Genomic DNA, 57096 nt, shown 5'->3' with positions numbered 1-57096 from the left:
GTGAGGATGTGCGCGGGGGCGCGGCCCGGTTCGAGGCGCACATAGTTGGCCCTGCCCCAGAGGTAGGTCTCGCCGGTGAGCTCGTCGCGCACCGGCACGGACTCGTGCCATTCGAGGCCGAGTTGCGGCATGTCCAACGAGACCGTGGCCTCCTGGGTGTGGTGAGGGTCGAGGTTGGCGACCACCAGAACCGTGTTCGATCCGTGCTCGCCGGCGGCCGTCTTCGAGTAGGCGATCACCGCTTCCTGGTCCGTGGTGTGGAAGTGCAGGTCGCGCAGTTGCCGGAGTGCGGGGCTGGCCCGCCGGATCCGGTTCAGCGTGGTGATGAGCGGGGCGATCGTGTCGCCGTCGCGGGCGGCCGCCGCCCAGTCGCGGGGCCGCAGTTGGTACTTCTCGGAGTTCAGATACTCCTCGCTCCCGCGCCGCACGGCGGTGTTCTCGCACAGCTCGAATCCGCTGTAGACGCCCCACGCCGGCGACAGCGTGGCGGCGAGCACGGCCCGCACCTCGAAGGCGGGACGCCCGCCGTCCTGGAGGTAGGCGTGCAAGATGTCGGGGGTGTTCACGAAGAAGTTGGGGCGCAGGAAGTGCGCGGTCTCCTCCGACAACTCCGTGAGGTATTCGGTGAGTTCGGCCTTGTCGTTGCGCCAGGTGAAGTAGGTGTACGACTGCTGGAAGCCGATGGCCGCGAGGGTCCGCATCATCGCGGGGCGCGTGAACGCCTCGGCGAGGAAGATGACGTCCGGATCGGTGCCGTTGATCTCCGCGAGCACCTGTTCCCAGAACACCACGGGCTTGGTGTGCGGGTTGTCGACGCGGAAGACGCGGACGCCGTGCGCCATCCAGAACCGCAGCAGCCGCACCGTCTCCGCGATCAGCCCCGGCATGTCCTTGTCGAAGGCGATGGGGTAGATGTCCTGGTACTTCTTCGGCGGATTCTCGGCGTACGCGATGGAGCCGTCGGCCCTCCGGTGGAACCACTCGGGGTGCTTCTCCACCCACGGGTGGTCGGGGGAGCACTGGAGCGCGAAGTCCAGGGCGACCTCCAGGCCGAGCCCGCCCGCGCGGCGCACGAACGCGTCGAAGTCGTCGAGCGTCCCGAGGTCCGGGTGGACCGCGTCGTGCCCGCCCTCCGGCGAGCCGATCGCCCACGGCACCCCGACGTCGTGCCGGCCCACCGACAGGGAGTTGTTGGGGCCCTTGCGGTAGGTGGTGCCGATGGGGTGGATCGGCGGGAGATAGACGACGTCGAAGCCCATGGCGGCGATGGCGGGCAGCCGCTCCGCCGCGGTCCTGAAGGTCCCGGAGACGGGCGGGGAACCCTCCTCGACGACGGCACCCTCCGAGCGCGGGAAGAACTCGTACCACGACCCGAAGAGCGCTCGCCGGCGCTCCACGAGAAGCGGCAACTCCTCCGAAGACGTCACGAGTTCACGCAGCGGATGGCGGGCGAGCACCGACTCCACCTCGGGTGTGAGGGCGGCAGCGAGACGGGCCGCCGGTGAGCGGCCCGTGTCGCGCAGCGCCCGGGCCGCGCCCAGGACGACGGCCCGTTCCACGGGCGGGACCCCGGAGGCGGCGCGCTCGTGGAGGCGGGCGCCCTCTTCCAGGACCAGGTCGGTGTCGAGGCCCGCCGGTATCTTGATCCGCGCGTGGTGGCGCCAGGTCGTGAGGGGATCGCCCCACGCCTCCACGGCGTACGTCCAGCGTCCCTCGGTGTCCGGTGTGACGTCGGCGCCCCACCGGTCGGTGCCGGGCGCCAGCTCCTGCATGGGGGTCCATGGTCCCGGCCGCCCCTCGGGATCGCGCAGGACGACATTGGCGGCGACGGCTTCGTGCCCTTCGCGGAAGACCGTGGCGGTGACCTGGAACGTTTCTCCCGGCACCGCCTTCGCGGGTTTTCGTCCGCCGTGGACGGCGGGCCGTACGTCCTGGACGGGGATGGTGGGCCGCGAGGGCCGCGAGGGCGAATCCGGCGGGGGTGAGCCTAGAGGCATGTTGGACCGCTCCTGTCCGCGTGCACGGATACGTGGGTGTGGAGGGTTTCCTCGGTGCGTGCCGGCCTGTGGGCCGAGTGCGTACCGGAGGAGCCTTCCCACACCCTTCGGGTGGGCAATCCGGCGCTTTGTTAACTACTAGTGCGTAAGGACGCATGCAAGACCGGCCTCGCCATGAATGGCGCGACCGGTCCGAATTAGCATATGCCGTATGGGTTGTTGAACTGTGCGCATATGCTCCCCCGGCCCTTCCGTCGCGGCCTCGGAGCCGGTCGCCGAGGTCGCGGTGAGACAGGCCGGTTCTGTGTGGTCCTGCCGCGCGCCGGGCAGAAACGTGGAACGATCCCTTCGGGACATCACAAGAGGAATGCGGCGAATGCCGTGTTCGCGGGAATGAGGACCACGACGGGGAGAAGGACCGGTGGGGCGACAGCAGCCGCGCGTGAACAACTCCGGGCCGCCGCCCGGTGACGGCCCGACGGCGGTCGTGGCGACCGGCCACGGCCCCGTCCGCGGCGAGCACCGGGCCGGCGGGGCCCGGTTCCTCGGCATTCCCTACGCCGCGCCGCCCGTCGGCGCCCGCCGCTTCGCGCCACCCGGGCCGCCCGCCTCCTGGACCGCACCGCTGGACACCTCCGCGTACGGGCCGACCGCACAGCGCCGCGGCTTCGGCGACGGCGCCACGATCCCCGAGCCGACGATCCCCGGCGCGGGCACCCTCAACCTGAACGTGTTCACGCCCACCGCGGACGAGGGAGCCGCACTGCCCGTCCTGGTCTGGATACACGGCGGCGGGTACGTCGCGGGATGCGCGGCCAGCCCCTGGTACGACGGCGCCGCGTTCAACCGCGACGGCGTCGTCCTCGTCTCGCTCGGCTACCGCCTCGGCATCGAAGGCTTCCTGCACCTGTCCGACGCCCCGGACAACCGCGGCGTACGCGACTGGATCGCCGCCCTGGAGTGGGTGCGCGACAACATCACGGCGTTCGGCGGCGACCCCGCGAAAGTCACGGTCGCCGGACAGTCGGCGGGCGGCGGCGCCGTCCAGACGCTGCTCGCCACCCCCGCCGCCCACGGCCTGTTCCGCGCCGGGATCTCCATGTCCGGCTCACTGATCGACCCGCAGGAGCGCTGGGTCGGCCCCGCCGTGGCCGAACTGTTCACCCGGCGCACCGGCGTGCCCGCGACGGCGGCGGCGCTCGCCCACCTGCCGGACGACCGGCTCCTCGCGCTCCAGGACGAACTGAGCGCCCCCGGCCCCGGCCGCGAGCGGCTGCCAGGACCGCTCCTCGGACCCGTCGCCGACGGCGAACTCATCCCGGAACCGACACTCACCCAGCTGACCGAAGGCACTCTCGCCGCCGAGGTGCCACTGCTCCTCGGCCACACCCGGCACGAGTTCCACTCGTTCGGCGGCCAGGAGCTGACCGACCGCGTCTTCCGCGACCCGGCGCTCGCCGTCGCGCGGGCGCGCGCCGAGCGCGGACACCCGACATGGCTCTACGAATTCGGCTGGCCCTCACCCGTCCCCGGCGCCACGGAGGGTCTCGCCTTCCACTGCCTCGACCTGCCCTTCGCCTTCGACCTGCTCGGCGCCGACGGTGTCGCCGCCGCCGCGGGCGAGGCCCCGCCGCAGCCCCTGGCCGACGCGATGCACGCCGCCTGGGTCGCCTTCGTGCGCGACCTCGACCCGGGCGGCGGATGGCCCCGCCACACGGCCGGGCGGCGCGCGATACGCATCTGGGACGCCGAGCCCGGCCTGGCGTACTTGTAACCGCCGCCGAACCCGGCCCCACCGCCCCTTTCACCCCGTCCGAACCCGCCCGCGCGCCGTAGTTGCCGAGGGCCGGTCCCCGCTACCGTCGACCCGTAGGTCGATACGTAACGCATTCCCCGCAGAGGTGGAGTCGCAGTGAAGGCCATCCGTCGATTCACCGTACGTCCCGTCCTTCCGGAACCCCTCGGCCGGCTGGCCGAGCTCGCCCGCAACCTGCGCTGGTCCTGGCACCCGCGCACCCGAGACCTGTTCGCCTCCGTCGACCCCGGGCTGTGGGCGGCGTCCGGCTGCGACCCCGTGCGGCTCCTCGGCGAAGTGCCGCTGTCGCGGCTCGACGAACTCGCCGCCGACGCGGACTTCCTGCGGCGGCTCGACGAGGCCGTCGACGACCTGCGGGAGTACGTCACCGGGGAGCGCTGGTACCAGGAGCGGGCCAGGAGCGAGGGACACCTGCCGCGCGCCGTCGCCTACTTCTCGCCCGAGTTCGGCATCACGGCCGCCCTGCCGCAGTACTCCGGCGGCCTCGGCATCCTCGCCGGCGACCACCTGAAGGCCGCCAGCGACCTCGGCGTCCCCCTCATCGGCGTCGGACTGCTCTACCGGCACGGCTACTTCCGCCAGTCCCTGTCCCGCGACGCCTGGCAGCAGGAGCACTACCCCGTCCTCGACCCGAACGAGCTCCCCCTCACCCTGCTGAGCGAGGACGACGGGACCCCCACGATCGTGGCCCTCGCCCTGCCCGGCGGGCGGTCGCTGCGCGCCCACGTCTGGCAGGCGCAGGTCGGCCGCGTACCGCTGCTCCTGCTCGACTCCGACGTCGAGGAGAACGACCCCGGCGAGCGCGACGTCACCGACCGGCTCTACGGCGGCGGCAGCGAGCACCGGCTGCTCCAGGAGATGCTCCTCGGCATCGGCGGAGTGCGTGCCGTCCGCGCGTACTGCCGCCTCGCGGGCCACCCCGAACCCGAGGTCTTCCACACGAACGAGGGCCACGCGGGCTTCCTCGGCCTCGAACGCATCCACGAACTCGCCCTGCACGGCATCGGCTTCGACACCGCCCTCGAATCCGTCCGCGCAGGAACCGTCTTCACCACCCACACGCCCGTCCCCGCAGGCATCGACCGCTTCGACCGCGAGCTCGTCGCCCACCACTTCGGCCCTGGCGCCGAGCTGCCCCACATCGACGCCGGTGACGTCCTGCGGCTCGGCATGGAGACGTACCCGGGAGGCGAGCCGAACCTCTTCAACATGGCGGTGATGGGCCTGCGCCTCGGCAGCCGCGCCAACGGCGTGAGCACCCTGCACGGCACGGTGAGCCGGCGGATGTTCGCGGGCCTGTGGCCGGGCTTCGACGCCGAGGAGATCCCGATCGCCTCCGTCACCAACGGCGTGCACGCACCGACCTGGGTGGCCCCCGAGGTCTTCCGGCTCGGCGCCCGCCAGATCGGCGAGCGGCGCACCGAGGACGCGCTCTCCGTCGGCGGCTCCGACCGCTGGGACGCGGTGGCCGACATCCAGGACGCCGACATCTGGGAGCTGCGCCGCACCCTGCGCGAGCAGCTCGTCCACGAGGTCAGGCGGCGTCTGCACGACTCCTGGCGGCAGCGTGGCGCCGCCACCGCCGAGCTGGGCTGGATCGACGGCGTCCTCGACCCGGACGTCCTCACCATCGGTTTCGCCCGCCGCGTCCCCTCGTACAAGCGCCTCACGCTGATGCTGCGCGACCGCGACCGGCTGATGGAACTCCTGCGCCACCCCGAGCGGCCCGTGCAGATCGTCGTCGCGGGCAAGGCGCACCCCGCCGACGACGGCGGCAAGCGGCTCATCCAGGAGCTGGTCAGGTTCACCGACGACCCACGCGTGCGCCGGCACATCGTGTTCCTGCCGGACTACGGCATGGCGATGGCGCAGAAGCTCTACCCGGGCTGCGACGTGTGGCTGAACAATCCGCTCAGGCCCCTGGAGGCGTGCGGGACCTCCGGGATGAAGGCCGCCCTGAACGGCTGCCTCAACCTCTCCGTCCTCGACGGCTGGTGGGACGAGTGGTTCGAGCCGGACTTCGGCTGGGCCATTCCCACGGCGGACGGCTCCGCCACCGACGAGGACCGCCGCGACGACCTGGAGGCCGCCGCGCTCTACGACCTCCTGGAGCGCCGCATCGCGCCCCGCTTCTACGAACAGGGCCCCGGCGGGCTGCCCGACCGCTGGATCGAGATGGTCCGCAGGACCCTGACCCGGCTCGGCCCGAAGGTCCTCGCGGGCCGCATGGTGCGCGAGTACGTCGAGAAGCTGTACGCGCCCGCCGCGCACGCCCACCGCACGCTCGACACGACGGCCGCCGGGGAACTGGCCGCGTGGAAGGCGCGGGTCAGGGCGGCCTGGCCGCGCGTCGCCGTCGACCACGTCGAGGCGTCGGCGACCGGCGCCACGGCCGAGCTCGGCGCCACGCTGTCCCTGCGGGTACGGGTGCATCTGGGCGAGCTGACGCCGGACGACGTGGAGGTGCAGGTGCTCGCGGGGCGCGTCGATCCGGACGACCACATCGGGGATGCGTCTCCAGTGCCGCTCAAGCCCACGAGCGGGCCCGATGTGGAGGGGCGGCGGGTGTACGAGGGGCCGCTCGCGCTGGATCGCACGGGGCCCTTCGGGTACACGGTGCGGATTCTTCCCTCGCATCGGCTGCTGGCCAGTGGGGTGGAGTTGGGGCTTGTGGCGGTGCCGTCCGAGGCGACGGGGGAGGAGGCGGGGGTTCTGATGCGGTGAGCCGGCGGCGGCTTGGTGGGGGCCGGTCGCGCAGTTCCCCGCGCCCCTGAAAGATCTGCGCAGTTCCCCGCGCCCCTGGAAAGGATTGCGCAGTTCCCCGCGCCCCTGAAAGATCTGCGCAGTTCCCCGCGCCCCTGGGAGAGACTGCGGAGTTTCCCGCGCCCCTGGGGAAGATCGCGGAGTTCCCCGCGGCCCTGGGGAAGGCTGCGGAGTTCCCCGTGCTCCCGAAAACGCGCGGTTCCCCGCGTCCCTTGAGGTGGGCGCGGGGAACCGGGGGCAAGCGGGGGGTTACTTGACGTTGACGGCTGTCCAGGCTGCTTCTACGCCCTTGTATTCGGCGGAGTCCGCGCCGTAGAGGTCCTTCGCGGCGGTCAGTGTGCCCTCGCGGGCCGCCTTGTAGTCCGTCGTCGACGTGAAGTACGTCGTCAGGGCCTTGAACCAGATCTTCTCGGCCTTGTCGCGGCCGATGCCCTCGACCTTGGAGCCGTCGGCGGTCGGGGAGTCGTACTTGACGCCGTTGATCTCCTTCGCGCCGCTGCCCTCGGACAGCAGGTAGAAGAAGTGGTTGGCGATGCCCGAGGAGTAGTGGACGTCGACGTTGCCCGCGTCCTCGCTCCAGCTGTCCAGGGACGAGCCGTCCTTGCTCGGCTTGTCCATGTGGCGCAGCGGCGAGCCGTCGCCGTTGATGTCGATCTTCTCGCCGATGAGGTAGTCGCCGACGTCCTCGGCGTTCTTCGCGTTGAACTCGACGGAGGCGGCGAAGATGTCGGAGGTGGCCTCGTTCAGGCCGCCGGACTCGCCGCTGTACTCCATGTTGCCGGTCGCCGAGGTGACACCGTGGGTCATCTCGTGGGCCGCGACGTCGATCGAGGTGAGGGGCTTCTTGTCGCCCTCGCCGTCGCCGTACGTCATGCAGAAGCAGCTGTCGTCCCAGAAGGCGTTGACGTAGTTGTTGCCGTAGTGGACCCGCGAGGTCGCGCCCTTGCCGTCGCCGTTGATGCCGCTGCGGCCGTGCACGGACTTGTAGTAGTCCCAGGTGAGCTGGGCGCCGTAGGCGGCGTCGACGGCGGCGGTCTGGGCGTCGTCCGCTTTGCCCGTGCCCCACGTGTCGTCGTCGTCCGTGACGAGCTTGCCCTCGCCGCTCTGGGCGTGGTTCAGGTCGTACGTGCCGTGGCCGCCGCGCGACTCGTCGGTCAGCTCGAAGCCGCTGCCGCCCTTCTTCGTGCCGAGCTCGACCTTGCCGCTGTACTGGCTGGAGCCGGTGCCGTTCTCGATGGCCTGGTACTGGTACAGCTTCTTGCCGGTCGCGGCGTCCGTGATGACGTGCAGTCTGCTGGGCGTGCCGTCCTTCTGCACGCCGGTGACGACGGTCTCGTACGCGAGGACCGGCTTGCCGGAGGCGGCCCAGATCACCTTGCGCGGCGACTGCGCGTCGGCCTCGGCGGTCTTCGCCTTGGCCGCGGTGGACTCAGCGGACTTGGCGACCGAGCCCTTGGCGAGCTTCGCGTCGGTGGAGGCGACCTTCACGTCGGCCTTGGTGGCCTTGGTGACGCTCTTCACCTTGCCGCTCTTCGCGGTGTGCACGACGAGGTCGCCGCCGAGGACGGGGAGGCCGTCGTAGGTGCGCTCGTAGCGGGTGTGGACGGTTCCGTCGGCGTCCTTGACGACGTCGCGGACGACCAGCTTCTCCTTGGCGCCCAGGCCGATCCGCTCGGCGGTGGCGGCCTTGTCGGCGTTCGCGTCCTGGAGGAGGCCCGCGCGGGCCGTCGTCGAGAGACTCACGGGCGCACCGGACGACGTGGCGTCCTTGGCCGGCTCGGCGGAGGCGCCGGTGGTCAGTCCGGCGGCGAGCATCGCGCCGGCCGCGACGGCGGTGGCGATGGCCAGCGTTGAACGCTTACGGGATATGTGGGGGGTCACGCAGGCTCCTTCTGTGGGGGGCCCAGGTGGCATGGGGGACTACCCGGGCATGAAAGATGCGGTGCGGGTGTGACGTGATGACTTGCGTGGTGCGTGGGTGGTGCTCGGGAAGAGTGTCATTCGAGACAGGTACATGTCAGCCCTTGATCGTAGGTTGGCCAGAAATCGTCCGTTGAGCGATGGTCCACGTACGTAATGCGAACAGGGTGTGAACTCGTGCGGGCGCGAACAAGCGCGCCGCCCCGGGGAGTTGAGTCACCCGGGGCGGCGCCGACTGGTTTTTCAGCGGTTCACGCGGTCACGCGGTCACGCGGTTACGCGGTCACACGGTTCACGCGGTCACGCGGTTTACGGGAAGGTGACCTTCCAGCTGTTGATGTAACCCGTGTCCTGACGGGCCACGTCCTGGACCCGCAGCTTCCAGGCGCCGTTGGCCACCTCGGAGGAGGCGTTGACCGTGTAGGTCTCCTTGACGTTGTCCGCCGAGTCCGAGGAGCTGGCCGGCTTCAGCGGGTAGACCGTCCCGTCGGGGGCGAGCAGGTCGACCTTCAGGTCACCGCGCCAGGTGTGCACGATGTCCACGCCGACCTTCAGCGCGCTCGGCGCGTTGCCGGTGCGGCCGGTGACGTTGACCGACGAGGTGACCGCGGCACCGTTGTCCGGGATGCTGACGTCCGTGGTGTTCTCGAAGTCGGTGCCGGGCGTCTCGCCGCCGGGGCGGGCGCCGACGTTCACGGCGGCCCAGGCGTGGGCGACCGCCGCGTACTCGGTGCTGCTGGTGCCGTACAGCTCACCGGCGACCGCGAGCGTCCCGGTGCGGGCCGCCGCGTAGTTGGTGGTCGTGGTGAACTTCGTGGTGAGCGCCTTGAACCAGATCAGCGACGCCTTGTCACGGCCGATGCCCGTGACCGGCAGGCCGTCGGAGGTCGGCGAGTCGTACTGAACGCCGTTGATCTCCTTCTTGCCGCTGCCCTCGCTCAGCAGGTAGTAGAAGTGGTTGGCGACACCGGACGAGTAGTGCACATCGATGTTGCCGATGCCCGAGTACCAGGAGTCCTTGGACGAGCCGTCCTTGCTCGGCTTGTCCATGTAGCGCAGCGGGGTGCCGTCGCTGTTGATGTCGATCTTCTCGCCGACGAGGTAGTCGCCCTTGTCCTGCGCGTTGTTGGCGTTGAACTCGACGGCCGCCGCGAAGATGTCGGAGGTCGCCTCGTTCAGGCCGCCGGACTCGCCGCTGTACGTCATGTTGCCGGTCGCGGCCGTCACGCCGTGCGTCATCTCGTGGGCCGCGACGTCGATCGAGGTGAGCGGCTTGGCGTTGCCCGCGCCGTCGCCGTACGTCATGCAGAAGCAGGCGTCCGACCAGAAGGCGTTGACGTAGTTGTTGCCGTAGTGGACCCGCGAGTACGCGCCGACACCGTCACCGCGGATGCCGCTGCGGCCGTGCACGTTCTTGTAGTAGTCCCAGGTCAGCGCCGCGCCGTAGTGCGCGTCGGCGCCCGCGGTCTCCAGGTTGGAGGGCAGCCCGTTGCCCCACACGTCGTCGGCGCCCGAGAAGAGGGTGCCGGTGCCGGAGGTGCCGCGGTTCAGGTTGTACGTCTTGTGGCTGCCGCGGGTGGTGTCGGTGAGGGTGTAGTTCGACCCCGACTGGGCTGTGCCCAGCGGCACTTGACCGCTGTACTGCGTGTTGCCGGTGCCGTTCTCGATGCCCTGCCACTGGAAGAGCTTCTTGCCGGTGGCGGCGTCCGTGATGACGTGCAGCTCGTTCGGCGTGCCGTCGTGCTGCAGCCCGCCGACCACGGTCTCGTACGCGAGGGTCGGCGTGCCCTTGGCCATCCACACGACCTTGCGCGGCGCCCGGTCCGCGTCGGTCTTCTTCGAGCCCTCGGCCTTCGCGGCGCCCAGCGCCTGCTTCTCGGCCGCGGACGCCTTGATGCCGGCGCTCATGTCGATGCCCTTGAGCTGCGCCTTGACGGCCTTGGTGACGCCCTCGGTCTTCCCCGACTTGGCGGTGTCGACCACCAGGTCGCCGCCGAGGACGGGCAGGCCGTCGTAGGTGCGCTCGTAGCGGGTGTGGACGGTGCCGTCGCGGTCCTTGGTGACGTCGCGGACGACCAGCTTCTCCTTGGCGCCGAGCCCCAGGTCCTTGGCGGTGTCCGCCTTGGTGGCGTTGGCGTCACGGATGAGCTCCGCGCGCTGGGCGGGGGAGAGCTTCGCGGCAAGGGCGCCCGGGTCGACCTTCCCGAGCTTCTGGGCCTGGGAGGCGGGTGCCTTCGCCGGGTCGTCGGCCGAGGCGGGGCCCGCCTGGACGGCGACGGCCAGCAGGGCTGCGACGGCGGAAAGGGCGCCGGCTGCGGCGGCGCGTCTGTGGGAGGTGCTTCTCAACACGGACTCCTTCTGCGCGGCCGCGGGGGTGCGCGGCCAGAGCTACCGGACGGCTGGATCGCTGTCCGGGCAGAGCAAGGCGGAACGCAGAACTGGGCGGTACACATGGGGTGTTGCGTGTAGCGGGTTGCGTGAGAGGAACCGGCGACCACCGCGTTGTTGAACGTTGTGTGGTGGTCGAGGGGAAGAGTGGCACCAGAGCGCTGTTGCTGTCAGGAGCGCGTCAATAGTTGGCCGGAAATAGTCCGTTGGCCGGTTGAGGGGGTTCGGTATGCGGTGCGGCGCCCTGGGCGCGACGGCGGGTGACCGGACTCGCTCTTACGCGCCCGTCCCGGTCGCGGCGCGAAACTCGTGCGCGGCCCGCGGAAACCCGTCCCACAGGACCTGCGACCGGACTTCACCACTGAGGACGGCGACGAGGCGACTCAGGTCGGGCCTCACCGGCGTATCGCCGAGGGCAGTGCCCGGGCGGTGTCAGCTCACCACGCTGTCCCGCCAGGCGCGGTGCAGGTCCGCGAATGGGCCGGTGGCGGCGATGAGTTCGGCCGGAGTGCCGTCCTCCACGATCCTGCCGTGTTCCATGACCAGGACCCGGTCGGCGATCTCCACCGTGGAGAGGCGGTGGGCGATCACCACGGCGGTGCGGCCGTGCAGCACCGTGTGCATGGCGTGCTGGACGGCCCGCTCGCCCGGGATGTCCAGGGAGCTGGTCGCCTCGTCGAGGATCAGCACCGCCGGGTCGGCGAGCAGGGCGCGGGCGAACGCCACCAGCTGCCGCTGGCCCGCCGAGATCCGGCCGCCCCGCTTGCGTACATCGGTGTCGTACCCGTCGGGGAGCGACGCGATGAACTCGTGGGCGCCGATGGCCTTCGCGGCGCGCTCTACGTCCTCGCGGGTGGCGTCGGGCCGGCCGATCGCGATGTTCTCCGCGACCGTCCCGGAGAACAGGAACGCCTCCTGGGTCACCATCACCACCCCCCGCCGGAGTTCGGCCCCCGAAAGTTCCCGCAGGTCCACGCCGTCCAGGAGGACCGCGCCCTCCGTCGGGTCGTAGAAGCGGGCCAGCAGCTTCGCCAGCGTGGACTTGCCCGCGCCGGTGGTGCCCACCACGGCGACGGTCTGACCGGCGGGCAGCGTCAGGTCGAAGCGGGGCAGCACCTCGCCGCCCGTGCGGTAGGCGAACCGCACCCCGTCGAACCGGACTTCGCGGCCCGGATGGTCCGACTCCAGGGCGGGCAGCGGGCGCGCGACGGACGCCGCGGGCTCCGGCACGGTCGGGGTCTGGGCGAGCAGCCCGGCGACCTTCTCCAGGGACGCCGCCGCCGACTGGTACGAGTTGAGGAACATGCCGAGCCGGTCGATCGGGTCGTACAGGCGCCGCAGGTACAGCACGGCGGCGGCCAGCACACCGAGCGCCAGCCCGCCGTCGGCGACCCGGTGGGCGCCCCACAGGACGATGCCGGCCACGGCCGTGTTCGCGACGAGCCGGGAGCCGAGCACATAGCGGGCCATCTCCAGCATCGCGTCCCCGTTGGTCCGCTCGTGCCGTTCGTTGAGCGCGGCGAACTCCGCGTCGTTGGCCCGCTCCCTGCGGAAGGCCCGCACCGGCCGGATGCCGTTCATGGTCTCCGCGAACTTCACGATGACGGCGGCGATGGCGGTCGACCGGTTGCGGAACAGCACACCGGCGCGCCGCTGGTAGAGGCGGATGAGGAGGTAGAGCGGGACGAAGGAGACGACCGCCACCGCGCCGAGCCCCAGGTCCAGCCAGAGCAGCATCGCCGAGATGTAGACGAAGGACAGCAGGACCATCAGGAGTTCCTGCAGCCCCTCGCTGAGCAGCTCGCGCAGCGACTCGACGTCGGTGGTGGAGCGGGAGATGAGGCGGCCCGAGGTGTACCGCTCGTGGAAGTCGACGCTGAGCGCCTGCGCGTGCCGGAAGATACGGCCGCGCAGATCGAGCAGTACGTCCTGGTTGACGCGCGCCGAGGCGATGATGAACGCGTACTGGAGCGCGCCCGACGCGGCCGCGCAGCCCAGGTAGCCGGCGCCGAGCGCGATCAGCGGACCGTAGTCGCCGGCGCGCACGGCGGGCACGCCCCGGTCGATGGCGTACGCGACGAGCAGCGGTCCCGCCTGCACCACGGCCTGCTGCACGAGGAGCAGCAGTGCGGCCAGCGTGACGCGGCCGCGCAGCGGTGAGAGCAGCGAGAACAGCAGGGCGCGGGTGGCGCCGGGCGGTGCGGGGAGCTCGTCCTTGTCGAAGGGGTCGTCCGGCTCGGCGGACGTGCCGGGGAGATCGGGTTCGTCGTCTCCCTCGGGATCGAAGGGCTTCTCCCGTACGGATGAGGGCACGGTCATCGGGCGGCCTCCTCGGCGGCGTGTCCGGTGGCGGGGCCGGTGGGTGGGGGCGGTGGGTCCGACACGGTCTCGGTGCCCGACATGAGCCACGCGTACTCCGCGTTCTCCCGCAGGAGCTCGTGGTGCGTACCGACGACGGCGACGCGGCCGCCGGACAGCAGGGCGACCCGGTCGGCGAGCAGCACCGTGGAGGGGCGGTGCGCGACGATCAGCGCGGTCGTGTCGGCGAGGACCCGTCGCAGCGCCGCCTCCACCAGCGCCTCCGTGTGGACGTCGAGAGCGGACAGCGGGTCGTCGAGGACCAGGAAACGGGGGCGGCCCACCACCGCGCGGGCCAGGGCGAGGCGCTGGCGCTGGCCGCCGGAGAGGCTCAGGCCCTGCTCGCCGACCTGCGTGCCGGTGCCGTGCGGCAGGGCGTGCGCGAAGTCGGCCTGCGCCACGTCGAGCGCGCGGGCCAACTCGGCTTCCCCCGCGCCCTCTTCGGCGCCCATCAGCACGTTCTCGCCGACCGTCGCGGAGAACAGGGTGGGCTCCTCGAAGGCGACCGCCACGAGTGTGCGCAGCCGCTCGCGGTCCATCGCCGTGATGTCCTCGCCGTCCAGGGTGATGCGGCCCCCGGTCACCTCGTGCAGACGCGGCACCAGCGCGGTGAGCGTCGTCTTGCCGCTGCCGGTCGCGCCGACGAGCGCCATGGTCTCGCCGGAGCGGATGTGCAGGTCGATGCGGTCGAGGACGGGGGGCGCGTCCGGGGACGCGTCGGGATACCGGAACTCCACCCCCTCGAAGCGGAGCCCATCGTCGCGGAGGCGCCCGGCCCCGGCGTCCGCGGTGTCTCGGACGTCCTCGGCACCTCTGGCGTCTGCGGTGTCTCGGGCGTCTGCGGCACCTCTGGCGTCTGTGGTGTCTCGGGCGTCTGCGGCACCCTTGGCGTCTGCGGCACCTCTGGCGCCCGCGGTGCCTTTGGCGCCCGCGGTGCCTTTGGCGCCCGCGGTGCCTTTGGCGTCTGCGGCCCCTCTGGCGCCTGCGGTGCCTTTGGCGCCCGCGGTGCCCCTGGCCTCTGCGGTGCCGCTGATGTCCTCGGCGGACCGCGTGTCCTCGGCGGATCGCGCGTCCTCGGCGGGCCGCGCGTCCCCGAGGGTGCGCGCACCCCCCTCCGCGCCCTCCGGCTCCGCGTCCATCACCTCGAAGTACCGCTCCGTGGCCGTCGCCGACTCCTGGCTCATGGCGAGGAGGAAACCGATCGACTCCACCGGCCAGCGCAGCGCCAGCGCCGTCGACAGGAAGGCGACCAGCGTGCCCGCCGACAGACCGCCGTCCGCGACCCGCACCGTGCCGAGCACCAGCGCCGCGCCGATCGCGATCTCTGGCAGCGTCACGATCACCGCGTAGATCGCGGCGAGGAGCCGCGCCTTGGCCATCTCCGTGCCGCGCAGCGTGTGCGACAGCTCGCGGAACGCCCGCGCCTGACTGCGGTGGCGGCCGAAGCCCTTGATGATGCGGATGCCGAGCACGCTCTCCTCGACCACCGTCGTCAGGTCGCCGACCTGGTCCTGCGCGCGCCGCGCCACGGCGGTGTACCGCCCCTCGAAGTACGCGAGCGCGATCACCATCGGCACCACGGGCGCCAGCAGCAACAGGCCGAGCGTGAAGTCCTGCCCGAGCAGGATGATCACGCCGACCACGATGGTCGCCCCGTTGACCAGCAGGAACGTCAGCGGGAAGGCGAGGAACATCCGCAGCAGCATCAGATCCGTCGTAGCGCGCGAGAGCAGCTGACCGGACGCCCACCGGTCGTGGAACGCCACCGGCAGCCGCTGCAGATGGCGGAAGAGGTCGGCCCGCATCGACGCCTCGACGCCCGCCAGGGGCCGGGCCACCAGCCATCGCCGCAGCCCGAACAGCAGCGCCTCCGTGACACCGAGCAGGAGGAGCAGCAGCGCCCCGAGCCACACGCCCGTCGAGTCCCGGTCGGCCACAGGACCGTCCACCATCCACTTGAGCACGAGGGGAAAGACGAGCCCCGTGCAGGAGGCGACGATCGCGACAACCGCCGCGATGATCAGGCGAGTTCGCACCGGCCGCACGTACGGCCAGAGGCGCAGCAGCGTCCGTACGGTGGACCGATCCTTGGCAGGGGCATCTGATTTCGGCATCACGAGCGAGCCTACGGATCGCCACTGACACAGCCCACCGAGTTTTGGACCGCCCTCCGGTACTCCGCTACTCCGCCGGCCCGAGGCCGCCCCGTCACTCTCACCGCGCCCCGTCACCCCTTCCTGCCGCTCGCGCCGCGTACAGGCCTACGAGCGCGGCACGACATGCTCCGCGAGCCCGGCGGGGTCGTAGGCCGCCATCAACCGATCGGCTGATGCCGCTTCGAGCGCGACGGGCGATGCCCGCGCCCCGCCCACCGGCGATTCTCGACGCATGCCCCTCATCGAAGTGCACGGACTCAAGAAGGCCTACGGCGGACGCACCGCCGTCGACGGTGTCTCCTTCGCCGTCGAGGAGGGCGAGATCTTCGGCATCCTCGGGCCGAACGGCGCGGGCAAGACCACCACCGTCGAGTGCGTCGAGGGCCTGCGCGTCCCGGACTCCGGAGACGTGCGCGTCGCGGGACTCGACCCGGCCACCGACCACGAGCGCCTGACCCGCATCCTCGGCGCGCAGCTCCAGGAGAGCGAGCTTCAGCCGAAGCTGACCGTGCGCGAGGCCCTCGAACTGTATGCCGCGTTCTACCCGGACCCCGCCGACTGGCGGCCGCTGGCCGAGCGCCTGCGGCTGACCGACAAGCTCGACAGCCGCTTCGGCAAGCTCTCCGGCGGCCAGAAGCAGCGCCTGTTCATCGCGCTCTCCCTCATCGGCAATCCGAAGGTCGTCGTCCTCGACGAGCTGACCACCGGACTCGACCCGCGGGCCCGCCGCGACACCTGGGAGCTCATCGAGGACGTGCGCGACCGGGGCGTCACCGTCCTCCTGGTCACCCACTTCATGGAGGAGGCCCAGCGCCTCTGCGACCGCATCGCGGTCATCGACAAGGGCAGGGTCGCCGCCCTCGATTCACCGGCGGGCCTGATCAGCCGGTCCGCGAGCTCCACCGTCATGTCGTTCACACCGTCCGCGCCGCTGGACGAGCGCCTCCTCGCGGCGCTGCCCGCCGTCACCTCCGTCGCACACCGCGACGGCCGCTACACCCTGAACGGCACCGACGAGACCGTGGACGCCGCCCTCACCCTGCTCGCCGGGCACCACATCACCGCACACCAACTCCGCGTCGCCGACGCCACGTTGGACGACGCGTTCCTCGACCTGACAGGAGCATCGGCATGACCGCCCTCACCGCACCGCACGACAACGGAAGGAGCGGGGCCGGAAGGAGCGGGGCCGTGGCCGTCCTCAGAGCGGAGTACCGCCTCTTCCGCCGCGAGCCCGGCGCCCTCTTCTGGATCATGGTCTTCCCCACGGTCCTCCTCGTGATCCTCGGCTCCATCCCCTCCTTCAGGGAGCCCGCCGACTCGCTCGACGGCGGCAGGATGGTCGACGCGTACGTCCCCGTCACGGTGCTGCTCGCCCTGATCATGGCGGGCTTGCAGGCCATGCCCCCGCTCATCACCGGTTACCGCGAACGCGGCATCCTGCGCCGCATGTCCACGACCCCGGTACGGCCCTCCGCCGTGCTCGGCGCGCAGATGGGCATCCACGGCGCGGCGGCCCTCGTCTCGGCGCTGCTCTCCCTAACCGTGGGCCGCCTGGCCTTCGACGTGACGCTGCCGGGCCAGGTCTTCGGGTACGCCCTCGCGCTGGTCCTCGCCGTCCTGTGCGGGCTCGCCCTGGGCGCCCTCGTCTCCGCGCTCGCCCGCACCACGAAGGCCGCGACCGCGATCGGCTCCGCCGTCTTCTTCCCGATGATGTTCAGCGCGGGCGTCTGGCTGCCGGTGCAGGCGATGCCCGACGCGCTCGCCCGCATAGTGGAGGTCACCCCGCTCGGCGCCGCCTCCCAGGCCCTCGCCGAGGCCGCGGCCGGCGACTGGCCGGGCCTGCTCCACCTGGGCGTCCTCGCCCTGTGGACCGTGGCGCTCTCGGCCGGGGCGTCGCGCTGGTTCCGGTGGGAGTGACCGGCCCGGGAGTGACCGGCCTGGGAATGACCGGCCTGGGGGTGACCGGCCCGGGAGTGACCGGCACGCACCTGGCGCGGCTCTTCGACGACACTGAACCGGTGAGCACGAGTACGGCGGACGCCACGGAACTGATCGAAGAGCGCTGGAGCATGTTCCACCGCTGGGGGCCGTACGTACTCCTCGGCTTCGGACTCCTCATGGCGGCCGCCACGAGCGGTGTCGTCGGCATGGACCGGCGCGACTGGTACGTGGCCGGGGCGCTCGTCGGCGCGGGCGCCGCCCTCCAGCTGTTCCGCGGCGCGACGGCCGGTGCACGGCCCGGCCCCTCGCCCGCGTCCGTCGCCTACTACGCGCTGCGCTGGGCGATCGCCTTCGTGCTCACCTGGATCAACCCGTTCTTCGCGTTCTACGCCGTCGTCGGCTACTTCGGCATCGAGCGGCTGTTGCCGTCCCGCCTGGTCAAGCCGGGCCTCTTCGCCACCGCCGTCATCATGTCGGGCTCCCAGTCCGGCGGGCTGCCGCCGGACGAGGAGCTCGGCTGGGTCGTCTTCGGCGGACTGCTCGCGGTGAACATCGCGCTGCTCATCGTCTTCGCCCACCTCGCGGAGCAGGAGGACCGGCGCACCCGCGAAGCGGCCGCCACCATCGACGAGCTGGAACGCACCAACGCCGCGCTCCAGCGGGCCATGGAGGAGAACGCCGCCCTGCACGCCCAACTCCTCGTCCAGGCGCGGGAGGCGGGCATCGCCGACGAGCGGCGCAGGCTCGCCGCCGAGATCCACGACACCATCGCGCAGGGCCTGACCGGCATCATCGCCCAGCTCCAGGTCGTCGCGGGCGCCCAGGACGCAGGCGAGGTGACGCCGGCCCGCGAACACCTGGACCGCGCCGCCGCCCTCGCCCGGCACAGTCTGGGCGAGGCCCGCCGCTCCGTCCACAACCTCTCACCCGCGCCCCTGGAGCACGACAGGCTGCCCGGAGCGCTCAAGAAGACGGTCGCCGAGTGGTCCGAACGCACCGGCATACGCGGCGACTTCACCGTCACCGGCACCGTCGAGCACCTCCACGAGGAGATCGAGGCGACGCTCCTGCGCATCGTCCAGGAGGCCCTGTCCAACACCGCCCGGCACGCGCAGGCGGCCCGCCTCGGCGTCACCCTCTCCTTCATGGGCGACGAGGTCACCCTGGACGTGCGCGACGACGGCCACGGCTTCGACCCGCTCGCCCCGGCGGAGCGCACCGGTACCGGCGGCTTCGGCCTCGACGGCATGCGGGCCCGCGCCGAACGCATCGCCGGTTCCCTCACCGTGGAGTCGGAGCCGGGCGGCGGGACCGCGGTGTCGGCTCGCGTACCGTTGGTGCGCCATGAGCACTGAAGTGATCACTCTCATCGTCGTGGACGACCACCCCGTCGTCCGCGACGGCCTGCGCGGAATGTTCCGGTCGGCCTCCGGTTTCCAGGTGCTGGGCGAGGCGTCGAACGGCGTGGAGGCGGTCGCCCTGACCGCCGAACTCGACCCGGACGTCGTCCTCATGGACCTGCGCATGCCGGGCGGCAGCGGAGTCGACGCGATCACCGAGCTCACCCGCCGCGGCGCCCGCTCCCGCGTCCTGGTCCTCACCACGTACGACACGGACTCCGACACGCTCCCCGCGATCGAGGCCGGTGCGACGGGCTATCTGCTCAAGGACGCCCCGCGCGACGAACTGTTCACCGCGGTCCGTGCGGCCGCCGCGGGGCGCACGGTCCTGTCGCCCGCCGTCGCGTCCCGGCTCGTGTCACGCGTGCGTGCCCCCGGCAGCGAACCGCTGAGCACCCGTGAGCGGGAGGTGCTCGCGCTCGTCGCCGAGGGCACGTCGAACCGTGCGATCGCCGTCGAACTCTTCATCAGCGAGGCCACGGTCAAGACGCATCTCACCCACATCTACGGCAAGCTGGGCGTCAAGGACCGCGCCGAGGCCGTCGCGACGGCGTACCGCCGCGGCATCCTCAACTGAACTGCTGATGCGCTGAACTGCTGATGCGCTGAACTGCTGACGCGCTGAACTGCTGACGCGCTGAACTGCTGAGGAGCCGAGCCGCTGAGTTCTACGCCTGCTGCCAGAGCGCCGGCGTGTTCGGCGGCTCCCAGCCCGGCTGGGCCTGGTGCGGCTGGAGGCAGCGGTACGTCGACCCGCCGTAGGTGACCGTGTCACCCGCGGCGTACACCTTGCCCGCGGCCCACGTGCCGCCCGGCTCGGGGTCACCCGGGCCCGGGTCGCCGCCACCGGTCGTCTTCAGCGTCAGACCGAACTGCTGAAGCAGCGGATTGATCGGCTGGTGGTACGTCGTGCCGCCGCTGCGGCAGTTGCCCGAGCCGCCCGAGGTGACGCCCTGCGCCTGGCTGCCCGATATGTACGAGCCGCCCGAGTCGCCGGGCTCGGCGCAGACCGTCGTCCTGGTCACGCCGCTGATCGTGCCCTCGGGGTAGGTGACACTGGTGTTGTGCTGCGAGATGGTGCCGCAGTGCCACCCCGTAGTGGAGCCGGACCGGCAGATCGACGCACCCACCGGGGACTGTGTGGAGCCCCCGACGCCGACCCGCTGGCCGCCCTGGCCCTTCACGTACGGGGTGGCGGTCCACTGGGCGTTCGTGGCGACCCAGGCCATGTCCCTGCCGGGGAAGATGGAAGCCTGGAACGTGCCCTGGGCCACCTGGTTGTAGCCGGTGGTCGCCGTGCCCGCGCGCCCGCAGTGCCCCGCCGTGGCGAAGCCCTGCTGGGTGCCCTTGGTGATCGGGAAGCCGATGGAACAGCGGCCGCCCATGTAGTACGCGTCGCCGCCCACGAGGTCGTACAGCGGACGCGGCCGCTCCGCCGTCTTCGTCACGCGTACGAGCGAGGAGTCCACGTCCGCGGCGGAGACGAGGGACTTCGCGGCGCCGGTCTTCACGGCGCCCACCACGACGGCGTTGGAGCGCACGTCGACGTACCAGACGGGCGCATCACGCGTCGCCGTCCTCTTCGCCGCCCGGTCCAACTTGGCTTTCGCCGCGTCCAGTTGGGCCAGGGAATGGTCGACGACGCGGGCCTGTGCGCCCCGAGCCTCGATCACGCGGACGTCGGCGGCGTCCGTGGTGGCCACGGTGAGCTTCGCGGAGGTCGCGCCGTGCACCCAGGCACCCGCGAAGTCACGGCCGAGCGCGTTCCGCAGGGCTCCCGCGTCGGCGCCGGCCTCGGCCTCGTTGACCAGACGGGCCTTGGCCTGCGCCGACGTGAGGCCGAGGTCGCGCTGCATGGCCTGCAAGACTCCGGGAGAGGTCTTGTCGACAGCCGCGCTCTCGGCGGGGGAGGGGGACGGGGCGGCGGACGCGGAGCCGGGCAGGCCGGCGAGGACGAGCGCACCGGCCGCGGCGACCGCGGCGCACGCGGCGGCGGCACGTCTGTGATGGGTGGGGAGCATGCGGGGGACTCCTCGGTTCGCGAGGGATGAGCGGGGGATCGCCCCACACCGTAGAAGTCTCAACAGCCGTGCCACAGCTGTCAGCCGACCCCCGGCCCCGACGTTATGGACGCTGTGGCGGCGAAGGGGCCGCGAGCCACGCCGTGTAGCTCTCGCTGCGCGCGGCGGCCTCCGCGTGGGCCGCGCGCGCCTGCGCGAAGACCGCCGCCGCCGTGTCGTGGGCCGGTGCCGCCGGGTGCCAGCCGAGCAGATGCCGCCAGTACAGCGGCGCCCCGGAGAGCGGCCTTGTCACCATCCCCGGCGTCGGCGGGAACGTCGCCCGGCACAGCCCCACCGCCCGCCCCACCTGCACCAGATGCACGCACGACGCCACATCCGTCTCGTACACGCGCGACGGCGTGAACCCCGCCCGCGCGCACGCCGCGGAGAAGCAGTCCGCGAAACAGCCGTCGCCCGGCACGTCCGTCCACGCCTCATCCGCCAGCTCCGCCAGGTCGATCTCCTGGCAGCCGGCCAGCGGGTGGCCGGTGGCCAGCATGACGAAGACCGGGTCCCGGGCCACCTCACGCCACACCAGGAGCTCGTTCTCCGGCGGCGTGCTCGCCCCGCACGTGCCGACCAGCGCGAAGTCGAGCCGGCCCGCCGCCGTGCGCGCCGCGATCTCCCGCTCCGACCAGGACGTGTGCGTCGTCACCGCGACCCCCGGGTACGCGGCGGCGAGCCGGTCCACCAGCGCGCCGAGCAGCGGCCCGTGGATGCCGCCGAGCCGGAACCCCGCCCCGTCCTCCCAGGCCCGCGCGAACCGCTGCGCCTCCTCCCGCAGCCCGCTCACCGCGGGCAGCACCACCCGCGCCCGCGCCAGCACGAACTCGCCGAGCGCGGTGGCCCGCACCCCGTGCCGCCCCCGCTCGAACAGCTCGCCGCCGAGGGCCCGCTCGATTCTCTTCAACTGCGCGCTCAGAGCGGGCTGGGCGAGCCCGAGCGCCGTGGCGGCCTTGGTCAGGCTGCCCGCGTCGGCGATCGCCCGGATCGTCTTGAGGTGCCGCAACTCCAGGTCCATAAGGCGAGCTTGGGGTCCCCCCGGTGCCGGGGCAATACTCAGGTCCGGACCAAGAGTGATCATCCGTGTCTCAGCCGCCGGTCACCCGCAACAGCACCACCGACCGCTCCGCCACCGTCACCACGTCACCCGCCCGGTGCACGGTCCCGGGCGGGACACCCTGCTCATCCAGGGACGTGTCCACGACCACCTCGTACGCCTCGGCCCACGGCGGTCCCGGCAGCACGAACGGCGACGGCTCGTCCGCCGCGTGCAGGACCGCGAGGAAACTGTCGTCGACGACCGGCGCGCCCAGCGCGTCGCGGCCCGGGATGTCGCGCCCCGACAGATACATGCCGAGCGTCGCCGTGGGCGCGAACCAGTCGCCCTCCGTCATCTCCGTGCCGCCCGCCGTGAACCACGCGACGTCCCGCAGCCCGTCCGCCGAGCGGGCGCGCCCCGAGAAGAACGACCGCCGCCGCAGCACCGGATGCCGGAGCCGCAGCCCGATCAGCCGTGACGTCAGCGCGAACAGCTCCCGCCACCCCGGCTCCTCCGCGAGCCCCCAGTCGACCCAGCTGATCTCGTTGTCCTGGCAGTACGCGTTGTTGGAACCGCGCTGCGTACGCCCCATCTCGTCCCCGGCCACGAGCATCGGCACCCCCGTGGAGAGCAGCAGCGTCGTCATGAGGTTCCTGAGCTGCCGCCGCCGCAGCGCGGTCACACCCTCGTCGTCCGTCTCGCCCTCGGCGCCGCAGTTCCACGACCGGTTGTCGTCGGAGCCGTCCCTGTTCCCCTCCCCGTTGGCCTCGTTGTGCTTCCTCTCGTACGTCACGAGGTCCCGCAGCGTGAAACCGTCGTGCGCCGTCACGAAGTTCACCGACGCGTACGGCCTGCGCCCGCCCCACGCGTACAGGTCGCTCGACCCCGAAAGCCGGTACCCCAGATCGCGCACATCCGGCAGCGCACCCCGCCAGAAGTCCCGCACCGCACCCCGGTACCGGTCGTTCCACTCTGTCCACAGCGGCGGGAACGCCCCCACCTGATAGCCGCCCGAGCCCACGTCCCATGGCTCGGCGATCAGCTTCACGCGCCGCAGCACCGGGTCTTGCGCGATCACCGCGAGGAACGGCGAGAGCATGTCGACGTCGTGGAAGGAGCGTGCGAGCGCCGCCGCCAGATCGAAGCGGAAGCCGTCCACCCCCATCTCCGTCACCCAGTACCGCAGCGAGTCGGTGATCAGGCGGAGCACATGCGGCTGGACGACCTGGAGGGTGTTTCCGCAGCCCGTGTAGTCCGCGTACCGCCGCGCGTCGTTCGGCTGGAGCCGGTAGTAGCCGCGGTTGTCGATGCCCTTCAGGGACAGCATCGGACCGAGCTCCCCGGCCTCCGCCGTGTGGTTGTAGACCACGTCAAGGATCACCTCGATCCCGGCCTCGTGCAGCGCCCGCACCATCCGCTTGAACTCGCCGACCTGCTGACCCGTCGTACCCGACGCCGCGTACGCCGCGTGCGGGGCGAAGTAGCCGATCGAGTTGTAACCCCAGTAGTTCCTGAGCCCGCGCCGCAGCAGATGGTCCTCGTGCGCGAACTGGTGCACCGGCAGCAGCTCGACCGCCGTCACGCCGAGACGTACGAGATGGTCGAGCGCCGCCGGATGCGCCAACCCCGCGTACGTACCCCGCAGTTCCTCCGGAACCTCCGGATGCAGCCTCGTGAAACCGCGCACGTGCAGTTCGTAGATGACCGAGTCCGCCCACGGCGTCTTCGGCCGCCGGTCGTCCGCCCACTCGTCGTCCGGCGCGTCGTCGTGCACGACCACACCCTTGGGCACGTACGGCGCCGAGTCCCTGTCGTCGCGCACCGTGTCCGCCACATGCTGCTGGGGCCAGTCCCGCACATGCCCGTACACCTCGGCGGGCAGCGCACCGTAGTCATTGCCGGGGCCGCCGTCCACCGCGCGCGCGTACGGATCGAGGAGCAGCTTCGCCGGGTTCCAGCGGGCGCCCGTCCACGGGTCCCAGCGGCCGTGCACCCGGTACCCGTACCGCTGCCCGGGCCGCACTCCCGGTACGAAACCGTGCCAGATCTCGTGCGTCAGCTCGGTCAGCGGACAGCGCGTCTCCACCTGCCCTTCGTCGAACAGGCACAGCTCCACCGCCTCCGCCCCGCCCGCCCACAGCGCGAAGTTGGTGCCCGCGACCCGGTCGGGCCCGACCCGGAAACGCGCTCCCAGCGGCGTCGGCGCCCCCGGCCACACCGGCCGCGTCGGCGCGGCACGCGGCGCCGGCCGCCTGCTCCCGTTCACCGAGGGGGCGGGCCGCTGGGCCGTGCCGCCGCCCGTCGCCCGCGCTGCCCGCTCTGCCTCCTGCACTGCCTCTTGCTCGGCTGCGCTCGACACCTGTCAGCCTCCCGCGGCTCCGTCGGTCGACGCGCGAAGAAGGGCGTGCGGCGTCCCGGCCGCGGCTCCCCATACGTCGTCCCTCCCATGGTTCTGCCCACCGTGCGCGTCGCACTCACGTTTCCCCGGCAGGGGGACGGTCGTTGGGACCCACGTGAGACAGGATGCGAGGCGCGCACGGCGCGCAGGGGCCGCGCTGGCCGCGGTACTGACATGGGCGGGCCTGCTGGCCGGGGCGACGAGCTGCTCCTCCGGGGGAGCCGACGGATTCATGGGGAAGCCGCGCTCGCCCGCGGACGCGATCCGGGTGTCACCCGGCGACGACAGCAAGGGGATCAAGCCGGACGAACGCATCGAGGTCAAGGTCCCCGACGGCCGCCTGGAGTCGGTGAAGGTGGTCCGGACCCAGGACGCGCGGAAGGCCGACGTGCCGGGCCGCATCGAGGAGGACGGCATGACCTGGCGCCCCCTGGACGACGGCCCGCTGGCGCTCGCCGCCACGTACAAGATCGACGCCGTCGCCCTCGACGGCCACGGCCGCCGCTCGGCCCGGCACACCACCTTCCGGACGTACGTCCCCGACGAGCGCTTCACCGGGTACGTGGCGCCGGAGAACCGCGCCACCGTCGGCACCGGCATGATCGTCTCCCTGGAGTTCAACCGGGAGATCGAGAACCGCGCGGCCCTCCAGCGCGCCATCCACGTCACCGCGCGGCCCGCCGTCGACATCCGCCCGCACTGGTTCGGCAAGACCCGCGTGGACTTCCGCCCCGAGAAGTACTGGAAGCCGGGCACCAAGGTCACCGTCGGCCTGCACCTGCGGGACGTCGAGGCGGCCCCCGGCGTCTACGGCCTCCAGGACAAGAGCTTCACGTTCACGGTCGGCCGCCACCAGCACTCCCTCGTCGACGCCGCCGAGCACACCATGGAGGTGCGCCGCGACGGCGAGCTGCTCTCCACCGTGCCGATCACCGCGGGCGCCCCCAAGACCACCACGTACAACGGAAAGATGGTGGTGACGGAGATGCTGGAGGTGACCCGCATGAACAGCCGCACCGTCGGGTTCGGCGGCGAGTACGACATCCCCGACGTACCGCACGCCATCCGCCTGACGACCTCCGGCACCTTCCTGCACGGCAACTACTGGGCGCCGGACGCTCCTGGCAACACCAATGTCAGCCACGGCTGCGTGGGCCTGCGCGATGTGAAGGGCGGCAGCTCGCAGACGCCCGCCGGCTGGTTCTTCGACCGGACGCTCGTCGGGGACGTCGTCGAGGTGGTCAACAGCGATGACAAGAAAGTCGCTCCTGACAACGGCCTCGGCGGCTGGAACATGGAGTGGAAGGACTGGGTGAAGAACAGCTGATCCCCCCGGTGGTCACCAGGTGGCCGCCGGGTGACCGGCGGACGACCGCGAGGTGATCATGATCCGCCCGCACCCCACGGGCAGTTGGAACGGAACGGTGACATTGGCGGGGAGTCATCGCCCGGAACCGTGTGGTTATCTATCGCTGGCGCGTGTCTGAAACGCGCAGGTGCACTGGGGTGCGGGCCTGGATCCAGGCCGTGCGAGGGGAGACAACATCTTGAACGGGCGACCGATATCGGGGACGTCGGTTGGCGCGCGGCAGCGCGCGGGACGGCGGGGCGCCAGGGGACTGACGGCAGTGGTGTCGGGGGCGACGCTGCTGTTCGTCGCGGCATGCGGGGGCGGCTCGGACTCGGGCGGCGACGGTGGCGGCAAGGACGGGGCGGACAAGAACGCCCCCTCGGCGGCCGTCGTGTCGATAGCCCCCAAGGACGGGGCGGAGTCGGTGGCCACCAGCGGCGCCCTGAAGATAGGCGCCGACAAGGGCAAGCTCACCGAGGTCGAGGTCGAGGACAGCAAGGGCAATGCGGTCCCCGGCAAGATCACTTCGGGCGGGACCAGCTGGACACCGGCCCACCACCTCGCGGCCGCCACGAAGTACAAGGTCCACGCCGTGGCCAAGGACTCCGAGGGCCGCGCGTCCGCCAGGGACACCGTCTTCACGACACTGACCCCGAAGAACACCTTCATCGGCCAGTTCACGCCGGAGGACGGCTCGAAGGTCGGCGTCGGAATGCCGTTCTCGGTCAACTTCACGCGCGGCATCACCGACCCGGAAGCGGTCGAGAAGGCCATCGAGATCAAGACCGAGCCGTCCGTGCCGGTCGAGGGCCACTGGTTCGGCAACGACCGCCTCGACTTCCGCCCGGAGAAGTACTGGAAGGCCGGCACGAAGGTCACCGTCAAGCTCAACCTCGACGGCGTCGAGGGCCGCCCGGGCGTCTACGGCAAGCAGGCCAAGACCCTGAACTTCACCATCGGCCGCAGCCAGGTCTCCACCGTCGACGCCAAGACGCACCAGATGAAGGTCGTCCGCGACGGCAAGCAGATCAAGAAGATCCCGATCACCGCGGGCGCCCCCGGCACCACCACGTACAACGGCGAGATGGTCATCAGCGAGAAGCTGCAGGTGACCCGGATGAACGGCGAGACCGTCGGCTTCGGCGGCGAGTACGACATCAAGGACGTCCCGCACGCCATGCGCCTGTCGACCTCCGGCACGTTCCTCCACGGCAACTACTGGTCGGGCGGCGCCTTCGGCAACACCAACGCGAGCCACGGCTGCATAGGCCTGAGCGATGTGCGCGGCGGCTACAGCAAGAAGACGCCCGCCGGATGGTTCTTCGACAACTCGCTCATCGGCGACGTCGTCGTGGTGAAGAACTCCGCGGACAAGAAGATCCAGCCGGACAACGGCCTCAACGGCTGGAACATGTCGTGGGAGGAGTGGAAGGCGTAGGCCCCGCCTCTGCTCCGCATCCGGAGGCCCGGCGCACTGTGACCAAGTGCACCGGGCCTTTGGCCGTTAACCCCCGCTAACGTGCCTGTCATGACTGCACACCTCGAAGTCGCCGAAGGCGTCGGCACGATCCGGCTCGACCGTCCCCCGATGAACGCCCTGGACGTCGCCACCCAGGACCGCCTCAAGGAACTCGCCGAAGAGGCCACGCGGCGCGACGACGTACGCGCCGTCGTGATCTACGGCGGCGAGAAGGTGTTCGCGGCGGGCGCGGACATCAAGGAGATGCGGGCCATGGACCACGCGGCCATGGTCGTACGCTCCGGAGCCCTCCAGGAGTCGTTCACCGCCGTGGCCCGCATCCCCAAGCCCGTCGTCGCCGCCGTCACGGGCTACGCGCTCGGCGGCGGCTGCGAGCTGGCACTCTGCGCGGACTTCCGCATCGCCGCGGACAACGCCAAGCTCGGCCAGCCGGAGATCCTCCTCGGCGTCATCCCCGGCGCGGGCGGCACCCAGCGTCTGGCCCGTCTCGTCGGCCCGTCCAAGGCCAAGGACCTCATCTTCACCGGCCGCCACGTGAAGGCCGACGAGGCGCTCACCATCGGCCTGGTGGACCGCGTCGTGCCCGCCGCAGAGGTGTACGAGCAGGCGCACGCCTGGGCCGCGCGCCTCGCACAGGGCCCCGCCATCGCGCTGCGCGCCGCCAAGGAGTCCATCGACGCGGGCCTGCAGACCGACATCGACACCGGGCTCGCCATCGAACGCACCTGGTTCGCCGCCCTGTTCGCCACCGAGGACCGCGAGCGGGGCATGCGGAGCTTCGTCGAGGAGGGTCCCGGCAAGGCCAAGTTCCTCTGAACTCGTGCCGCTCGTCGCTCAGTTGAACGTACTTCAGTGCAGGGGTACCTCGAAGGAGCGGTTTATGGCCGCCTGCACGGAGCATTGAGCGTGACCACCCCCGAGCGTTAAGTGATCATGTGTAAGCGGGAAGTCATCGCAGGTCAGAGCAGGTGCGAGGCCACTTAACTGCCACTGGCATATGTCAACCACGCCCCCCGGAATGGATGGTTCCGGGGGGCTTATTCCGTCGGAACGGCCCCGGAAAGCGCTCTGGGCGGCCATGATGGGGGGCATGGCGGGGCTGGAGGGTGACGAACGGCCGCGGCGGCACGGCAGTGCGACCGCGGCGCGCTGGTCGCCGGCGGTAGAGGACGAACACGGGCTCAAGGCGCTCGAGTTGTTCGGTAATCCGACGGATGCGGAGGTGCCGCTGCCGTCGCGCCCGGAGTCCGCCGCGATCGCGCGCCGCCTCGCCCAGGTCGTCGTGCTGCGCCACTGGGGCCTCTCCCCGAAACTCACCGAGGACGTCGTCCTCCTCGTCTCCGAACTCGTCGGGAACGCCGTGCGGCACACCGGCGCCCGCGTCTTCGGCCTGCGCATGCAGCGGCGGCGCGGCTGGATCCGCGTAGAGGTCCGCGACCCCTCGCGCGGGCTGCCCTGCCTGCTGCCCGTCCACGAGATGGACCTGAGCGGCCGCGGCCTGTTCCTCGTCGACAAGCTCTCCGACCGCTGGGGCGTGGATCTGCTGCCGCGCGGCAAGACGACGTGGTTCGAGATGCGGGCCGCCGACCGCTGATACGCGAAAGCCCCCGGCGGCCGTGGTCGGCGCGAAGGGGGCCTTCGTGAAGGGCCGTGGATGTTTGGGGTGTGATCCACGGCCGCAGATGACGACCTGAGCCCGGGTCAATGGGGGTCGTGTCTCCGACTATGGCAGACGGGCGTCAGTGAGCCAAAAGACCATAGCCTCCCTTAGCGGGGCAAACCATGACAGTTTAGAGGTGAATCCTTGGTGAGATGGGACACCTGCCTGGTAAACGCTGGTTAAGCGGAGTCTGTGACAGGCGATACGCAAGGGTCGGTGGAGCGGCGCCAGGCCCGGCACCCCGACCCGTAACGCCCCGAAGCGGGCAATCAGCGTCTTTTCCTCCTTTTCCCCATTAAATGGTCGCGTGATCGAGACCGACCGCCGCAGCGTCCTGCGCGCGGGCGCAGGCCTTGTCGCCGCGGGCGCGCTCACCACCGGGTGCGCCGCGACCGGCCCCGCCGCCCCCGCACACGACCCCCCGCCCACCGCCCACACCCCCCGCCTTGCCCACCCCGCCCCGGCCGCCGCCCCCGCACCCCGCCGCTTCCCCGGCCTGCCCGCCCAGATCACCCACGGCCCCCGCACCCGCCCCCGCGTCGCCCTCACCTTCCACGGACAGGGCGACCCGGCCACCGCGAAGGCGCTGCTCACCCAGGCCGAGAAGGCCGGCGCCAGAGTCACCGTGCTCGCCGTCGGCGGCTGGCTCGACGACCACCCCGGCCTCGCGCGCCGCATCCTCGACGGCGGCCACGACCTGGGCAACCACACCCACCACCACCTCGACATCAACGACATGTCCGAGGCCGACGCCTACGCCGAGATCACCGGCTGCGCCGAGCGCCTGCGCCGCCTCACCGGCTCCATCGGCACCTGGTTCCGCCCCTCGCGCGCCCGCACGGCGACCCCCCTCGTCGAACGCCTCGCCCACCGCGCGGGCTACCCGCACGTCCTCTCGTACGACGTCGACTCCCTGGACTTCACGTCACCGGGCGCCCCCGCCGTCACCCGCGCGATCGCCGGGGAGATCCGCGAGGGATCCGTCGTGAGCCTCCACTTCGGGTACGCGGACACGGTCGCCGCACTGCCCGCCGTCCTGAAAGAACTGGAACGCCGCGGCCTGCGCGCGGTCACGACCACGGAGCTGCTGACCTGATGTCCCTGAACGCGAACCTGAACCTCACCAGGCGCACCGCGGCCGCGCTCGCCGCCGGAGCCGTGCTCGCCGCTCTCGCGGGCTGCGGCGGCGACAACCGGTCCGACGAAGCCATCGGCACCGAAGGCGTCCGCAAGCCCGCGAAGCCAAGAACGGCCCCCGGGCTGCCGGGCATGCCGCCGGTCCTCGACCCCAAGGACGCCTACGCCGCCGACCGGCCGAACGCCCTCCAGCCCGTGGCCAAGAAGTTCCTGGACCGCGTCTACGTGCCCAACACCGAGTCCAACACGGTGTCGGTCATCGACCCCAAGAAGTACGAGGTCATCGAGACCATCAAGGTCGGCAACCAGCCCCAGCACGTCGTTCCCTCCTGGGACATGAAGACGCTCTGGGTCAACAACGACCTCGGCGACACCCTCACCGCCATCGACCCCGTGACGGGGAAGACGGGCCGCACGGTCGAGGTCTCCGACCCCTACAACCTCTACTTCACACCGAACGGCAGACACGCCATCGTCATGGCGTCCATGGACCGCGAACTCGTCTTCCGCGACCCGAAGACCATGAACCGCGTCAAGACCGTCCCCGTCACCTGCGCGGGCGTCAACCACGCCGACTTCTCCATGGACGGCCGCTACTTCATCGTCTCCTGCGAGTTCTCCGGCGAGCTCCTCAAGGTCGACACGGAGAAGATGAAGATCGTCGGCCAGCAGAAGATCCCCTTCGAGGGCGCCATGCCGCAGGACGTCAAGATGTCTCCGGACGGCAAGACCTTCTACATCGCCGACATGATGGCCCACGGCATGTGGGTCCTGGACGGGAAGAAGTTCTCGACCCCGAAGCTGCTGCGTACCGGCAAGGGCTGCCACGGCCTGTACGTCAGCCGCGACTCCAAGGAGATGTACATCTCCAACCGCGGCGAGGGCACCGTCTCCGTCTTCGACTTCCCGAAGAACAAGCTCACCAAGAAGTGGAAGCTTCCGGACGGCGGCAGCCCCGACATGGGCGGCGTATCGGCGGACGGCAACACCCTCTGGCTGTCCGGCCGTTACGACTCCGAGGTGTACGCCATCGACACCCGCACCGGAGTCCAGGTGGCCCGCATCCCCGTCGGCGACGGCCCGCACGGCCTCGCGGTCTACCCGCAGCCCGGCCGCTACTCGCTCGGCCACACCGGCATCTTCCGTTGAACAATTGATGGTTGACGGTTGGCCGCAGCTGACAACGGGCACCAAACGGGCAGTTCAGATACCCGCCTTCCCCCCACCTGGAGGCGCCCGTGATCCGTGGCATCGACGTCAGCTCACACCAGTCGACCTTCGATACGGACGGCCTCTCCTTCGTCTTCATAAAGGCGACAGAGGGCCGTTCGTACGTCAATCCGAAGCTCTCCGCCCAGACGAAGCGGGCCCGCGACGCCGGCTGCGTCGTCGGCTACTACCACTTCCTGTGGCCGGGCAACATCAAGGCCCAGGCGGAGTACTTCGTGAGCAAGTCCCCTGAGAAGGAAGGCGACTTGCTGGCTGCGGACTGGGAGTGGACGGGGGACCGTACGGCCGCGTCGAACGCGGAGAAGGACCGCTTCATCCGTGAGGTCAAGCGGCTGCGCCCCGACCACCGGGTGATCCTCTACTGCAACCGCGATTTCTGGCTGAACCGCGACAGCACGTCCTACGCGGGCGACGGCCTGTGGATCGCGGACTACGTCAGGGCGGGCAAGCCCCGCATCCAGGCGAAGTGGAAGTTCCACCAGTACACGTCGTCGCCGATAGACAAGAACGTGGCCGCCTTCGACAGCGAGGACGAGCTGCGGGAGTGGGCGACGCCTTGAGGGGGCGAGCGAGGCCGGGCCGGGCGAGGTAGCTGAGAGCTTGTTCTTGAACCCCCGTCGTTCGCGCGGAGCGCGGGCGCGAGAGTTCAAGAACAGGGCTCCGAGAGTGTTCCGCAGAGCGGTGACGAGCGACACCGGCCGCCGCCGCGGGGATCGAGGAGCAGCTGAGCTCGCCCGAGCACCACGTCGTGACCGCCACACGCGTGGTGCTGCGGCAAGCCCGCGCCGATACGTTCGGCTCCCACGAACCGGCGTACAAAATCGCGGGCTGCCTCGCCGCCCGCAGGACTCCGGAGCGCGCGCGGGCCGCCGCGTGCCAGGGGTGCGGATCAGGTCAATCGATCGCCCACCCTTGACGGTTGCTTGACCGTCTCTTTACGTTCGTTGCCGAGGGGAGATCATCAACGACCGCCCCTCCGCGCCTATGCGCAAGTTCCCGCCCCCTCCAGGGGTTTCACCACGGAGCAGCTCATCAAGCGCATGACGGAGGAGACCGCGTGACGCAAATGGACTGCCGCCAACTTGGGCCAGGCCCGAAGGGCGGCCGCATCAGCGCCGCGCCGAAGAGCGGCCGGAACCCGGCCGACGCGGCCGACGCGGCCGACGCGGCCGATACGTTCGACGCGGTCGTCGTCGGGGCCGGCCTCTCCGGCCTCTACCAGCTCCACCGACTGCGGCAGCTCGGCCTGACGTCGGTAATCCTGGAGGCCGGTGCGGACCTCGGCGGAACCTGGTACTGGAACCGGTACCCCGGCGCCCGCTGCGACATCGAGAGCCTCTCCTACTCCTACTCCTTCTCCCCGGAGCTGGACCAGGAATGGGAGTGGAGCGAACGGTACGCCTCCCAGCCGGAGATCCTGCGCTACATCCACCACGTCGCGGACCGCTTCGACCTGCGCCGGGACATCGTGGTCCGCACCCGGGTCACCCGCGCCGCGTACGACGAGGACCGTCACCTGTGGCAGCTCTCCACGGACACCGGACGGGCCGCCACCGCCCGCTTCCTCGTCCTGGCGACGGGCTGCATGTCGACTCCCCAAGCCCCCCGGATACCCGGCGCCGGCAGTTTCGCGGGCGCGATCCACCACACCGCCCGGTGGCCGCGCGAGGAGGTCTCCTTCGCCGGCAAGCGGGTCGCCGTGATCGGCACCGGGTGTTCGGGCGTCCAGGTCATCCCCGCGATCGCCCAGGAGGCGACCGCGCTGACCGTCCTCCAGCGCACCCCGGCCTATGTACTGCCGGCCCACAACCGTCCCCTGCACCCCGCCGAGCTCTCCGAGTTCAAGGTCACCTACCCGGAGTTCCGGCAGGCTCAGCGGCGCTCCCGGGGCGGGACCGTCTTCGAGCCCCCGACCCGATCGGCCCTGGAAGCGGACGAGGCGGAGCGTACGGCCGCGTACGAGGCCGCCTGGGACACGGGCTTCCTCAACGGCATACTGCGCACCTACACCGACATCCTGACCGACGAGAAGGCCAACGAGACCGTGGCGGAGTTCGTACGGTCCAAGATCTGTTCGATCGTGGCCGACCGCGCGACGGCCGAACTGCTCTGCCCACGCTTCCCGTTCGCGACCAAGCGGCCCTGCCTGGGCACCGACTATTACGCCACATACAACCTGCCGCACGTCTCGCTGGTGGACCTGCGTACCACCCCGATCGAGCGGATCACCCCCCGGGGCATCCGCACCTCGGACGGAGAGCACGAACTCGACATGATCGTCCTCGCCACCGGCTTCGACGCCCTGACCGGCTCCCAGCTCGCCATCGACATCGTGGGCAAGGGCGGCGCGACGCTCCAGAAGCGGTGGGCGGACGGTCCCCGGAACCACCTTGGGCTCGTCTCGGCCGGCTTCCCCAACCTCTTCACTGTCCTTGGCCCGCTCAGCCCGTCCGTGCTCACCAACATCGCGGTGGCCCTGGAACAGCAGATCGACTGGATCACCGACTGCATCGCCCACCTGCGGCGCAACGGCCTCACGGAGATCGACGCCACTGCGCAGGCCGAGGCGGACTGGGTCGCGAGCACGGCGGAACTCGCCGGCCGCACGCTCTACCCGTCGGTCGACTCCTGGTACACGGGCGCGAACGTCCCCGGCAAACCCCGCGCCTTCCTCGCCTATACGGGCGGCCTGGACCGGTACCGGAAGGAATGCGACGCCGCGGCCCGCGACGGCTACCCGGGCTTCACCCTGTCCGCCGCACACTGAGAGCCTGATGCGGAAGGCTCCTGCACGGACGACTTCGCCTCGCCCGGCTCACCCCCGCCCGGGTCCGCGCTCGACCGCATCCAACAGCCTGCCGCTAAGCGCGCCAGTCCGCCGTGCGCTCCGGGGATGCCGCGTCCAGGGCCTTGCGGATCTCCTCCACGCCACCGGTGTTGCCGTACACGGGAGTTCCGGGCTGCTGGCGCCAGGAGTCGTCCTGGCCGCCGTTGTCGACGGTGTCGAAGCCGAGCTCGTCGATGAGGTCGCGTACGACCTTCTTGGCGGCCTCGTCGTCGCCGGACACCGGCAGTGCGACCCGGCCCTGGGCGCCCTTCGGCAGCGGCTTGTCGAGGATGTCCTGGGCGTACGTGCCGTTGAACGCCTTGATGACGGGGTGGCCGATCTGCCGCTCCGTCCAGCGGCTCTCGGTGAGGCCGTCCTCGATCTCGGCGATCTTCCCGTCGCGCTGCTGCGGGTAGTAGTTGCCGGTGTCGATGACGGCGACGTTCTCGGCCGCGCCGTCGAGGAACCCGGCGGGCAGGCCGGGTACGGCCTTGAGCGGGACCGTCACCACGACGACCTCCGCGCCGCGCGCGGCCTCCTCGACGGTGACCGGCTCGGCCCCGGTCTCTTCGGCGAGGGCGGTCAGGGTGTGCGGGCCGCGGGAGTTCGCGACGGAGACGTCGTGACCGAGGGCGGTGAGGCGGCGGGTGAGGTTTCCGCCGATGTTGCCGGCGCCGATGATGCCGATCTTCATGACTCTGCCTTCCGGTGATCCATTGTCGTAACGGAGGTAACCTCCGGAACCGCCGGGGTATTCCGGCCGAGGCCGCCGAATGAGGGGGCCACCGCCCATAACCTTGTCGTGGCGCTGACCGGTGTGCGACTGGAAGCAGGTGCGGGGGATGGCTCTGGAGCGGGTCGGGGCGCGTCGGCGTGTTCTGTTGGGCGCTGCGGCGCTCCTGCCGTTGAGCGGGTGCGGCGGCGGTGGCGGTGGCGGTGGCGGTGGCGGTGGCGGTGGCGGTGAGGGGGAGCGGCCGGCCTCCGGGCGGGCCGTCGAACCGTCCCCGGACAATGCGCGCCTCGCCGCCCGCTTCGCCGCGTTGGAGCGCGTGCACGGCGGGCGTCTCGGCGTCTACGCCGTGGCCACCCGCACCGGCGCCACGGTGACGTACCGCGCGGACGAACGCTTCGCGTTCTGCTCGACGTTCAAGACGCTCGCAGCGGCGGCCGTCCTGCACCATCGTCCGCTGAGCCGTCTGGAGGAGCGGGTCACCTACACCGCGGCGGACGTCGACTCCATCTCGCCGGTCACCGAGGGCCACATCGCGACGGGCATGACGGTCGGGGAACTGTGCGACGCCGCGATCCGGTACAGCGACGGAACGGCGGGGAACCTGCTGATGCGCGAGATCGGCGGCCCGGCACGGCTGACCGCCTATCTGCGGGGGCTCGGGGACAAGGTCAGCCGTATGGACGACTACGAACCCGAGCTGAACGACGTGGGCCCGAAGGACCCGCGCGACACCACCACGCCGCGCGCCATCGCCGCCGACCACCGCGAACTCGTCCTCGGCGACGCGCTGCCCGCGGAGAAGCGTGCCCTGCTCAAGGGGTGGCTCCTGCGCAATGCCACGGAGGTCGGGGAGCGGCGGATTCGGGCCGGGCTGCCGAATGGGTGGCGGGTGGCGGACAAGACGGGTACCGGCGACTGGGGCAGGGCCAACGATGTCGCCGTGGCCTGGCCCCCGGGCGCCGCCCCGCTCGTGATCGCCGTTCTGACGGACCGCCCCGGCCGCGACGCGCCCCCGTCGAACGCCTTCGTCGCCGAGGCCGCGGAGCGGGTCGCGGCCGAACTGATGTGAGTTTCCGTGCCGGTGCTACCTACCGGTGCTACCTGCCGAGTGCGCGGAGCACGTCCTGCGTCTGCTTCTCGACGACGGGGACGAGGCCGGCGACCACGTCGGCCCCGTCGTTGGTCACGTCGCCCACCGGTACGGGGTTGGTCTCCTGCGCCTGTGCCGCGCCGGAGAAGGACAGGGCCGCGCCCGTGAGGGCGACAGCGGCCAGGACTCGCTTCGTGTTGGTCATGGTCTGCCAACGATCACCGTCGGAGTGGGTCACGGAGGCGCCGGCGGGTGGGTCAGTCGCGGGTTCGCAGCAGGGTGAGTGTCGACTGGAGTTCCTCCTGGGTCACCAGGGCGGCGCGCTCCGGGTCCTTCGCCTCGACGGCTCGTACGAGGGCCGCGTGCGCGGCGTCTCCGTGGTTCTCCTCCTCGGCGCGTACGTCGGTGAGTTCGAGGAGGTCGATCAGGCCCTGCCGCAGGGCGGGCGTGAACTCCGCGAAGAGGTCGGTGAGCACGGGATTGTGGGCCGCCGCCACGACCGCCGCGTGCAGGGCGATGTCGGCGTCGACGAACTCGGCGTCGGCCGCCGCTGCCGCCGCTTTGCGGCCGTCGAGCGCGGCTTCCATCGCCGCGATGTCCTCGTCGGTGCGGCGCAGCGCCGCGAGCCGGGCCGCCTGCACCTCCACCAGCATCCGTACTTCGTAGACGTCCGTGACCGCTGCCCGGCGCAGGCGGGCCGGCCAGTCCGCGACCGGTTCGGTCGCGATCACGAAGACGCCGGCGCCCTGGCGGGGCTGCACGAGGCCGGCGCCGGTGAGGGCGCGCAGGGCCTCGCGGAGGGTGGAGCGGCCCACGCCGAGTTCCTTGGCGAGGGTCGTCTCGCCGGGCAGTTTGGTGCCGACGGGCCAGGTGCCGCCGGTGATCTGTTCGCGCAGCCGGGTGGCGGCCTGTTCGACGAGGGGGCTGGGGCGTACGGAGCCGAGCGGCATCGGGGGCCTTTCGGGGGAAGCACTTGTCTGAGGAGTACTTGTCTGAGGAGCTGAGGTGTGGCTAGTGTAGCGCCGTGATCTTCCGCGGTCTTCTCCTTCTCGGCTGCCGCGGCGGGGCCTGAAGCGACCGGCACCCCGCCGCGGGGTGCCGTGCTGCCGGTCTTCCCGACCGAGCCCAGGAGCAGAGCCCCGTGACCGAGACCGTCACCACGCCCGCGTACGACGTCGCCACTCCCGCGTACGACGTCGCCACTCCCACGTACGACTGGAATCCGCAGCGGCCCAGTGCCATGCCCCACCACCGCTACCGCCCCCACCAGCGGCGCGTCGACGTCCCCGGCCGGGAGCGGAGCTGGCCGGGTGCCCGGATCGAGCGGGCGCCCCTGTGGGTGCCCGTCGATCTGCGGGACGGGAACCAGGCGCTCGCCGAGCCCATGGACACCGGCCGCAAGCGGCGCTTCTTCGATCTGCTGGTGTCGATGGGGTTCAAGGAGATCGAGGTCGGCTATCCGTCGGCCAGCAGGACGGACTTCGAGTTCGTGCGGCACCTCGCCGAGCTGAGCGCGCGCGGCGGCGGTGAGCTGCCCGACGATGTGACGGTCGTCGTGTTCACGCCCGCCAGGCCCGAGCTGATCGACCGCACCTTCGAGTCCATCGAGGGGCTGCCGCGCGCCGTCGTCCATCTGTACATCCCCACCTCGCCGGTCTGGCGTGACGTCGTCCTCGGGCGGTCGCGCGCCGAGGTGCACGGCGTCGTGCGGGAGGCCGCCGCGCACATGGCGCGGCTCGCCGACGCGCGGCCGCACGCCGACATCCGCTTCCAGTTCGCGCCCGAGACGTTCAACCTCACCGAGCCCGATTTCGTCCTGGAGGTGTGCGACGGCCTCACGGAGCTGTGGGACGCGAGTCCCGGCCGGCCCGTCACGCACAATCTGCCGGCGACCGTGGAGATCGCGACTCCGAACGTGTACGCCGACCAGATCGAGTACATGCACCGCAATCTCGCCCGGCGTGACTCCGTGATCCTCTCCGTCCATCCGCACAACGACCGCGGGACCGGCGTGGCCTGCGCCGAGCTCGCCGTCCTCGCCGGGGCGCAACGCGTCGAGGGCTGCCTCTTCGGCAACGGGGAGCGGACCGGCAACGTCGATCTGGTCACCCTCGCCCTGAACCTCTACGCCCAGGGCGTCGATCCCATGGTCGACTTCTCCGACATCGACGCCGTCCGCGAGGTCGTCGAGCACTGCAACCGGCTGCCCGTGCACCCCCGCCACCCCTACGCCGGTGACCTCGTGCACACCGCTTTCTCCGGCACGCACCAGGACGCCATCAGCAAGGGGTTCGCCCACCATGTCCGCAGGGCGGCCGAGTTGGGGGTGCCGGAGCGGGAGGCGCCGTGGGACGTCCCGTATCTGCCCATCGACCCCGCCGACATCGGCCGCACCTATGAAGCCGTCATCCGCGTCAACTCCCAGTCCGGCAAGGGCGGCATGGCGTACCTGCTGCAGACCCGGCACGGCCTCGACCTGCCGCAGGCCATGCGCCCCGACTTCTCACGCGTGGTGCAGGAGGCCACCGACGACAGCGGGCGGGAGGCGACGGCGAAGGAGCTGTACGAACTGTTCCGTGCGACGTACGTCGCTCCCGGCGTCGACGGCGAGGTGGCGCTGAGCTCCTGGTTCACCGACCGGGCGCCGGACGGCGCGCACCGTTTCGTCTGCACGCTCCAAGTGGGGGAGCGGGTCGGGGACTTCGAGGGTGTGGGCAACGGTCCGCTGTCCGCGTTCGTCGACGCGCTGGCCGCCGCGGGGATCGCCGTCGACATCCTCGACTACGCCGAGCACGCGGTCGGCGAGGGCGGCGGCAGCGAGGCCGTCGCGTACGCGCGGTGCCGGGTCGGCGGCGCCGACCGCTGGGGCGCGGGCCTGGACACGTCGGTCCTGACCGCCTCCGTGCAGGCCGTGCTCGCCGCGGTGAACCGGGCGGGGGCCGCCGGATGAGTTCCGTGCTGCACGCGGACGGCGTCACCGTCGTCCGCGAAGGGCGCCCCCTCCTCGAAGACGTCACCCTCACCGTCCGCCCCGGTGAGCACTGGGCGCTGCTCGGCGCCAACGGCGCGGGCAAATCGACGCTGCTCAGCCTCTGCGGCGCCGTGACCCACCCCACGTACGGCACGGTCGAGGTGCTCGGCCGCCGGCTGGGCAGCGTCGACCTTCGCGAACTGCGGGCGTACGTAGGTCATGTGAACCCGCGCCACCAGCCGCGCTCCCCGCTGACGGTCCGCACGGTCGTCCTGACCGGACTGACCAACAGCGTCGAACCGGTGCCGAGGTGGCGCCCGACGCCCGGGCAGGAGGAGCAGGCCGGCCGTCTGATCGCCCTGCTGGGCCTCGCGCACCGCGCGGACGCGCGCTGGCCCACGCTGTCCCAGGGCGAGCGCGGCCGCACCCTGATCGCCCGCTCCCTGATGCCGAGGCCCCGGCTCGTCCTGCTCGACGAGCCCGCCACCGGGCTCGACCTCGCCGGGCGTGAGCGTCTCCTGGACAGCCTGGACACCCTGCGCGAGACCCACCCGCAGCTCGCCACCGTCCTGGTCACGCACCATCTGGAGGAGCTGCCCGCGGGCACGACGCACGCGCTGCTGCTGCGCGAGGGGCGCGTGCTCGCCTCCGGTGCCGTCGGTGACGTACTGACGAGCGACATGATCAGCAAGTGCTTCGACCACCCCGTGCGCCTGGACCGCAGGGACGGCCGGTGGAGCGTGCGCGCCCGCCGCTGACGGCGCGGCAGGGGCCCGGCGCATCCCGTGCGCCGGGCCCCTGAGCTGCTCGTGCTCCGCGACTACTTGTTCAGGCTCGCCCAGAACTCGTCGAACGAGAGACGCTTGTCCGCGTTGGTGTCCTTCGCGCCGATCACGGCCTCGGCCACCGTCTCGGTCACGTAGAAGTCGCCCATCCTGGCCATGGCGCTCTTCCACTCGGCCGCCGTTATGAAGCCGTCGCCGTCCGCGTCGAACTGGTCGAACGTCTTACGCGCTTCCTCGATGTCCGCCACCGGATCCACCCCTTCTTGGTGCACTACTGACGGGGATTAGGGTATCGGCCGTCCCGGGACCGGATCACAAGGAGTACGCCCATGGCCAGCGCCTCTGTCACGCTCGGGAGCATCCTCGACGCGGCGGCCCGCGGCGGCTTCCCGCCGCCGGACGGCACCGTCACCGTCGTGCCGCAGCCGAGTCACCGGGACGCGGGCGTGATCGCGTTCACCGCGCACTCCGTCGTCTTCACGGACGAGGACCCGGGATGGGTGCGGTCCACGCTCGCCGCTCTCGACTGCGACCCGCTGGCCGTCACCATGAGCGCCCGCTTCCACAGTGCCTTCCTCGACCGCACGGGACGGCTGACGGACACCATCGACCTGCTGACCGTCGCCCCGGCGCTGCCCGGCGCCCCCGACCCGCGCCTGGAGCTGCGCGAGCTCGACGGCCGGGACCATCCCCGTGTCGCCAGGGCCCGCAAGCGCCGCGACGACGTGCGGGTGTGGTCGGCCGCGGGCGGCGGCGTGCTGGTCATCGGCCGGGGCGTGGCCGGGCGGTGGGAGACGGCGATAGAGGTCGAGGAGGGTGTACGTCACCGGGGGCTCGGCCGGGCCCTGGCGGGCGCGGCCCGGCATCTCGTACCGGACGGGGATCTGGTGTGGGCGCAGCAGTCGCCGGGCAACGCGCGCAGTGTGCGGGCCTTCCAGGCGGCGGGGTACCGGCCGGTGGGTTCGGAGGCGCTGTTCTTCGCGGGGTGAGGCGCCCTCGCCCTGCTCCAAGGCGCCCTCGTCCTGCTCCAAGGCGCCCGCGCCCCGCGTGGAGGCGACCTCCGTTCTCGAAATGAGACCTTCGCTCGTTTCTTGTTCACGAACTGAGATCCACGTCCGCGTCGCGCGCGGGACAGGTGAGGTACAACGTCACCGAGGGGGCCGCGTGCCCCCGTGAGGGGGACGTGGTGGGGAAGTTCGTGGGCAGGGCCGCTGACCTCGGCCGCCTCGAAGCGCTCCTGGGGAGCATGGGCAGCACGACCGGCACGACCAACACGACCGGCACGGCCGGTACGCGGGGGGCGGTGCCGGACGGGAGTGTCGCGGTCGTCGATGTGGTCGGTGACCCGGGGATCGGCAAGAGCAGGCTGCTCATCGAATTCGCGGCGCTGGCCCGCGCCCGGGGCGTGACCGTGCTGCGGGGGCGGGCGTCGGAGCGGTCGCGGACGCGTCCGCTGCGGCCTTTCACCGACGCCTTCGCCGAGCTCGACCCGCGCGCCCGGCGGGCGTTCCCCTCCCTGGCGGAGCTGCCCGCGGCGGTGCGGGGCGACGGGCCCCTCGACGCGGACGGAGACCTCTTCGGCCTGTGCAGGGACACCGCCGAGGCCCTCGGCGGCCTGACCGGGCCGCGGCTCGTCGTCGTCCTCGACGATCTGCACTGGGCGGACGAGGCGTCCCTCGAACTCCTCGACCATCTCGTACGCCATCCCGTCCGCGCCCCCTTCCTGCTCGCCGTCGCCCGGCGTGAACGGCAGTCCCCGGCCGCGCTCGGCGCCGCGCTCACCCGCGGGCTCGACACCGGCGCCGTGCTGCGGATCGCCCTCGGCCCGCTGAGTGGACGGGAGTCGGGGCAGCTGGCCGAGGGCCTCGGCGCCGGGCTGCCGCGGGAACGGGCCGACGAGATGTACGCGGCCGACGAGATGTACGCGGCCGCCGAGGGCAACCCCCTCTACCTCCTCGCCCTCATCCAGGGGCGCCACGCCCCGCTTCCGCTCGACGAACTGGTGGCGCTGACCCCGCTGGAACGCGCCGTCGTCGAGGCCGCCGCGGTGCTCGGCGACCACGCGACCACGGACCTGATCGGTGCCGTCACCGGAGCCCCGCAGGCCGAACTCGTCCCAGCCCTGCGCCGGTTGATGCGCCGCGACCTGCTCAGGCCCGGCCGCGAGGGGCACCGCCTCGTGCTCCGCCACCCGCTCCTGCGCGCCCGCGTGTGCGAGGCCGTCGACCCCTGGCGGCGGCAGGAGCTGCACCGCGCGGCCGCCGCCGAACTGACCCGGGCGGGCGCGCCCCTCGCCGACCGCGCGCACCACGTCGAACAGTCCCTGACCGGCTGGGACCCCGCGGCGGCGGCGGTCCTGACCGAGGCCGCAGAACAGGCGGCCGCCACCGCCCCCGCGGTCTGTGTCCGGCTCCTCGGCACCGTCCTGCGCGTCCTGCCCGACTGCCCCGAACACCGCGGCAGGCGCCGCGAGTTGATGCTGCGGCGCGCCACCGCGCTCGGCATGACCGGTGCGGTGAAGGAGAGCAGGGACCTGCTCCACCGGCTGATCGCGATGCACCACCCCGCCCCGGAGAGCGAGAGCGAGGGCGAGGGTGAGGGTGAGGGTGAGGGCGAGGGTGAGGGCGAGGGCGAGAGGGCGGGCGGGGGCGCGGGCGGTGACGCGCTGCGGACGTCCGCCGTCGTGCAGTGCGCCTTCATGGAGCGCCACCTGGGGCGGTACGCGGCGGCCGACGCGCTCCTCCGCCGCGAACTCGACCGACGGCCCGGCCCCTCCCCGGAGCGGCGCACCGGCCTCGTCGTCGAGTGGGGCAACGGCGCCCTGTTCGCCACCCGCTTCGCCGAGGTGCGGGACGAGCTCGCGCGGACCCTCGCCGACGCCCGGGAGCGCGGTGACGAACTCGGTGCCCTGGAGGCCCTGACGGTGGCCGCGCTGGGAGAGGCGTACGCGGGGAACATCGTGACGGCCCGCGGCCACGTCGCCGAGGCCGCCGCGCTGGCCGACGTGCACATCGACGCCGACCTCGCGGGGCAGTGCGAGTCACTGGTGCGTCTCGCCTGGAGCGAGGTGTTCCTCGACGACTGCGCCGCCGCGCTGCGCCACGCGGAACGCGGCGTGGACATCGCCCGGCGCACCGGCCGCCCCTTCGCGCTGTCGCAGCTCCTGCTCTGCGGCGCGTACGGCCGCTTCACGACAGGGCGCGTGCCCGAGGCCCTGGAGTGGGCCGACGAGTCCGTGGCGGTCGCGCGGGGCCTCGGCGGCGCCGAACTCCTCGGCTTCGGACGCGCCGTGCGCGCCATGATCCTCATGCAGGCGCGCCCGGCGGGCGACCCGGAGGTGCTGGCCGCGGCCGAGGAGGCGGCCGCCGCGGTGGGGGCGGTGGACGGCTGGTTCGCCACGGTGTCCCGCTGCCTGCTCGCCTACGCCGCTCTCGGCGCGGGGGACCCGTACCGCGTACGGGACGTCCTGCTGGACGCGGGCGGCGGCCGCGACCTGCCGCGTGTGCAGCCGTCCATGCGGCCCAGCTTCCTGGAGCTGCTCGTCACGTCCGCCCTGGCCACGGGGGACGTCGCGGACGCGGAGCGGTGGGCGGAACAGGCCCGCCGGGAGGCGGACCACCTCGGCCTGCCCGTCCAGCGCGGCGCCGCGCTGCGCAGCGCCGGTCTTGTCGCGGCGCGGCACGGCGAACCGGCCGAGGCGGCGCGGGCGTTCACCGAGGCGGCGCGGGAGAGCGCGCGGGCCGGGGCGGCGCTCCGGGAGGCCCAGAGCCTGCTGCTCGGCGCGCCCTTCGTGGCGGCGGCGGGGGACGGCGCCCGGGCCGCCGCGATGGCCCGCCGGGGGCGGCGCCTCGCCGAGGAGGGCGGATCGCACCTGCTCCTCGACATGGCGGACCGGGCGGGCGGGCCGCCCGTCTCCGCGGGACCCTCCTCCGGCACACAGGCGTCACAGAGGGCACAGATATCGCAGACGCCACAAATGCCACAGACCGCACAGCTGTCACAGGCGTCGCCGGTACACGCGGTGTCGGACTCCGCGCCGTCCGGTCCGGGCGCCCCGCCGTCCGGCCCCTTCGCGACCCTGACGCCGCGTGAGCGTGAGATCTCCGCGCTGGTCGCCGAGGGGCTCACCAATCAGGCCGTCGCCACCAGGCTCTGCCTCAGCACACGCACGGTCGAGAGCCATGTGGGCCGCATCTACCGCAAGACGGGCGTGACCTCACGAGCGGCCCTCGCCTCGCTGGTGGCGCGGGGCCCCGGCGGCCGTGCCGGGCCCTCGCACGGGTAACCGGCGGAGGTCCGCTCCCGCCAACAGGTCGCACTCCTCGGCGAGGGCGGCCAGCGAACCGTCGGGGTCGGGGCGTTCGCGTACGGCGGCGCCCACCCGGCGGGCCCGGTCCGCCGCCGCGGCGCGCCGGCCCAGAATGAACTCAAGGCGGGCCGCGAGGAGTTCGGTGGGGTGCAGGTCGGCGAGGCCGGGGCCGCCGCAGGTGCGCAACGCCTCGATCGCCAGCTCCGCGTGGGCGAGGGCCGACTCGAAGGCGCGTACGTTGGCGGCGTACCGCTCCGGGGTGCCCTGCTCCGCGAGCGGCGGACCGTCGGCGTGCTCCAGTGCGAGGCGGCCCAACTGGGCGTGCGTGCGGCCGAGTTCGACGAGCAGTTCGGTGCGTTCCGGGTCCTCGTCCGCCTGCTCCGCGCAGCGCCGGTTCGTGTCGAGGGCCTCCGTCATGACGGCCTCGGCTGCGACGGGTCCTTGCGCGGCCAGCGTCTCCCAGGCGCGGGCCCGCAGCGCGCGCACCAGGGCGCCGTGCTCGCCCAGGGCGCGCCACAGCTCCGCGGCCCGCCCGTAGGCCCGCCCGGCCTCCGCGCGCAGTCCGGCGAGGCCCAGCGCCTGGGCGGCCTGCTGCAGGAGGGACGCCTCGTGGTGCCCGTCCGGCCGGTCGCGCGCGGAGTCGGCGGCGAGCATGAACTGTTCGGCTGCGAGCCGGGTCTCGCCCGTGCGGAGGTAGCTGCGGGCGAGCCAGGTGCGGGCCTGGGTACGGTCAGTCGCGTCGTGGCCGTCGTCGAGGTCGGGCAGGACTGCCTCCAGGACGGCCGCCGCCTCCTCGTGGCGGCCCGCCCCGCAGTAGAGCCCGCCGAGCCGCAGCCGGGCCAGGATGCCGAGGCGAGCGCTCTCCCCGGCCAGGTCGGCGAAGTGCGCGGCGTCGATCAGGAGCCGCTCCGCCTGAGCGCCGGTCCCGTCGTCGGGGTGCGTCAGGGACTGCGCGAGGGTCAGGCACAGGCGGGCCCGTTCGAGGGGCGTCAGGCGCTGCCCGCCTGACCTTACGTCAGGCTTGGTGCTGTGCACGGAGGTTGGGCGTACGGCACCTGTACCGGGCTCCGCCGGTTCCTCTGTCGGCAGGGCCGGCGGCAGGGCCAGCGGCAGGGCGTCGAGCAGGGGGTGCGCCTCCATGCGGGCCAGGGCGCGTTCGGAGACGGCGGCCGTACCGTTGCGCCGGTCGAAGCGGTCGGCGAGGTCCAGGGCCGTGTCCCGGGCGTGGTCGAGGAGCGCCGCGGCGGTCCACTCGCCGCCGGGCGGCCCCGGCACCGGCCGTTCGCCCTGGCCCAGGTCGACCAGGCGGCGCATCAGGAGGGCCGCGCTCGCCAGCCACTCCAGGTGCGCCAGAGGGTCGCCGGTCTCGGCCCAGCGGCTGCTCTGCTCGGCGAGAATCCGCAGGCCGCGCGGCTCGTTGCGGGTCAGCGCGCAGAACTCGACGTGCAGGCCGACGACGGGGCCGAACGCCTCGTCGGAGCGGACCATCCGGTAGCCGCGCAGATGGTGGGCGCGCGCCCGGTCCGCGCGTCCGACGCGCACCAGGGGGAGGAGTGACCGGGCCAGGGTCTCGTGCGGTTCGCGGTGGCAGCTGTGCGTGCCGCCGAGCACGGGCTCCCAGCCCTCCAGGGCCGCCCGGTCGTCGCCGAGGTCCAGCTGGCGCAGGCCCTGCGTGGCGTACTCGCAGGCCAGGCAGTCCGCCATGTCGTCGCGCGGAGCCGCGGTCCACGCGGCGTACGCGCGGGCGGCGCGTGCCGTGTCGCCCAGGTGCCGGGCCAGCCGGAACTCCCCGCCGTGCACGGGCCGTTCGGAGTACCCGGCGGCCCGGTAGCGGCGCCGCATCCGGTCCAGCCACTCCTCGACCCCGGCGAGCGGCACGTCGGGCTGCTGCCGCGCGTCGGTCAGCACCCACTTGAACATCCAGTGCAGCCGGCGGACGTCGTCCGCGTCGAAGTCCGCCGGGCTCTCGTCGTACAGGCGCAGCAGCCGCGTGAACGGCGCGAACGTCTTGGTGCACTCGGCGCTGAAGCCGTACGAGTGGACCAGGAGGGTCAGCGCCGCCACGAGCAGCGGCCGGTCGCCGGTGGCGTCCGCCTCGTCGGCGAGCGCCTCGGCGCGTGCGTTGCGCGCCTTGCCGTACGGCTCGGCGTCGAGCCAGCGGATGTCGGCCAGGATCTCGCACCGGCGGCGGGGAGCGGGCGGGGAGGTGTGCGTCGCGCCCAGCGGGGCCATGTGCGTTCCTAGGTCGGGGGTCCGGTGCGCAGCCGTTATGGATGCGCATACATAGGGCCCAGCCTGTCAAACTCCCAGGTCCCCGGCATCCGTAGAACTACGCAATCGGCTACGCAAACCGGGGACGATCCGGTGGGCCCCGATCCTCACCTCCGCCTCGTACTCGACGTACGGCACCGGCGCCCCGCGCTCCGCCGCCTCGGCGCTCGCGCTCGCGGGGGCCGGCCGGGCTTTGTGGGGTTCAGGCCCGCAGCCAGGCCGAGGTGTCCTGCGGCAGCCGCCCGTCGGGGGCCAACGGGCCGCTGGCGAGGACGAGTTCGGCGCCCACGGGGAGCGCCGTGTCGTCCGGGCCGAAGTTGGTCAGGCAGATCCAGGTCGTGCCGTCCCGCTCGCAGGTGCGCGCGAAGGACAGCACCCGGGGTTCGTCGGCGCGGAGCCGGCGCAGCGGCCCCGCGTCGCCGAAGGAGCGGCGCAGGCGCAGGGCCGTGCGGTAGAGGGAGAGCATCGAGCCCGGGTCGTGGACCTGCCGCTCCGCGGTGTACCGGGACCAGTCCGGCGGCACCGGCAGCCAGCTCCGTGCCGATGCGCCGCCCCCGCCCCCGTCCCCGCCCCCACCCCCGTCCCAGGGCAGCGGCACCCGGCAGCCGTCCCTGCCCGGGTCGACGCCACCGGAGCGCGCGTGCATCGGGTCCTGGATGCGGTCCCGCGGGACGTCCGCCTCCGGCAGCCCCAGCTCCTCGCCCTGGTACAGATAGAGCGAGCCGGGCAGCGCCAAGGTGAGCAGGGCGGCGGCACGGGCCCGGCGGGTGCCGAGCTCCAGATCGGTGGGGACGCCGAAGCGCTTGCGTTCGAAGGCGAAGCCGGTGTCTTCGGCCCGCCCGTAGCGGGTGACCGTACGGGTCACGTCGTGGTTGGCGAGGACCCAGGTGGCGGGCGCGCCGACCGGGGCGTGCGTGGACAGGGTGAGGTCGATGGACTCCCACAGCTGCGCCGGGTCCCAGGGCCGGGACAGGAAGTCGAAGTTGAACGCGGTGTGCAGTTCGTCCGGGCGCAGATAGCGGGCGAACCGCTCGGCGTCCGGCAGCCAGATCTCGCCGATCAGCGCCGCCCCGTACTCGTCGGCGATCCGCCGCCAGGAGCGGTAGATGTCGTGCAGCTCGGGCCGGTCGTGGAAGGGGTGCGGGCGGTCCGGGTCCATCGGGGGCAGCCCGTCGGCCTTGGCGAGCAGCGCCGCCGAGTCGATCCGCACGCCCGCCGCGCCCCGCTCGAACCAGAAGCGCAGCACGTCCTCGTGTTCCCGGCGGACCTTCGGGTGGCTCCAGTTGAGGTCGGGCTGCTCGGGCGCGAAGAGGTGGAGGTACCACTCGCCGTCGTCCGTCCGTGACCACGGCACCCCACCGAACTCGCTCACCCAGTCGTTGGGCGGCTCCGGTGAGTGCGGCCGGAAGTGGAACAGCTCCCGCTCCGGTGAACCGGGCCCCGCCGCGAGCGCCGCCTTGAACCACTCGTGCTGGTCGGAGACGTGGTTCGGCACGATGTCCACGATGCAGCGCAGGCCGAGGCCGCGGGCCTCGGCGATCAGCAGCTCGGCCTCGCGGAGGCTGCCGAACGCCGGGTCGACGGTGCGGTAGTCGGCCACGTCGTAGCCGCCGTCGGCGAGCGGCGAGAGGTACCACGGGGTGAACCAGAGGGCGTCCACGCCCAGGTCGGCCAGATAGGGCAGCCGGGACCGGACACCGGCCAGGTCGCCGGTGCCGTCGCCGTTCCCGTCCGCGAAGGAACGGACGTACACCTGATAGATGGCAGCGCTGCGCCACCACTCCGTGCTGGGCAAGAGGGAGTCCTTTCGTACCGGCCGTGGCTCAGTCCTTGTGGGCTCAGCCCTTGAGGCTGCCGGCGCCGAGCCCGGCGACGATGTGGCGCTGGAAGACCAGGAACAGGGCGATCAGGGGGAGGGAGGCCATGACGAGTCCGGCGACCAGGCTGTTGAGCGGGGTGTCCTGGGCCACGCGTTGGAGGAACACGCTCAGCGGTTGCTGTGCCGGGTCGGGCAGGACGAGCAGCGGCCAGAGGAAGTCCTTCCAGGCCGTGACGATGGAGAGGATGGAGACGACGGCGATGATCGGCCGGGCCAGTGGCAGCACCACGCGCCACAGGGTCGTCAGGGTTCCCGCGCCGTCCATCTTGGCGGCGTCGAGGAGCTCGTCGGGGATGCGGTCGAAGAAGTTCTTCAGGATGTAGATGTTGAAGGCGTTGGCGGCGGCCGGCAGCCAGACCGCGCTGGGGCTGTTGATCAGGTTGCGGTTGAAGAGGGGGACGTCGACCACGGTGAGGTAGACCGGCACGAGCAGGGCGGTGGCGGGCATCATCAGGGTCAGGAGCATCAGGCCGAGGACCGCGTTGCCGAACCGCGGGCGCAGTTTCGACAGCGCGTACGCGGCGGGCACCTGCACCGCGAGCTGCACCAGCCAGGCCCCGCCGGCGAGGACGACCGTGTTCAGGAAGTAGTCGGCCAGGTCCATCTCCCGCCACGCCTTCGCGTAGTTCTCGGGATGCCAGGTCTCCGGGACGTACGTGGGCGGGCTCTGTGCCAGCTCCGCGGACGACTTCATGGCTCCGGTCGCCGCCCAGTACAGCGGTACGACGAAGGCGACCGTGAACAGCACCAGTGCGACGGTGAGCGCCGACCAGTAGATCAGTCGGCCCTTGCGGGTCCTCAGGACGGCGGGGCGTACGAGGGTGCGCGTCGATGCGGACATCCTTCTCACTCCTTGGCGGCGCGGGTGACCCGCAGGTAGAGGGCGGAGAAGGCGCCCAGGACGAGGAGGAGCAGCAGGCTGAGCGCGCTGGCGGTGCCGAAGTCGTTGTAGACGAAGGCGTACCGGTAGACGAGGAACATGACGGTGACCGTGGAGTCCTCGGGGCCGCCGCCGGTCATCACGTACGGCTCGGTGAACACCTGCATCGTCGCGACGATCTGGAGCAGCAGCAGGACGAGCAGCACGAACCGGGTCTGGGGGACGGTGACGTGGCGCAGCCGCTGCCGCACGCCCGCGCCGTCAAGCTCCGCGGCCTCGTACAGCTCGCCGGGGATGGTCTGGAGCGCGGCCAGGTAGATCAGGGTCGTGGTGCCCATGTTGGCCCAGGTGGAGACGATGACCAGGGAGATCAGTGAGGTGGAGGAGGAGTCAAGCCAGGCGGAGGTCGGCAGGTGCAGCGTGCGCAGGATCTCGTTGAACAGCCCGGGGCCCGGGTCGTAGAACCACTTCCACATCAGGGCCACGACGACGGGCGGCAGCATCACCGGCAGATAGACCAGGACGCGGAAGTACGCCCGTGCGTGCCGGAACTCGTTGAGGAGCACCGCCGTCAGGAACGGCACGGCGAAGCCGAGCAGCAGCGCGTACAGGGTGAACAGGCCGGTGTTCTTCCAGGCGGTGAGGAACAGCGGGTCGTTGAACAGCTTCTCGAAGTTGCGGAAGCCGACCCAGGTGTTGCCGGTGGCGAAGTTGACCTGCTGGAAGCCGAGGACGACATTGCGGATGATCGGCCACCACGAGAACAGCGCGAAGATCACCACGGCGGCGCAGAGGAATCCGTACGCCGTCAGGTGGTCGCGCAGGGCGCGTCGGCGGGCCGCCCGCCGCCGCTGGGGGGCGGGGGCCGGCGGGGGCGCGGCCGGGCGCCGTGGCGGCGACTTCAGTGACATGCTCATCAGGAGGTGCTGTAGATCGCGTCGACCTTGTTCTCGGCGTCGTCGAGAAGTGCGTCGATGTCGGCGTCCTTCTTGGTGAGGACGGCCTGCATCGCCGAGTCGAGCACCGCGTAGACCTGCTGGGCCTCGGGTGGCTCGATCACGCCGGGCACCTTCGGCGCGGAGTCCATGAACGCCTGGTAGTTGGCGGTCGGCATGGTGGCGTTGCCCTGCTTGACCTTCTCGATCCGGTCGCGCACCGCGCCCTCGAAGATGTCGGGGACGGTCGGCATGGGGATGCCGACGGGGAGCTTCGCCCCTGCGTAGTCGGCGACGTTCTTCTCGATGAGGCCCGGGTTGAGGTAGCGCCACTGGATCCACTTGACGCCGGCCTTGATCTTCGCCGGGGACGCCTTGGGGTTGATCATGTAGCCCTCGCCGCCGAGCAGCGTCGACTTCGCGTCGGGCATCGGAGCGAGGGCGTAGTCCTCGTACTTGCCGCCGAACTGCTTGGCGATGACGGTGATGTTGTCGGCCGCGGAGACGTACATCCCGAGCTTCCCCGAGCCCATCATGCGCTGCACGTCCTCGACCTGGAGCAGCTGCTTGCTGCCCATGGAGTCGTCCTTCCAGCGCATGTCGTACAGGTCCTGGAAGGTGGCCTTGCCCTCCGGGGTGTTGAACGCGGCCTTCCACTTGCCGTCGCTCTCCGTCGCGATCCGCCCGCCGCGGGAGTACAGCTCCGCCGTGTAGTGCCAGCCGCCCTGGTTGTTCGCGGAGAAGTCGGCGTAGCCGACCGTGTTGTCACCGAGCGCGGCGATCTTCTTGGCCGCCTTGCGGACGTCCGCCCAGGTCTTCGGCGCCCGGTCGGGGTCGAGGCCGGCCTTCTCGAACAGGGCGCGGTTGTAGAGCAGGCCCATCGAGTAGTTGGACGTCGGCAGGCCGTACTGGCGGCCCCGCTCGTCCTGGAAGATCTTCATCAGCGGGTCCTGGACGTCGTCGCGGTGGGGCATGTCCTTGACGGCGTCGGTGATGTCCGCGGCCTGCTTCTTCTCGATCAGGGACCGGGTGTCGGTGAAGTAGACGTAGAAGACGTCCTCCAGCTTGCCGCCGGCCAGCTTCGCGTTGAAGGTCTTCGGGTCCATGAAGCCCTCGTGGGGCACGATGTCGATGTCCGGGTTGGCCTTCTCGAACTGCCGCACGTGCTTGTCGAAGAGCTTGCGTTCGAAGGCCTGAGTCTTGGGCGGCTGCCCGTTGACGTCGAGCTGCACCGTGCCGCCGGAATCGGAGTCGGCTCCGTCGCTGCTCGTGCCGCAAGCGGTCAACGAGATCAGCGCAAGAACCGTTGCGGTGGCGAGCGTGAGCGTACGTCTGCTCAGGGCTGGTCGGCTGCTCGTGGATGACATCGGGAGACCCCCTCCGGGTCGTGCTGCCGTGCGGTGCGTGCCGGGTGCGGCGCATACATAACCACCGGCGCAACCACGACGCAATAAGTTGTACGAAGTCTGCAAGAACTGGACCGCATCTCCGCGAGCCTCTGCGCGCGGCGGCGTGACAACTTCCGCCCCGGCTGTAGTCAACTCGACACTTGTCTGCAACTCTCCAACTTCTGAACGCGAAATCCTGCGCGTCGCGAGAGTGACGTCACGAGTGTGAGGGAGTCGCACGAGCCATGAGACGCATCAGAGACGCCCACGGGGCGGCCCGGAGATCCCGCTGGTGGTGGCGGCCGTTCGCCGCCGCCCTCACCGCGACCCTGCTCCTGCTGGGCCTGCCCGCCCTGTCCGCCTCGGCGGCGGGCGGCCCCGACCTGGCCGCGGGCAGACCGGCCGAGGCCAGCAGCGCCAAGTCCGCCCACTCGGCCGGACAGATCACCGACGGCGACACCGGTTCGTACTGGGAGAGTTCGTCGTCCGGCCTGCCGCAGTGGGTGCAGGTCGACCTCGGCCGCGCCACCCGGGTCGACGAGGTGGTCCTGAAACTGCCGCCGGCCTGGGAGACCCGCAGACAGACCCTGTCCGTGCAGGGCAGCCCGGACGGCGACGGCTTCAGCACCCTCGCCGCGTCGGCCGCGCACTCCTTCGAACCCGGCGCGGGCAACACGGTGACGGTCCGCTTCCCGGCCGCGCAGGCCCGCCACATACGGGTGCACATCACCGCCAACACCGGCTGGCCCGCCGCCCAGCTGGCCGAACTGCGGGTGCACGCCGCCGACGACGCCTCCGTCAACCTGGCCCTGGGCAAGACCCTGAAGGCCGCAAGCCACACCCAGACGTACACCGCGGCCCACGCCAACGACGGCAACCGCGCCACCTACTGGGAGAGCGACAACGGCAAGCTGCCCCAGTGGCTCCAGGCCGACCTCGGCGCGTCCCTGAAGGTCGACGAGGTCGTGCTGCGGCTGCCCGACGGCTGGGGCGGCCGCAGTCAGACCCTGAAGATCCAGGGCAGCACGGACGGCACGGACTTCACCGATCTGACCGCGTCGAAGGAGTATGCCTTCACCGCGGCCTCGGAACACACCGCGACGCTCTCCCTCGACACCGTCACCACGCGCTACGTCCGCGTCCTGATCAGCGCCAACACCGCCCAGCCCGCCGGCCAGCTGTCCGAGCTGGAGATCTACGGCCCGGCGGGCGGCGACACGAAGGCACCCACCGCGCCCTCGAACCTCGCCCTCACCGAACCGGAGCCGGGCCGGATCAAGCTCACCTGGGACGCGTCCGACGACGACAAAGGCGTGACGGCCTACGACGTCTACGTCAACGGCGAGCTGCGCACCAGCGTTCCCGGCGACGTGCGGACGTACACGGACACGCAGCCCGCGAGCGCCTCCGTCACCTACCACGTGCGGGCGCGCGACGCCTCCGGCAACGCCTCCGCCAACAGCAACTCCGTGATCAGGAAGGGCGATTCGGGGGACACGCAGGCACCGACCGCGCCCTCGAACCTCGCCCTCACCCAGCCCTCCAGCGGTGAGATCAAGCTGACCTGGGGCGCTTCGAACGACAACGTGAAGGTCACCGCGTACGACGTGTACGCCGACGGCAAGCTCCTGAAGTCCGTGGCCGGTGACGTGACGACGTACACCGACTCCCGGCCCGCGAGCGTCACGGTCACCTACTCCGTGCGGGCCCGCGACGCGGCGGGCAACGTCTCGGCGCACAGCGACACCGTGACCCGGCCGGGCGGCGGCAACACCGACCTGGCCGAAGGCAAGCCGATCACGGCCTCCTCGGTCATCCACACATATGTCGCCGAGAACGCCAACGACGGGAAGACGTCCACCTATTGGGAGGGCGCCGCGGGCAGCTACCCCAACACGCTGACCGTCAAGCTCGGGGCCAATGCCGACGTCGACGCGGTCGTCGTCAAGCTCAACCCGGACGCGGGCTGGAGCCCGCGCACCCAGAAGATCCAGGTGCTCGGCCGGGAGCAGAAGGCCGCGGACTTCACCTCGCTGGTCGCGGAGAAGGAGTACTCCTTCAGCCCGTCCGGCAACCAGAACACCGTCACCGTGCCGGTCTCGGCCAAGGTCGCCGACGTGCGCCTGCGCTTCACCGCGAACAGCGGCGCCACCGCCGGGCAGGTCGCCGAGTTCCAGGTCATGGGCGCACCGGCCGCCAACCCCGACCTGGAGATCACCAAGCTGTCGTACGCGCCCGAGGCACCGGCCGAGACCGACGAGCTGACGCTGACCGCGACGGTGCGCAACCGCGGCAGCGAGGCATCCACGGCCACCGACGCCGTCTTCCGCCTCGGTGGCGACAAGGCGGGCACGGCAGCGGTGGGCGCGCTCGGCGCGGGCGAGTCGACGACAGTGAGCGCCGAGGCAGGCGTCCGGTCCGCGGGTGCGTACGCGTTCGGCGCGGAGGTGGACACCGAGAACAAGGTGATCGAGCAGGACGAGGGCAACAACACCTACACGGGCCCGAGCCCGCTGGTGGTCAAGCCCGTCGACTCCTCCGACCTGGTGGCATCGCCGGTGAGCTGGACGCCGTCCGCGCCCTCCAAGGGCAAGGAGGTCACCTTCGCCGTCGCCATCAAGAACCAGGGCAGCAAGGCGTCCGCGTCCGGCGCGCACGGCATCAAGCTGCTCGTGCAGGACGACAAGGGCGCCACGGTGAAGACCCTGACCGGCGAGCACAACGGCACGATCGGCGCGGGCGACACCACAGCGCCGGTCAGGCTCGGCACCTGGACGGCCGCCGACGGCCGCTACACGGTCAGGACGGTCATCGCCGACGACGCCAACGAACTGCCGGTCAAGCGCGAGAACAACACCAGCACACGCTCGCTGTACGTCGGCCGTGGCGCCGACATGCCCTACGACACCTACGAGGCGGAGGACGGCGTGCTCGCCGGCGGCGCGAAGACCGTCGGACCCAACCGCACCGTCGGCGACCTCGCGGGCGAGGCCTCGGGCCGCAAGGCCGTCACCCTGAACTCCACTGGTGAATCAGTGGAGTTCACCGCCAAGCAGGACACCAATACGCTCGTCACCCGCTTCTCCATCCCGGACGCGCCGGGCGGCGGCGGCACCCAGGCCACCCTGAACGTCTACGTGGACGGCACCTTCCGCAAGGCCATCGACCTCACCTCCAAGTACGCCTGGCTGTACGGCGAGGAGTCCGCACCCGGCAACTCACCCGGCGCGGGCCCGGCCCGGCACATCTACGACGAGGCGCACGTCATGCTCGGCGAGACGGTCGAGGCCGGCAGCAGGATCAGGCTCCAGAAGGACAACGCCAACACCTCCCGGTACGCCATCGACTTCGTCGACCTGGAGAAGGCGGCCCCGAAGGCCAACCCGGACCCGGCCGCCTACGCCGTACCCACCGGATTCACCCACCAGGACGTGCAGAACGCCCTGGACAAGGTCCGCATGGACACCGGCGGAAAGCTGACCGGCGTCTATCTGCCGCCCGGCGACTACGAGACGAGCAACAAGTTCCAGGTCTACGGAAAGGCCGTCAAGGTGATCGGCGCCGGGCCCTGGTACACCCGGTTCCACGCACCGAAGAGCCAGGAGAACACCGACATCGGATTCCGTGCCGAGGCGAGCGCGAAGGGCTCGTCCTTCTCGGGCTTCGCCTACTTCGGCAACTACACCTCCCGCATCGACGGGCCCGGAAAGGTCTTCGACTTCCAGAACGTCTCCGACATCACCATCGACGACATCTGGAACGAACACATGGTCTGCCTCTACTGGGGCGCCAACACGGACCGCATGACCATCAAGAACTCGCGCATCCGCAACATGTTCGCCGACGGGATCAACATGACCAACGGCAGCACGGACAACCTCGTCGCGAACAACGAGGCACGCGCCACCGGAGACGACAGCTTCGCCCTCTTCTCGGCGATCGACGCCGGAGGCGCGGACATGAAGAACAACGTCTACGAGAACCTGACCACGATCCTGACCTGGCGCGCGGCGGGCGTCGCCGTCTACGGCGGCTACAACAACACCTTCCGCAACATCCGGATCGCCGACACCCTCGTCTACTCCGGGATCACCATCAGCTCCCTGGACTTCAACTACCCGATGAACGGCTTCGGCAAGGACCCGACCACCTTCGAGAACATCACGATCGAAAGGGCGGGCGGCGCCTTCTGGAAGGGCCAGGACTTCCCGGCCATCTGGGCGTTCTCCGCGTCCAAAGTCTTCCAGGGCATCCGCGTGAACAACGTCGACATCATCGATCCGACGTACCACGGCGTGATGTTCCAGACGAAGTACACCGGCGGAAACCCCGAATTCCCGGTGAAGGACACCGTCTTCACGGACGTGTCCATCAAGGGCGCGCCGATCGGCGTCTACGTCAATGAGATGCCGGAGCCGGGCCAGGGGCCGGCCGTCGGTGAAGCGACCTTCATACGGCCCGAGTTCAGCGGCAACGGGCAGAACATCAAGAACGACACGTCCACGTTCAAGCTCACCGTCCAGCCCTGACGCACCCGAGGAGGTTCACGCGTACACGGCCGTCCGGATTCCGGGCGGCCGTATACGTAACTGACTTGCATGGCTTGCGCTATTCTTGCGGCCATGACGCGACGACTTGCTCAAGTTGCGAAGAAGGTGGGGGTCAGCGAGGCAACGGTCAGCCGTGTCCTCAACGGCAAGCCCGGCGTCTCCGCCGCGACACGCCAGTCCGTACTGACGGCACTGGACGTCCTCGGCTACGAGCGGCCCACGCAACTGCGCGGCGAGCGCGCCCGCCTCGTCGGCCTCGTGCTGCCGGAGCTGCAGAACCCGATCTTCCCGGCGTTCGCCGAGGTCATCGGGGGCGCCCTCGCCCAGCAGGGACTCACCCCCGTGCTGTGCACACAGACCCGGGGCGGCGTCTCCGAGGCGGACTACGTGGAACTCCTGCTGCAACAGCACGTCTCCGGCGTGGTCTTCGCCGGAGGCCTCTTCTCGGAGGCCGACGCGCCGCACGACCACTACCACCTGCTCGCGGAGCGGAACATCCCCGTCGTCCTGATCAACGCGTCGATCGACGGCCTCGACTTCCCCTGCGTCGCGTGCGACGACGCCATCGCCGTCGAACAGGCCTGGCGCCACCTCGCCTCGCTCGGACACGAGCGGATCGGCCTGGTGCTCGGCCCCGCCGACCACGTGCCGTCGCGCCGCAAGCTGGAGGCCGCCCGCGAGGTGGCCAGGGCCGCGGGCACGAAGCTGGCCGAGGAGTTCGTCGAACGGTCGATCTTCTCGCTGGAAGGCGGCCAGGCCGCCACCGCGCGCCTCCTGGAGAAGGGCGTCACCGGCATCGTCTGCGCGAGCGACCCGCTCGCGCTCGGCGCGATCAGGGCCGCCCGCCGCCGCGGCCTCTCCGTCCCCGCCGACATCTCCGTCGTCGGCTACGACGACTCGGCCTTCATGACCTGCACGGAGCCGCCGCTTTCGACGGTGCGCCAGCCCATCGAGGCGATGGGCCGCGCGGCCGTCGACCTGCTGTGCGCCCAGATCCGGGGCACCCAGACCCACCCCGGCGAGCTCCTCTTCGAGCCCGAACTGGTCGTGCGCGGCTCGACCGCGCAACACGTCAGCACTCGATGATGTTCACCGCGAGCCCGCCCCGCGCCGTCTCCTTGTACTTGACACTCATGTCCGCGCCGGTCTCCTTCATGGTCTTGATGACCTTGTCGAGGGACACCTTGTGGGAGCCGTCGCCGCGCATCGCCATCTTGGCCGCGGTGACGGCCTTGACCGCCGCCATGCCGTTCCGCTCGATGCACGGGATCTGAACGAGACCGCCGACCGGGTCGCAGGTCAGGCCGAGGTTGTGCTCCATGCCGATCTCGGCGGCGTTCTCCACCTTCTCCGGAGAGCCGCCCAGGACCTCGGCGAG

At 71.4% G+C, this 57096-nt stretch carries 39 protein-coding genes (1 of these 39 only partly in view); 21 read left to right on the top strand and 18 right to left on the bottom strand.

All coding sequences use genetic code 11. The features are described 5' to 3' along the window. The coding region (locus AB0N81_RS26335; RefSeq protein ID WP_365362411.1) for an alpha-1,4-glucan--maltose-1-phosphate maltosyltransferase at positions 1-1997 on the bottom strand (1997 nt) is incomplete at its 3' end. A gap of 421 nt (positions 1998-2418) precedes the next feature. On the opposite strand from AB0N81_RS26335, the gene AB0N81_RS26330 reads away from it, so the two are divergent. Together AB0N81_RS26330 and glgP are read left to right on the top strand one after the other, a co-directional pair. Further along, complete coding sequence (locus AB0N81_RS26330; protein WP_365362409.1) at positions 2419-3771, top strand: carboxylesterase family protein; 1353 nt, start codon at positions 2419-2421, stop codon at positions 3769-3771. Positions 3772-3909: 138 nt separating this feature from the next. Then, on the top strand, positions 3910-6537 hold the full coding sequence (gene glgP, locus AB0N81_RS26325; RefSeq protein WP_365362407.1) for an alpha-glucan family phosphorylase: 2628 nt from the start codon (positions 3910-3912) through the stop codon (positions 6535-6537). Positions 6538-6825: 288 nt separating this feature from the next. Here the strand turns inward: glgP and AB0N81_RS26320 are convergent, their stop codons facing one another. The 4 genes from AB0N81_RS26320 to AB0N81_RS26305 all read right to left on the bottom strand — a co-directional run bounded on the left by AB0N81_RS26320 (position 6826) and on the right by AB0N81_RS26305 (position 15356). Further along, the gene (locus AB0N81_RS26320) at positions 6826-8457 is read right to left on the bottom strand and encodes a M4 family metallopeptidase (RefSeq protein ID WP_365362405.1); all 1632 of its coding nucleotides are present in this window, start codon (positions 8455-8457) and stop codon (positions 6826-6828) included. A gap of 348 nt (positions 8458-8805) precedes the next feature. Next, entirely contained in the window at positions 8806-10842 is a 2037-nt protein-coding gene (locus tag AB0N81_RS26315) for a M4 family metallopeptidase (RefSeq protein WP_365362403.1), read from the bottom strand. Positions 10843-11316: 474 nt separating this feature from the next. Then, the gene (locus AB0N81_RS26310; protein WP_365362401.1) at positions 11317-13203 is read right to left on the bottom strand and encodes an ABC transporter ATP-binding protein; all 1887 of its coding nucleotides are present in this window, start codon (positions 13201-13203) and stop codon (positions 11317-11319) included. Then, complete coding sequence (locus AB0N81_RS26305; protein WP_365362399.1) at positions 13200-15356, bottom strand: ABC transporter ATP-binding protein; 2157 nt, start codon at positions 15354-15356, stop codon at positions 13200-13202. The genes AB0N81_RS26310 and AB0N81_RS26305 overlap by 4 nt, the downstream gene beginning before the upstream one ends. Positions 15357-15630: 274 nt before the next feature. On the opposite strand from AB0N81_RS26305, the gene AB0N81_RS26300 reads away from it, so the two are divergent. From AB0N81_RS26300 to AB0N81_RS26285, 4 genes are all read left to right on the top strand, one after another. Then, positions 15631-16533, top strand: a complete 903-nt coding sequence (locus AB0N81_RS26300) for an ABC transporter ATP-binding protein (RefSeq protein WP_365362397.1) — start codon at positions 15631-15633, stop codon at positions 16531-16533. Further along, the gene (locus AB0N81_RS26295) at positions 16530-17318 is read left to right on the top strand and encodes an ABC transporter permease (RefSeq protein WP_365362395.1); all 789 of its coding nucleotides are present in this window, start codon (positions 16530-16532) and stop codon (positions 17316-17318) included. The genes AB0N81_RS26300 and AB0N81_RS26295 overlap by 4 nt, the downstream gene beginning before the upstream one ends. 152 nt (positions 17319-17470) lie before the next feature. Continuing rightward, positions 17471-18697, top strand: coding sequence for a sensor histidine kinase (locus AB0N81_RS26290; protein WP_365362439.1), 1227 nt, complete (start codon positions 17471-17473; stop codon positions 18695-18697). Next, entirely contained in the window at positions 18687-19319 is a 633-nt protein-coding gene (locus AB0N81_RS26285; RefSeq protein ID WP_365362393.1) for a response regulator transcription factor, read from the top strand. The genes AB0N81_RS26290 and AB0N81_RS26285 overlap by 11 nt, the downstream gene beginning before the upstream one ends. Positions 19320-19410: 91 nt before the next feature. On the opposite strand, the gene AB0N81_RS26280 is transcribed toward AB0N81_RS26285, so the two are convergent. The 3 genes from AB0N81_RS26280 to glgX form a co-directional block, all read right to left on the bottom strand. Next, positions 19411-20763 carry a carbohydrate-binding protein gene (locus AB0N81_RS26280; protein WP_365362391.1) on the bottom strand — a complete coding sequence of 451 codons (1353 nt, stop codon included), beginning with the start codon at positions 20761-20763 and terminating at the stop codon, positions 19411-19413. Positions 20764-20866: 103 nt separating this feature from the next. After that, positions 20867-21823, bottom strand: a complete 957-nt coding sequence (locus AB0N81_RS26275; protein WP_365362389.1) for a LysR family transcriptional regulator — start codon at positions 21821-21823, stop codon at positions 20867-20869. Positions 21824-21893: 70 nt separating this feature from the next. Then, positions 21894-24176 carry a glycogen debranching protein GlgX gene (gene glgX, locus AB0N81_RS26270; RefSeq protein WP_365362387.1) on the bottom strand — a complete coding sequence of 761 codons (2283 nt, stop codon included), beginning with the start codon at positions 24174-24176 and terminating at the stop codon, positions 21894-21896. Between the two features lie 298 nt (positions 24177-24474). Between glgX and AB0N81_RS26265 the strand changes: the two genes are divergently transcribed. The 8 genes from AB0N81_RS26265 to AB0N81_RS26230 all read left to right on the top strand — a co-directional run bounded on the left by AB0N81_RS26265 (position 24475) and on the right by AB0N81_RS26230 (position 33867). Then, the gene (locus AB0N81_RS26265) at positions 24475-25569 is read left to right on the top strand and encodes an Ig-like domain-containing protein (RefSeq protein ID WP_365362385.1); all 1095 of its coding nucleotides are present in this window, start codon (positions 24475-24477) and stop codon (positions 25567-25569) included. A 220-nt stretch (positions 25570-25789) separates the two neighbouring features. Continuing rightward, complete coding sequence (locus tag AB0N81_RS26260) at positions 25790-27031, top strand: Ig-like domain-containing protein (RefSeq protein WP_365362383.1); 1242 nt, start codon at positions 25790-25792, stop codon at positions 27029-27031. Between the two features lie 90 nt (positions 27032-27121). Next, the gene (locus AB0N81_RS26255) at positions 27122-27889 is read left to right on the top strand and encodes an enoyl-CoA hydratase-related protein (RefSeq protein WP_365362381.1); all 768 of its coding nucleotides are present in this window, start codon (positions 27122-27124) and stop codon (positions 27887-27889) included. Positions 27890-28163: 274 nt separating this feature from the next. Next, entirely contained in the window at positions 28164-28667 is a 504-nt protein-coding gene (locus AB0N81_RS26250) for an ATP-binding protein (RefSeq protein WP_365362379.1), read from the top strand. 373 nt (positions 28668-29040) lie between these two features. Further along, positions 29041-29829 carry a polysaccharide deacetylase family protein gene (locus AB0N81_RS26245; RefSeq protein ID WP_365362377.1) on the top strand — a complete coding sequence of 263 codons (789 nt, stop codon included), beginning with the start codon at positions 29041-29043 and terminating at the stop codon, positions 29827-29829. Further along, on the top strand, positions 29829-31019 hold the full coding sequence (locus AB0N81_RS26240; RefSeq protein WP_365362375.1) for a PQQ-binding-like beta-propeller repeat protein: 1191 nt from the start codon (positions 29829-29831) through the stop codon (positions 31017-31019). The genes AB0N81_RS26245 and AB0N81_RS26240 overlap by 1 nt, the downstream gene beginning before the upstream one ends. 89 nt (positions 31020-31108) lie before the next feature. Further along, positions 31109-31660, top strand: coding sequence for a glycoside hydrolase family 25 protein (locus AB0N81_RS26235; protein ID WP_365362373.1), 552 nt, complete (start codon positions 31109-31111; stop codon positions 31658-31660). A 506-nt stretch (positions 31661-32166) separates the two neighbouring features. Next, a complete protein-coding gene (locus tag AB0N81_RS26230) occupies positions 32167-33867 on the top strand; it encodes an NAD(P)/FAD-dependent oxidoreductase (protein ID WP_365362437.1) in 1701 nt (566 codons plus the stop codon). A 94-nt stretch (positions 33868-33961) separates the two neighbouring features. Here AB0N81_RS26230 and AB0N81_RS26225 read toward each other — a convergent pair whose 3' ends face one another. After that, the gene (locus AB0N81_RS26225; RefSeq protein ID WP_365362371.1) at positions 33962-34621 is read right to left on the bottom strand and encodes an NAD(P)-binding domain-containing protein; all 660 of its coding nucleotides are present in this window, start codon (positions 34619-34621) and stop codon (positions 33962-33964) included. Positions 34622-34769: 148 nt separating this feature from the next. Here AB0N81_RS26225 and bla point away from each other — a divergent pair, with 148 nt between their 5' ends. Beyond that, complete coding sequence (bla, locus tag AB0N81_RS26220) at positions 34770-35729, top strand: class A beta-lactamase (RefSeq protein ID WP_365362369.1); 960 nt, start codon at positions 34770-34772, stop codon at positions 35727-35729. Positions 35730-35757: 28 nt separating this feature from the next. Here bla and AB0N81_RS26215 read toward each other — a convergent pair whose 3' ends face one another. Both AB0N81_RS26215 and AB0N81_RS26210 read right to left on the bottom strand, forming a co-directional pair. Next, a complete protein-coding gene (locus AB0N81_RS26215; protein WP_365362367.1) occupies positions 35758-35955 on the bottom strand; it encodes a hypothetical protein in 198 nt (65 codons plus the stop codon). A 52-nt stretch (positions 35956-36007) separates the two neighbouring features. Further along, positions 36008-36700, bottom strand: a complete 693-nt coding sequence (locus AB0N81_RS26210) for an FCD domain-containing protein (RefSeq protein ID WP_365362365.1) — start codon at positions 36698-36700, stop codon at positions 36008-36010. Positions 36701-36990: 290 nt separating this feature from the next. Here AB0N81_RS26210 and leuA point away from each other — a divergent pair, with 290 nt between their 5' ends. Beyond that, positions 36991-38700, top strand: coding sequence for a 2-isopropylmalate synthase (leuA, locus tag AB0N81_RS26205; protein WP_365362435.1), 1710 nt, complete (start codon positions 36991-36993; stop codon positions 38698-38700). Beyond that, complete coding sequence (locus AB0N81_RS26200) at positions 38697-39479, top strand: ATP-binding cassette domain-containing protein (protein ID WP_365362363.1); 783 nt, start codon at positions 38697-38699, stop codon at positions 39477-39479. The genes leuA and AB0N81_RS26200 overlap by 4 nt, the downstream gene beginning before the upstream one ends. Positions 39480-39541: 62 nt before the next feature. Here the strand turns inward: AB0N81_RS26200 and AB0N81_RS26195 are convergent, their stop codons facing one another. After that, positions 39542-39754 (bottom strand): EF-hand domain-containing protein, encoded by a 213-nt coding sequence (locus AB0N81_RS26195; RefSeq protein ID WP_365362361.1) that lies wholly within the window; start codon positions 39752-39754, stop codon positions 39542-39544. A gap of 81 nt (positions 39755-39835) precedes the next feature. On the opposite strand from AB0N81_RS26195, the gene AB0N81_RS26190 reads away from it, so the two are divergent. Continuing rightward, positions 39836-40495 (top strand): GNAT family N-acetyltransferase, encoded by a 660-nt coding sequence (locus AB0N81_RS26190; protein ID WP_365362359.1) that lies wholly within the window; start codon positions 39836-39838, stop codon positions 40493-40495. A 197-nt stretch (positions 40496-40692) separates the two neighbouring features. Next, a complete protein-coding gene (locus AB0N81_RS26185) occupies positions 40693-43791 on the top strand; it encodes an AAA family ATPase (RefSeq protein ID WP_365362357.1) in 3099 nt (1032 codons plus the stop codon). Here the strand turns inward: AB0N81_RS26185 and AB0N81_RS26180 are convergent. From AB0N81_RS26180 to AB0N81_RS26160, 5 genes are all read right to left on the bottom strand, one after another. Beyond that, positions 43723-46047 carry a hypothetical protein gene (locus AB0N81_RS26180; RefSeq protein WP_365362355.1) on the bottom strand — a complete coding sequence of 775 codons (2325 nt, stop codon included), beginning with the start codon at positions 46045-46047 and terminating at the stop codon, positions 43723-43725. The genes AB0N81_RS26185 and AB0N81_RS26180 overlap by 69 nt on opposite strands. 241 nt (positions 46048-46288) lie before the next feature. Further along, positions 46289-47881 (bottom strand): glycoside hydrolase family 13 protein, encoded by a 1593-nt coding sequence (locus AB0N81_RS26175; RefSeq protein ID WP_365362353.1) that lies wholly within the window; start codon positions 47879-47881, stop codon positions 46289-46291. A 43-nt stretch (positions 47882-47924) separates the two neighbouring features. Further along, on the bottom strand, positions 47925-48806 hold the full coding sequence (locus AB0N81_RS26170; RefSeq protein WP_365362351.1) for a carbohydrate ABC transporter permease: 882 nt from the start codon (positions 48804-48806) through the stop codon (positions 47925-47927). 5 nt (positions 48807-48811) lie between these two features. Then, positions 48812-49762, bottom strand: a complete 951-nt coding sequence (locus tag AB0N81_RS26165) for a sugar ABC transporter permease (RefSeq protein ID WP_365362349.1) — start codon at positions 49760-49762, stop codon at positions 48812-48814. Next, on the bottom strand, positions 49762-51147 hold the full coding sequence (locus AB0N81_RS26160; RefSeq protein WP_365362347.1) for an extracellular solute-binding protein: 1386 nt from the start codon (positions 51145-51147) through the stop codon (positions 49762-49764). The genes AB0N81_RS26165 and AB0N81_RS26160 overlap by 1 nt, the downstream gene beginning before the upstream one ends. Before the next feature lie 266 nt (positions 51148-51413). On the opposite strand from AB0N81_RS26160, the gene AB0N81_RS26155 reads away from it, so the two are divergent. Both AB0N81_RS26155 and AB0N81_RS26150 read left to right on the top strand, forming a co-directional pair. Continuing rightward, positions 51414-55697, top strand: a complete 4284-nt coding sequence (locus tag AB0N81_RS26155; RefSeq protein ID WP_365362345.1) for a discoidin domain-containing protein — start codon at positions 51414-51416, stop codon at positions 55695-55697. Between the two features lie 93 nt (positions 55698-55790). After that, positions 55791-56804 carry a LacI family DNA-binding transcriptional regulator gene (locus AB0N81_RS26150; RefSeq protein ID WP_365362343.1) on the top strand — a complete coding sequence of 338 codons (1014 nt, stop codon included), beginning with the start codon at positions 55791-55793 and terminating at the stop codon, positions 56802-56804. Here the strand turns inward: AB0N81_RS26150 and AB0N81_RS26145 are convergent. Further along, positions 56791-57096, bottom strand: the 3' end of a protein-coding gene (locus AB0N81_RS26145) for an L-serine ammonia-lyase (protein WP_365362341.1). The gene runs 1065 nt beyond the window's last position; the window shows 306 of its 1371 coding nt (coding positions 1066-1371); its start codon lies beyond the right edge, outside the window — the gene reads right to left on this strand; the stop codon is at positions 56791-56793. The genes AB0N81_RS26150 and AB0N81_RS26145 overlap by 14 nt on opposite strands.

The sequence above is a fragment of the Streptomyces sp. NPDC093510 genome (assembly GCF_040683555.1).
Lineage (GTDB): Bacteria > Actinomycetota > Actinomycetes > Streptomycetales > Streptomycetaceae > Streptomyces.
Note: the sequence above shows the minus strand (reverse complement) of the source record. Positions and strands in the feature narration are given on the sequence as shown.

Coding starts and splice junctions, on each gene's coding strand:
- AB0N81_RS26275 (WP_365362389.1), bottom strand. CDS start 21,823: ATGGACCTGGAGTTGCGGCACCTCAAGACGATCCGGGCGATCGCCGAC.
- AB0N81_RS26150 (WP_365362343.1), top strand. CDS start 55,791: ATGACGCGACGACTTGCTCAAGTTGCGAAGAAGGTGGGGGTCAGCGAG.
- AB0N81_RS26225 (WP_365362371.1), bottom strand. CDS start 34,621: ATGAAGATCGGCATCATCGGCGCCGGCAACATCGGCGGAAACCTCACC.
- AB0N81_RS26160 (WP_365362347.1), bottom strand. CDS start 51,147: ATGTCATCCACGAGCAGCCGACCAGCCCTGAGCAGACGTACGCTCACG.
- AB0N81_RS26265 (WP_365362385.1), top strand. CDS start 24,475: ATGGGGAAGCCGCGCTCGCCCGCGGACGCGATCCGGGTGTCACCCGGC.
- AB0N81_RS26170 (WP_365362351.1), bottom strand. CDS start 48,806: ATGTCCGCATCGACGCGCACCCTCGTACGCCCCGCCGTCCTGAGGACC.
- leuA (WP_365362435.1), top strand. CDS start 36,991: ATGCCCCACCACCGCTACCGCCCCCACCAGCGGCGCGTCGACGTCCCC.
- AB0N81_RS26180 (WP_365362355.1), bottom strand. CDS start 46,047: ATGGCCCCGCTGGGCGCGACGCACACCTCCCCGCCCGCTCCCCGCCGC.
- AB0N81_RS26300 (WP_365362397.1), top strand. CDS start 15,631: ATGCCCCTCATCGAAGTGCACGGACTCAAGAAGGCCTACGGCGGACGC.
- AB0N81_RS26230 (WP_365362437.1), top strand. CDS start 32,167: ATGGACTGCCGCCAACTTGGGCCAGGCCCGAAGGGCGGCCGCATCAGC.
- AB0N81_RS26250 (WP_365362379.1), top strand. CDS start 28,164: ATGGCGGGGCTGGAGGGTGACGAACGGCCGCGGCGGCACGGCAGTGCG.
- AB0N81_RS26255 (WP_365362381.1), top strand. CDS start 27,122: ATGACTGCACACCTCGAAGTCGCCGAAGGCGTCGGCACGATCCGGCTC.
- AB0N81_RS26190 (WP_365362359.1), top strand. CDS start 39,836: ATGGCCAGCGCCTCTGTCACGCTCGGGAGCATCCTCGACGCGGCGGCC.
- AB0N81_RS26210 (WP_365362365.1), bottom strand. CDS start 36,700: ATGCCGCTCGGCTCCGTACGCCCCAGCCCCCTCGTCGAACAGGCCGCC.
- AB0N81_RS26165 (WP_365362349.1), bottom strand. CDS start 49,762: ATGAGCATGTCACTGAAGTCGCCGCCACGGCGCCCGGCCGCGCCCCCG.
- AB0N81_RS26305 (WP_365362399.1), bottom strand. CDS start 15,356: ATGCCGAAATCAGATGCCCCTGCCAAGGATCGGTCCACCGTACGGACG.
- AB0N81_RS26310 (WP_365362401.1), bottom strand. CDS start 13,203: ATGACCGTGCCCTCATCCGTACGGGAGAAGCCCTTCGATCCCGAGGGA.
- bla (WP_365362369.1), top strand. CDS start 34,770: ATGGCTCTGGAGCGGGTCGGGGCGCGTCGGCGTGTTCTGTTGGGCGCT.
- AB0N81_RS26240 (WP_365362375.1), top strand. CDS start 29,829: ATGTCCCTGAACGCGAACCTGAACCTCACCAGGCGCACCGCGGCCGCG.
- AB0N81_RS26200 (WP_365362363.1), top strand. CDS start 38,697: ATGAGTTCCGTGCTGCACGCGGACGGCGTCACCGTCGTCCGCGAAGGG.
- AB0N81_RS26290 (WP_365362439.1), top strand. CDS start 17,471: ATGTTCCACCGCTGGGGGCCGTACGTACTCCTCGGCTTCGGACTCCTC.
- AB0N81_RS26285 (WP_365362393.1), top strand. CDS start 18,687: ATGAGCACTGAAGTGATCACTCTCATCGTCGTGGACGACCACCCCGTC.
- AB0N81_RS26295 (WP_365362395.1), top strand. CDS start 16,530: ATGACCGCCCTCACCGCACCGCACGACAACGGAAGGAGCGGGGCCGGA.
- AB0N81_RS26280 (WP_365362391.1), bottom strand. CDS start 20,763: ATGCTCCCCACCCATCACAGACGTGCCGCCGCCGCGTGCGCCGCGGTC.
- AB0N81_RS26155 (WP_365362345.1), top strand. CDS start 51,414: ATGAGACGCATCAGAGACGCCCACGGGGCGGCCCGGAGATCCCGCTGG.
- AB0N81_RS26215 (WP_365362367.1), bottom strand. CDS start 35,955: ATGACCAACACGAAGCGAGTCCTGGCCGCTGTCGCCCTCACGGGCGCG.